Here is a 57,147-nt window from a genome sequence, read left to right on the forward strand (position 1 = left end):
GCGCCCCGCTCAACGAGGTCAAGAACACCACGGATTCCTACGGCGAGGTCATGCCGGAAGACCTGCTCAAGTTCGGGCTGATCCCGGAGTTCATCGGCCGGCTGCCCGTCATCACCACCGTCTCCAACCTGGACCGCGCCGCGCTCATCCAGATCCTCTCGACGCCGAAGAATGCCCTCGTCAAGCAGTACCAGAAGATGTTCCAGCTCGACGGCGTCGAGCTCATCTTCGAGGACGAGGCCCTCAACACCATTGCCGACCAGGCGCTGGAGCGCGGCACCGGGGCCCGGGGGCTGCGCGCCATCATGGAGGAAGTCCTGCTCCCGGTCATGTTCGACCTCCCCAGCCGCGACGACGTCGCCAGCGTCGTGATCACCGAAGAGGTCGTGACCAAGAAGGCGGCGCCCACGATGATCGCCCACGACGAGGTCAAACGGCGCAAGTCCGCCTGATCCGGAATATTATCGCGGCCAAGGTCGCTGTAATTTTTAGCGCGCCGTGTGCGTGATCCGCCCCGGCGCTTTCCCCGCAGACTTCCCTAAGGAGATCACCTGTGTCTGAAACCATGACCAACAAAGCCGACTTCTGGTTCGACCCGATGTGCCCCTTCGCCTGGGTCACCTCCCGCTGGATCGGTGAAGTCGAAGAAGTCCGCGACATCAAGACCGAGTGGCATGTCATGAGCCTCGCCGTGCTCAATGAGGGCCGCGAGGAACTGCCCGAGCAGTACCGCGAGTTCATGAAGAAGGCGTGGGCTCCGGTCCGCGTCATCACCGCCGCCGCTGAACAGCACGGTGCCGAATTCATCAAGGCGCTCTATGACTCCATGGGCACCAAGATCCACAACGAAGGCATCACGGACATTGACGAGGTCATCGCCAAGTCGCTGGCCGAGGCCGGACTGCCGGCCGAGCTTGCCGCCGCGGGCCAGAGCGACGAATTCGATGCAACGCTGCGCGCCAGCCACGAGGCAGGCATCTCGCTGGTCGGACAGGACGTGGGCACACCCGTCGTCGCCTTCAACGGCACGGCCTTCTTCGGCCCGGTCCTGACGCGCATCCCGCGGGGCGAGGAAGCAGGACAGATCTGGGACGCCACGGTGACCCTGGCATCCTTCCCGTACTTCTTCGAAATCAAGCGCAGCCGTACCGAAAGCCCGGTCTTTAACTAGGCCTGAACACACAGGGCCGGGCCGCTGCCCGGCCTCCCGGGAGCCCCGGCAGAACTACTCCGATGTAGTTCTGCCGGGGCTCTTGTGCACGGCAGGCCGGGGGACAACAATAGAACTTACCCACTTCGAAAGAAGAGGGACGCAGGAACCAAAGATTCAGTGACACTCATCCGACGCAGCCTTCGGCAAAGTCAGATGATGGCTACCAGTGACGAGGTAGGAAGACCTGGAACTCTAAGGATCCCGCCAGATTGTCTAAGACGTCACGTGACAATCGAAAAGTCGAAGCCCCACCAACGGCTAACGCTGATGGGGCTTCCCCTTTGCCCGAAAACACTTTGCTTTGCCCAAAAACACCTTGCCCAAAAACAGTGCGGCCCAAAGCAGTGTGACCAAATTCGTCAGATCGCCGTCCACGGGCGCTTCCGGGGTGCAGACTGGGCATTGTGCAGGTGCGCACGACCCGGGAGGAGTCATGCGCACCTGCGGGTGCCCGGGGCCGGCTCCGCGTTGTCAGTCGCGGGGGTCAGCCGCGGGTGTTAGTCGCGGCGGTCTTCCCGGCGGTCGCCGCGGTCGTCACGGCGGTCTTCCCGCCGGTCGCCGCGACGGTTGATCCCGTGGGCGACGACAACGGCCCCGCCGACGGCGGCTGCGGTCCTGCGTCTGCGTCGTGCTGCCAGTGGCATGTCAGGCTCCTTCTATCGCTTCTTCAGGGGACTGGTCTTCGGCATCGGCCTGGAAGGCGGCGATGACGGCCTGGGTCGGGATCCGGCCGCTGGCCACGAGTTGGCCGCCGGCCTTGCGGACTGCCGTGCCGAACGGGGCCGCCCACAGGTTCTCCCAGACGAGCACCGCGGCGGAGTGGCCGGGCGCGATCGTCTCGGCCAGGTCCATGACATCCTGCTCAGAGAGCACCATGGCCAGGTCGGCCTCGGCCGTGCGCACCTCACCGAGCTCGCTCGGGTCCAGATCGGAGATCTCGGCCGTCTCGAGTGTGCCGTCCTCCATCTTCCTCAGGAACACCATGTCGAGCACCCTGACGAGGTCACGCTGGACCAGGTCCTCCAGGAACGGGGCGATCTGGCCCTTGCCGAAATCGGGTCCGGGGAATTCAACGACGATCCAGTCGACCGGCCCCAGTTCATCGAGTGTCTCAGTCATGCGTATGACCTCCGCTTCTTCTTGGGGTTCGAGGCGATCCGACGGACCGCTGCACCTTCATTCTGTGCCCCCGGTGAGGTGCGGCGCCTCACCCGTGCCGGGTGACCTCACGCCTCAGCGGTAGGACTTGCTTGTGCTGCCCCGGGTTCCGGGCCGAAGGAACAAGCCCGGCGGCCCGGCTGTTGCTTCCAATGACGGGGCAGCGGTCCCCGTGCCGTGGTCTCCGGGCAACCCGCCCGGTTGTACCCGGTTTTGTCCTGTCCCCACCTGCGAACATTGGAGCGCCATGCCCGTTACAGCCCATCTCGACTTGAACGTCAAAGCCGAAGCCCTGCCCACGGCGCCCGCGGTGCTCCGCGATATTCTCTCCGATACGCGCGCCTTTGACGGCTGCCTCGGGGTCGACGTGCTGGTCGACAGCGCGGATCCGGCGCATTTTCTCGTGGTCGAACAGTGGGTATCGATGGAACACGACGCCGCCTATCGCGCCTGGCGCGCAGGCGACGGCGCGAGCGGGCTGGCAGAACTCCTGGCCGCCCCGCCGGTGCTGACGCACTTCGAGACCTCCTTCGCGGTCTGAGCCTCCCCGCGACGCCGAAGGGGCCCGCCGGATCAGAATTGCTTCTCTGAACCGGACCGAGGGCCCCTTCGTGTTGTTTCCGCCGGAGACTACGCCTGGACGGGCGGCCCGGCAGGTGCCAGCACAACGTCGCTGACGGCCAGTTCACCCTCGCCGGCGACAAGCGCCAGTTCACGGGCGTTGGCCGCGGCCTTGAGGTCGGCGAGGCCGGCCTTGAGCTGGGTCGTGAGGGACTCCGAGGCCGTGATCGTCGCGGACAGCACCTCGGTGCGCTGGTTGACCTTGGCCTCGGACTTGGCCTTGCGAATGCCGCTGAGCGCGGTGCCCACCGTGGCCAGGAGGGTCGTGTCGCCATCGACCACGATGGCGGAGGGCCACTGGGCGCGGTGCACGGAACCGGTGCGCCACCAGCTCCAGACTTCCTCCGTGGCGAACGGCAGGAACGGCGCGAAGAGCCGCAGGAGGGTGTCCAGGCTCGTCGCGAGGGCGGCCAGCACGGATGCCTGCTGCTCCTCGCCGGCCGCACCGTAGGCACGGTCCTTGATGAGCTCCACGTAGTCGTCGGTGAAGTTCCAGAAGAAGCTCTCGGTGATCTGCAGCGCCCGGGCGTAGTCGTAGCCCTCGAATGCCTTGGTCGCCTGCTCGACGACGTCGGCGAGCTGGGCCAGGACGGCCCGGTCTAAGGGGTTGCTCAGCACGGACAGGTCGCCGGAGACGACCGAGTCCTCGGTGGCGCCCAGGTTCAGGACGAACTTGGAGGCGTTGAGCAGCTTGATGGCCAGGCGGCGGCCGATCTTCATCTGCGCGATCTCGTAGGCGGTGTCCGCGCCGAGCTTGGCCGAGGCAGCCCAGTAGCGCACGGCGTCGGAGCCGTACTCCTCCAGCACATCCGTGGGCACAATGACGTTGCCCTTGGACTTGGACATCTTCTTCCGGTCCGGGTCCAGGATCCAGCCGGAGATGGCCGCGTGCTTCCACGGTGCGGTCTTCTGCAGCGCGTCGGCGCGGACGGCGGAGGAGAACAGCCAGGTCCGGATGATGTCATGGCCCTGCGGGCGCACGTCGAAGGGGTAGACCTTGGCGAAGAGCGCCTCGTCGGTGCTCCAGCCGCCCACAATCTGGGGGGTCAGCGAGGACGTGGCCCAGGTGTCGAGGACGTCCGCGTCGCCGGTGAAGCCGCCGGGCACGTCGCGCTGGGCTTCCTCGTAGCCGGGGGCCGCATCTGCCGCGGGGTCCACGGGCAGCTGCCCGTCCGACGGGACGATCGGCGCGTCGTATTCGGGGTTGCCGTCGGCATCCAGGGGATACCAGACCGGTACCGGCACGCCGAAGAAGCGCTGGCGGGACACGAGCCAGTCGCCGTTGAGCCCCGAGATCCAGTTCTCGTAGCGGGAGCGCATGAAGGCGGGGTGGAACTCGATCTCGTTGCCGCGGCCGATCAGCCGTTCGCGCCGGTCCTCGTCGCGTCCGCCGTTGCGGATGTACCACTGGCGTGAGGTGACGACCTCGAGGGGCTTGTCGCCCTTCTCGAAGAAGTTCACCGGGTGCATGATCTTCTTGGGCTCGCCGTCAAGCAGTTCCGCGGCGGCCAGGAGCTCCACCACGGACTCCTTGGCACTGAACACCGTCTTGCCGGCGATGGCCGCGAAGTTGGCGCGGCCTTCTTCGGTGGTGATCCACTCCGGGGTCTCGCCGATGATGCGGCCGTCGCGGCCCACGATCGCGCGGGTGGGCAGCTGCAGTTCGCGCCACCAGGTGACGTCGGTGAGGTCGCCGAAGGTGCAGACCATGGCGACGCCGGAGCCCTTGTCTGCCTTGGCCAGCGGGTGGGCCTTGACCTCTACCTCGACACCGAACAGGGGAGAGGTGACCTTCTTGCCGAACAGCGGCTTGTAGCGCTCGTCGTCGGGGTTGGCCACGAGCGCGGCGCAGGCGGCCAGCAGCTCGGGGCGGGTGGTTTCGATGAAGATCTTTTCGCCGTCTTCGGTGAAGAAGGGGTAGCGGTAGTAGGCGCCAGCGACTTCGCGGTCTTCGAGCTCGGCCTGGGCCACGGCGGTGCGGAACGTGACATCCCACAGGGTGGGGGCCTCGGCCATGTACGCGTCGCCTGCGGCCAGGTTGGCCAGGAAAGCGCGCTGCGAGATGGCGCGGGACTTGTCATCGATCGTCCGGTAGGTCAGATCCCAGTCCACGGACAGGCCCAGGGTCTGGAACAGGTGCTCGAAGACCTTCTCGTCCTCGACCGCGAGCTCCTCGCACAGCTCGATGAAGTTCTTGCGGGAGATGACGTCGAAGTCGCGCTGGTTCTTGGCGGGCTCGGCCGGGGGGCGGTAGCCGGCGTCGTAGGCGATCGCGGGATCGCAGCGCACCCCGTAGTAGTTCTGCACGCGGCGCTCGGTGGGCAGGCCGTTGTCGTCCCAGCCCATGGGGTAGAAGACGTTCTTGCCGGTCATGCGCTGGTAGCGCGCCAGGACGTCGGTCTGGGTGTAGGAGAACATGTGTCCCACGTGGAGGGATCCCGATGCCGTGGGCGGGGGAGTGTCGATCGAGTAGACCTGCTCCCGGGTGGTGTCCGGGTTGAACTTGTAGGTCCCTTCGCCAAGCCAGCGCTGCGTAAGCGCCTCTTCCAGCCCCTCCAGGGCGGGCTTGTCCGGAACGTTGATGGGGGCGGTGGTGGGCGTGTCTGTACCCTGATTGTCTTCAGCCATGGGCCAATTCTTCCACTAACTCCCATCCCCTGATGTACGGGATGCGGCCGGCGGCGGGATCTCCGGGTGTGGGCGCCGCCCAAGTAACGTGAAGTAGCATGCGCAGATGGGCAATTCTCAGGGTAATTCTGCCGGAACCTTCGTGATCAAGCGCATCTACGACGACCCTTCCGACGACGACGGCTGCCGGGTCCTGGTGGACCGGCTCTGGCCCCGCGGAGTCAGCAAGGAACGGGCCCACCTGGAGCTCTGGCTCAAGGACGTGGCACCGTCTGCACCGCTGCGCAAGGAATTCGGGCACATGCAGGAACGGTTCGTGGACTTCCGGGCGGCCTACGAAGCCGAGCTCGAGGGCAACCCGGCCGTGCAGACGCTGTACGGACTCGCGGCGGAGCACGGGAAAGTGACGCTGCTGTTCGGTGCACGGGACCCGGAGACCAACCATGCCCGGGTGCTGCAGGAGTTCCTGGAGCACGGCAGCAGCAGCAGGAAATGAGCCCGGCATTGCCGTTACTGTGGTGCCATGACTGAGGGAATCGACAACAACACACAAGAATTCACTGCAGCAGGAGCCAAAGCAGCAGTAGTCACCGGCGCCAGCACCGGAATCGGCGAGGCCACGGTGCGTGCGCTCCGCAAGGAAGGCTGGACCGTGTTCGCCGTCGCCCGCCGTGCCGACCGGCTCGAAGCGCTCGCCGCCGAAACCGGCGCCGTCGCCCTTCCCGCCGATGTGACCGACGACGCCGATGTGGCCCGGCTGCTCGATGAGGTGACCCGCGCCGGCGGCATCGACACGCTGATCAACATCGCCGGTGGTGCCCGCGGCGCCGACAAGGTCGCCGGGGCCAAAACCGAGGACTGGGAATGGATGTTCCAGGTCAACGTGCTGGGCAGCATGAAGCTGATCCGCGCGTTCCTGCCCATGCTGCGTGCCTGCGGCGAGGGAACCGTGCTGAACCTGACCTCCACGGCCGGGCTCGCGGCCTATGAGGGCGGCGGCGGCTACAACGCGGCCAAGTTCGCCCAGCACGCCCTGACCGGCGCCCTGCGGCTCGAAGAGGCCGAGCACAACCTCCGCGTGATCGAGGTGGCCCCCGGGCTGGTGCAGACCGAGGAATTCGCCCTGAACCGCCTCGGCGACCAGGACGCGGCGGCCAAGGTGTACCAGGGAGTCGAGAAGCCACTGACCGCCGAGGACGTGGCCGATGTGGTCCGCTACGCCGTCGTCGCGCCGCACCACATCAACCTGGACCAGATCGTGATCCGCCCGGTGGCGCAGGCGGCCAACTACAAGCTGATCCGCAAGAACCAGTAGGGCGGGGCCAGGAGCGGGGCCAAGGGCGGGGCAAGGGGCCGGGACATCCGGCTGCGACACCTGACGTTCACCGAGGCGTGGGGCGCAGGTCAGGCTGCGCTGGTCCGGAGTTGGCCGGGGTTGGGCAAGGTGGCGCATGCAACTGCACACCACCAGAGTGGAGAACTTTCCCATGCGAACCCCGACGAAGCTCGGCGCTGCCGTACTCAGCGCAGCCCTGCTCCTCGCCGCCGCTGCCCAGGCAAACGCCGCCCAGGCAAACGCCGCCGAGGCCCACGCGGCCGACACGAACCCCAACAGCCAGGGCAACCACTTTGACCTCGAGGCCCATCGAGGCGGCATCGGCTTGACTGTCGAGTCAACCCTGGCGTCCTTCGCCAAGGGGATCGAGACCGGCGTCTCCACCCTCGAACTGGACCTCCAGATCACCAAGGACGGCCACGAGGTCATCACCCACGACCGCAAGATCAGCGGCCAGAAGTGCCTGGATACGGCTCCTGTCACGCCGAACGACCCACAGTTCCCCTACGTGGGCAGATACATCAAGGACCTGACGTTCGCGCAGGTCCGCAGCCTGGACTGCGGCACCCTCACGCTGCCCCAGTTCCCGGGCCAGGCGGCCTCGCCGGGCGCCAAGATGCCCACGCTGGCCGAGGTCTTCGCCCTGGCGGACTCGCACCGCGCCAGCCAGGTGAAGTTCAACATCGAAACCAAGGTCGAGGCAGGGGCGCCGCAGGAAACGGCCCCGCGGGAGCAGTTCGTCGACGTCGCGCTCCGCGAAATCAAGGCCGCCCACATGCAGAGCCGCGTCTCAATCGAGAGTTTCGACTGGGGCTCACTGCGCCTGGTCCAGCAGCGCGATCCCCAGATCCGCACCGTGGCCCTGACCAACAAGGACTTCCTCCAGGCAGGCCAGCCCGGCAAGTCGCCGTGGCTGGGCGGCATCGACGCCGATGACTTCGGCGGTGACCTCGTCGCCGCAGCCTCGTCCCTGGGCTTCGACGCCATCTCTCCCGTGCACGGCACGCCGCAGGACGGCGCCGTGACGGATCCGGGCTATGTTCCCTACGTCACCGCCGACATGGTCCGCCGTGCCCATGCGGCAGGCATGCAGGTCATTCCATGGACCGTTGATGACAAGCCCACCATGCGGGCGCTCATCGGTGCCGGCGTGGACGGGCTGATCACGGATTACCCGGACCGGCTCCGGGACGTGATGGCCGAGTGCGGCATGAAACTGCCGCGCAGCTAGTCCGCCGCGGGGACGGACAACGTGGCCAGGACCGCCGCGTGGTCCGTCCCGGCCACCGGCAGCACGGCATAGCCGCTGCTGCCCACCTGCGGGCTGGTCACGATGTGGTCGATCACCACGCCCGGCAGCGGGGGCCCGGCCATCGGCCAGGTCGGAACCAGCCGTGCCAGGGCGGCGGCGCCCGCGTCGACGCGGGGGCCGCCGGGCCCGGTGCCGTCAGGGGCCTGAAGGATCTGGCGGAACTCGGCGTGGTCGAGGGTGGCGTTGAAGTCGCCCAGCAGCAGCATGCTGCCGGGACGGGCGGCAAGGCGGCCCAGGGCAGCCAATTCACTCCGCCACTGCCCGGCCCGGCCCCACACCGGAGCCTTGGTGTGCACGTTGGTCACGGTGAGGGGGGCCGGCCGGCCGCCGGCGTCGAGCTCCAGCTGCACCGTTGGCATGTGGAAGGCGGAACCGTCCACGGAGTCCACCGGAATGATCGGGCGTGAGGAGTACACGGCGCCGCCGCCCGCGCCGTCCCTCGAGCGGCTGATCCGGTGCGGAAGCAGCGCGTCCAGCCCCTCCGCGTCCAGCCGTTTTTCCAGGTCCGGGGAGAGTTCCTGGACGGCAAGGAGCCCGACACCGTTTTCACGCACCAGCCGGACAACTTCCGTGGCGTCCGCCTGGCCTTTCCAGGCGTTGAGGCTCATGACCGTAAGTTCCGCCGTCGGCGCCGGGGCTGTGGACTGTGCCTGCCCCGTGCTCCGTTGCTCGCCAGGCAGCGAATCCGCCTGCCGGGGCAGAAGCCTGTCCGCCACCCGGTCCGGCGGGAACAGCCACAGCAGCTGGAGGGCCAGGAGGGCGCCGGCCGGGAGGGCCGCCCAGGGACGCCGCCCCGGCAGCGCGAGCAGGAGGGCCGCGCCCGCAGGGAGCGCGAACCAGGGCGTGAAGGCCACGAGCTGGACCACCGGGGCTGGCCAGGGCCCCGGGACCGCCCGGAAGATGGATACCACCGCAACGGGCGCGGCGCAGAGGACAGAGGACACCTGCCACCGGCGGCTGGCGCTGCGGCGCTTCACGGGTAGGCCCGGGGCGGCCGGGGGACGGTCATGGCATGAGTCTATGCAGTCGGACCGCCGGCGTCGCCCCTCACAGCGGAGTTAGTAGCTGTGAAATGCAGTCGCACTGCCCGTCACTGCAGCGGGGCAGTGAAACGCACTATTTTCTCCGGTACCATCGACGTAGCAGCTTTGACCCGGCCATCACCGGTGAGCTTCCGGAAGAACACCCTCGCGTGAGGTGGAGATTTAGTCGCCACGGTGCGTGCACGGGCCAGTAGAACCGGACGGGTAAGCCCGTCACAGCAGTAATGAGCGGCCGACGCCGGTGCAGAACCTTTCGCGAAGGGGAGCGGACCGGTGGCGGTAAGTGAGGTGGTACCGCGGTCCGTGGTGTCGGAAGACAACAGGGCCGTCCTCGCATCCTGAATGCATGTGTTCACCAGCTCAACCCAGGATGTCGAGATGACTTATTACCCCAAGGCCTCCGCCACAGGCGCCGGCTCCACCACCTCTGCGTCAAACGCGGCTTCCAACGCAGTTTCCAACACCTCCGGTGTGTCTGCCTCCGTGAAGTTCCCGGAGATCGAAGAGCGCATCCTCAAATACTGGGACCAGGACGGCACCTTCCAGGCGAGCATCGACCAGCGGGATGCTGGTCAGGACGGGTCCAACGAGTTCGTCTTCTACGACGGCCCGCCCTTCGCCAACGGCCTGCCGCACTACGGCCACCTCCTGACCGGCTACGCCAAAGACCTCGTGGGCCGCTACCAGACCCAGCGCGGCCGCCGCGTGGAGCGCCGCTTCGGCTGGGACACCCACGGCCTGCCCGCCGAGCTGGAAGCCATGAAGCAGCTGGGCATGACGGACAAGACCCAGATCGAGGCCATGGGCATCGACAAGTTCAACGACGCCTGCCGCGCCTCCGTCATGAAGTACGCCGACGAATGGAAGAGCTACGTCACCCGCCAGGCGCGCTGGGTGGACTTCGAAAACGACTACAAGACGCTCAACGTCGAGTACATGGAGTCCGTGCTCTGGGCCTTCAAGCAGCTGCACGAAAAAGGCCTGACCTACAACGGCTACCGCGTCCTGCCGTACTGCTGGAAGGACGAGACGCCGCTGTCCAACCATGAGCTGCGCATGGACGACGACGTCTACAAGAACCGCCAGGACCAGACCGTCACGGTCACGTTCCCCATCACGGCAGGGGACTCGGAGCTGTCCAGGCAGCTCGCCGGGGTACAGGCACTTGCCTGGACCACCACGCCCTGGACGCTGCCCACCAACCTGGCGCTCGCCGTCGGGCCCGACATCAGCTACGTGGTCCTGCCGGCCGGCCCGCACGGGATCAAGGCCGCCGCGGCCGACGCGCCCGTCACGGGCAGCTTCCTGCTCGCCGCGGACCTCTTGGCCGCCTACGCCAAGGACCTCGGCTACGGCGACGGGGCCGAGGGTGCCGCCGCCGCGGAAGCCGCGATCACCTCCCGCCACACCGGCGCCGAGCTTGAAGGCTTGAGCTATGAGCCGCTCTGGGACTACTTCCACGACGCCGAAAAGTACGGCACCGAGAACGCCTGGCGCTTCCTCGTGGCCGACTATGTCACCACCACCGACGGCACCGGCATCGTCCACCAGGCCCCCGCTTACGGCGAAGACGACCAGAAGATCTGCGAAGAGGCCGGCATCCCCGTTGTCCTCTCGGTCGACGAAGGCGCAAAGTTCCTGCCGCTCTTCGGCCACGGCGACCTCGCCGAAATCGCCGGGCTGCAGGTATTCGAGGCCAACAAGCCCATCACCCAGGTGCTCCGCGCCCAGGGCCGCCTGGTCCGCCAGGCCAGCTACGAGCACAGCTACCCGCACTGCTGGCGCTGCCGCAACCCGCTGATCTACCGCGCCGTGTCCTCCTGGTACGTCGAGGTCACCAAGTTCAAGGACCGCATGTCCGAGCTCAACCAGGACATCAACTGGATCCCGGGCAACGTCAAGGACGGCCAGTTCGGCAAGTGGCTCGCCAACGCCCGCGACTGGTCCATCAGCCGCAACCGCTACTGGGGCAGCCCCATCCCCGTCTGGCAGTCCACCGACCCGGACTACCCGCGCACCGACGTCTACGGCTCCCTGGCCGAGATCGAGGCCGACTTCGGCCGCCTGCCGCTGAACAAGGCCGGCCAGGTGGACCTGCACCGGCCGTTCATCGACGAGCTCACCCGCCCGAACCCGGATGACCCCCGCACTCCGGAAGATGGCCAGTCCGTGATGCGCCGCGTCGAGGACGTCCTGGACGTCTGGTTCGACTCCGGTTCCATGCCCTACGGCCAGGTCCACTACCCGTTCCAGAACGAGGAATGGTTCGACACGCACAACCCGGCGGACTTCATCGTCGAGTACATCGGCCAGACCCGCGGCTGGTTCTACATGCTGCACATCCTTTCCACCGCGCTGTTCGACCGTCCGGCCTTCCGCAACGTCATCAGCCACGGCATCGTGCTGGGTTCGGACGGGCAGAAGATGTCCAAGAGCCTGCGCAACTACCCGGACGTCTCCGAGGTCCTGGACCGCGACGGCTCCGACGCCATGCGCTGGTTCCTGATGTCCAGCCCGATCCTGCGCGGCGGCAACCTCGTGGTCACCGAGCAGGGCATCCGCGACGGCGTCCGCCAGGTCATCCTGCCGCTGTGGAACGTTTACAGTTTCTTCACGCTGTACACGAACGCGGCAGATGGCGGGCGCGGGTACGACGCGGAGCTCCGCTACGACGGCTACGCCGACACCCTGGACCAGTACCTCATGGCCAACACCGGGGACCTGGTCCGGAACATGACCGCCCAGCTGGACAGCTACGACATCTCCGGCGCCTGCGACGAGCTGCGCAGCTACCTGGACATGCTCACCAACTGGTACGTCCGCCGCAGCCGCCAGCGCTTCTTCGACGAGAGTGTGGACGCCTTCGACGCGCTCTACACCGCGCTGGAGACCGTCACCCGCGTGGCCGCCTCTCTGCTGCCGCTGATCTCCGAGGAGATCTGGCGCGGCCTCACCGGCGGGCGTTCCGTGCACCTGGCCGACTGGCCGGATGCCGGACTGTTCCCGGCCAACCCGGGCCTGGTCGAGGCGATGGACCGGGTGCAGCAGATCTGCTCCACCGGCTCCTCGCTGCGCAAGGCCGCGAACCTGCGCGTGCGCCTGCCGCTGCAGGAACTCACGGTCGTGGCACCGGGCGTGGACGCGCTGGGCGGCTTCGCCGCCGTCGTCGCCGATGAACTGAACCTGCGCTCGGTCCGCCTGCTGGACGCCGAGAGCGCCTCCCCGGAGGAGTTCGGCATCGAGCAGAAGCTCGTGGTCAATGCCCGGGCCGCCGGCCCGCGCCTGGGCAAGAACGTCCAGCAGGCCATCAAGGGCTCCAAGTCCGGCGACTGGTCGGTCAGCGACGCCGGGGTGGTCACCGCCGGCGGCCTCGACCTCGAACCGCAGGAGTACACCCTGGAAACCGTCGTGGCCGAGGCCGCGGAAGGCGAAGGCTCACGCGCGGCCGCCGTGCTTCCCGGCGGCGGCTTCGTGGTCCTCAACACCGAGGTCACCCCGGAGCTGGAGGCCGAGGGCCTGGCCCGTGACATGGTCCGCGCCATCCAGCAGGCCCGCAAGGACGCCGGACTCAATGTCAGCGACCGGATCAGCACGTCCGTCACGGCGAAGCAGGACGTCGTCGAGGCGCTGCTGGCCAACGCGGAGCTGGTCAAGACCGAAACCCTGACCGTCGAGCTGGAAACCCTGGCGGCCGACATCAAGGACCCACAGGTCAGCGTTGCCAAGAAAGTTGGAGCCTAAACCATGACCGATGAATTCTCCGTTGAAAGCGTCTACGCCGAGCTGCTGGGCCGGGCGCCGGAAAACAAAATGGAGCCACGGCTCGCCCCGCTGCACCGGGCCATGGAAATCCTGGGGGAGCCGAACAAGGCGTTCCCGATCATCCACGTCACCGGCACCAACGGCAAGACCTCCACGGCCCGGATGATCGAGGCCGGGCTGCGCGCCCACGGCCTGAGCACCGGCCGCTACACGAGCCCGCACCTGTCCAAGGTCACCGAGCGGATCAGCATCGACGGCGCCCCGGTGCCGGATGAGACGTTCGTCCGGATCTGGGACGAGATCCGTCCCTACCTGCAGATTGTGGACGGCGAACTCGAGGCGGCGGGCCAGCCCCGGCTGACCTACTTCGAGTGCCTGACGCTCCTGGGCTTCGCGGTCTTCGCTGACCAGCCGGTCAACGTCGCCGTGATCGAAGTGGGCCTGGGCGGCATCACCGACGCCACGAACGTCGGCGATGGCCAGGTGGCCGTCGTCACCCCGATCTCGCTGGACCACACCGATCTGCTGGGCGACACCACCGGGGACATCGCCTACGAGAAGGCCGGCATCATCAAGCCCGGCAGCTTCCTCATCAGCGCGGCGCAGCCGGTCGACGCGGCCCAGGTCCTGCTGGAAAAGGCCAAAGAGGTCAACGTGCCGTTCCGCTTCGAGGGCGTGGAGTTCGGCGTCGAATCCCGCACCGTCGCGGTCGGCGGCCAGATGGTCACCATCCAGGGCATCGCCGGACGCTACGAGGACCTGCTGGTGCCGCTGCACGGCGCGCACCAGGCCGAGAACGCCGCCGTCGCCATTGCTGCGCTGGAAGCGTTCTTTGGCGGGGAAAAGGCGATCGACGCCGAGATCCTGCAGGAGGCCTTCGCCTCCGTCACCTCCCCTGGACGGCTTGAGGTGGTCCGCACCGCGCCGACCATCATCGTGGACGCGGCCCACAACCCGGAGGGCATCCGGGTCTCCGCCGAGGCCATCCACGAGGCCTTCAACTTCACCAAGCTGGTGGTGGTGGTCGGCGTGCTGCGGGAGAAGGATGCCGAGGAGATCCTGCGCCAGCTCAAGGAATCCCTGGGCGGCCTCGCCACCGAATACTGCTTCACCCAGTCCAACTCGCCCCGGGCCGTCCCGGCCGAGGACCTGGCCGAAATCGCGGTTGACCTGGGCTTCGGCGAGGAGAACATCCACGTCGCCGGGAAGCTCGATGATGCCCTCGAATGGGCCGTGGAACGGGCCGAAGCCGACGACGAGCCCGCCGGCGGGGTCCTCGTGACCGGCTCCATCACGCTCGTCGCGGATGCCCGGATCCTGCTCGGAAAGGCGGACGCGTAAGCGATGGCGAAACTCACCAAAGCCCAGCGCGAATGGCGCCCGGGCATGCCCAAAAAACGACGGTCGACGAAGGTCATGTTCGCCTCCACGGTCCTGCTGCTGGAAGCGTTCGTGGTGCTCTTCGGCACACTGGCCGTCTTTGGACTGCACCGGAACGAATACCCTGCGGCCCTGGTCTTCTCGGTCGGGATCGGCCTGTGCCTGGTCTTCGTCTTCACCTGCGCTGTCCTCTCGAAGCCGTGGGGAGTGGCCCTGGGCTGGGTCCTGCAGCTCGTGCTGATCCTGGGCGGCATCGTGGAACCGGCGATGTACCTCGTCGGCGCGCTCTTCGCCGTGGCGTGGTGGTACGGGATCCGGACCGGCATCCGGATTGACCGGGAAGCTGCCCAGCGGGAGCGCGAGCAAGCTGACTGGGATGCGGCCCACCCCCAGGGCCCCGCGCCGGGAAAGAGCGCCTGAACCTCCATCCCGGGCACCTGGCCCGAACCCCGTAGACTTGACCCAAATCCCACCCCAACACATTGGAGCAGCTGTGAGCATTGAGCGCACCCTCGTCCTGATCAAGCCCGACGGCGTCGCCCGCAACCTGTCCGGCGCCATCCTGAGCCGGATCGAAGCCAAGGGCTACACCCTGGCCGAGCTCAAGAAAGTCGACGCAAGCCGCGAACTGCTGGAGCAGCACTACGAGGAGCACGTCGGCAAGCCGTTCTACGAGCCGCTGGTTGAGTTCATGCTCAGCGGCCCCGTGGTCGCCGCGATCTTCGAGGGCCACCGCGTGATCGAGGGCTTCCGCACCCTCGCCGGCACCACGGACCCGACGACGGCGGCGCCCGGTACCATCCGCGGCGACTTCGGCCGCGACTGGGGCCTGAAGGTCCAGCAGAACCTGGTCCACGGCTCGGATTCGGCGGAATCCGCCGAGCGCGAGATCAAGATCTGGTTCTAGCCCGAATTTCGGGACGCCCTCCGCCAGCGAGGGGACGGTTAAGGCCAATGTTCGTACCGGACATTGGCCTTAACCGTCCCCTCGCCGTTTGGGACCTCGCGGCGGGTGGGGCTTCGCTGCGTGCTCCGGGTCCGGAGACCTCTCATCGGCTGGCGCGGCGCACTAGATTCGAGAACTGACGGGTCTGCATGACCCAATGCGCGGGCTCCAGCATGGTGATGCTCAGGATGGGTTGCAGCCATTGTGGCTGTAGCGACCAGTAGCCGCTGACTACCAGCCGGGTGCGCTCACCCGCGGCCTCCCGCAGGTGGAATCCCCAGAGCGAGTCGGTGCAATAGCGCGGCCGGGTTCGTGCCGGGTCGAAGGGACGCCCCCGGAGATCGACCGACATACGCAGGCCCAGGAACCTCTCGGGTTCAAGCGCCGCGACCGCCCACCACTCGCTGCCGTCGGGCTTCGCCGCCAGACGGTCACCGATGGCGATGTCCTGCCACTCCGGATGGATGCGCCCTGCGCTGCGGCGCCCGAAATTATCGAGACGGTCCCAGCTGTACCAGCCGGCGCGATCCGTTCCCATCTGCACCAGCCAGGGCCACACGCGGGAAGGGGGCGCATCGATGGTCACCGCCATGGTCGCGCTTCGGGTGCTGCCCGGAATCAACCCGGCGCCCGGGTAAGGTCCCCGCGCTTCGTCAACGGTCGCACCCCAGTGAAGCAGGCGTGGCCGCGCAACGGCCAGGTAGCCGGTGGTGAAAACGGCCACGGCACCCGCTGCCAGCAGGGATCCCCTCGGTGCAGGGTGCATCATCGCGCTTCCCCCTCAATCATCGCGCTTCCCCTTCATTGGTCAGGTGTTCCCGGAAGAAGCCGAGGATGCGCAGGCGCGCGTCCTCGGCGGAGGGTTCGTGGTAACCGGCAGCGACCAGCTTCGCGAGCACCTTGTCCCCGAACGTGAGCTCCGACGGGCCATGCCTGTTGAGGAAGCCGTGACCGGCGTCGGGATAGACCTTGATGTCATGGTCTATCCCGGCGTCGGCGAGCAGCGGCTCCAGACGCGCCGGGACTTTGCGCACTCCGGGCCAGCGGTCCCTGGCGCCGTAGCTGCCAACGATGGGGCAGGCCCGGGGCATTGCGCGGGCAGTCCCGTCATCGAGTCCGCCGTAGTTGACGCTTGCCGCGGCGAAGTCATGGTCCGGGGCCAGCATGAGGGCGAACCCGCCGCCCATACAGAAGCCGATCACGCCGATCCGGCCGGTGCAGCCGTCCCGTCCGGCCAGCCACGCGCGGGTGAGGTCCAGGTCGCCGAGGGGCCGCCAGCCGCGGATGAGGGACCATAAGCAGGCCGCCCTGCTGCCCCAATAAAACAGGTCAGGTGCCACGGCGAGGAACCCCTCGCCGGCCAGCCAGTCGGCCTGGCCCCTGGTGTCACGGCTCAGGCCGAGTGCGTCATGGATGACGACGACGCCGGGCCACGGACCGGCACCGGCCGGCGTCGCCGCGTAGGCAGGCATGTCCCCTCGTTCGGCGTGAATGCTCACAACGGTCATGGGTCCTCCCGTGCACGCACCACCGCGCCGGGCGCCGCGGCCGGGATGCGCAGTCTCGATGGCATTAGCCTGTGATGCTGCCTGAAGACGTGGACGAAGCAGGTTTAGCGAGTTGGGCCGTAATCTGATCCGTCCATTCGTCGACTGCCGCCCAGTCCCGCAAATCCCCAAAACGGCCGCCGGTGAGCCGGAACAACACCCGGAGCGGTGCCCGCATCTGGCCGGCCTGGTAGACGCCGGAGAAGAGTTTGTGGCCTCGAAGCGGAACTTCTTTGATCAGGACTTCGGCCAGACGTTCCTGTTGCATTGCCGCGCCGCGCCGGCGAATCGGCTTTGGCAGCGCATCCGCCATCCCTACACTGAAGGCCCAGACGGGCCGACTGGCCAGCTCGCGGGCATGGTGTTTGAAGAACAGCAAAGCCGGGGGCAGCCAGGCCTGGTTGTGGACGGCGCTGCCGACCACGACGGCCTCATAGCGGGAGAGGGCCCCGACGTCCTCCACGGACCGGCACTCCACCTCGCCCAGTGCACCCGCCATGCGGGATGCCATATGTTGTGCCATCTCCCGGGTGGACCCCAAGGCGCTTGCATACGCAATAAGAACAGTCATCATGAAGCCTCCGGTCTTCCTTCCTCCAGCCTTATGTAACCTGCGTGCGCGGGGTCGTGCCATAAGTCCCGAGATGGGCCCGGAGCCTCTCATCGAAGAGACGGCTAAGGCCAATGCCCGGCGCGAGCATTGGCCTTAACAGTCTCTTCGACGCGGTTGGGGCGTTTAGTAGCCGGAGGTACCGATGAAAACCTGGATGAAGGCGAAGAAGATCGTCGCGACGACGGCGACGTACAGCAGCGCCGTAATGATCCAGCCGGAGTCGCCGATCACCTTGGTGGGACCGGCGGGCAGGGCAATCACGCCGTGGGAGATGTTCCGGACGCTCACCCAGACGAACAGCGGGATCATCACGGCCCAGACGATCATGCAGAACGGGCAGAGGATGTGGATGGCGTACAGGGCCTGGGACCAGAGCCAGACCACGAACGCGAAGCCCAGCGTCACGCCCGCCTGGAGCCCCAGCCAGTACCACCGGGAAAACCGGGCGCCGGCGAGGATACCCATGGCCGTGGTGATGATCACGGCGAAGGCGACAATCCCGATGAACATATTGGGGAAGCCGAACACGGAACTCTGCGGTGTCTGCATGACCTGGCCGCAGGAGATCCACGGGTTCACGTCGCAGACCGTGACGTGGTTCGGGTCCTTCAGGACCTCCAGCTTCTCCAGCACCAGGGCCCCGGATGCGAGCCAGCCGATGACGCCGGTGATCAGCAGGAGCCAGGCGAACGGGCGGTCGCGGGTCATCGTGGGAAGGGGCCGCGCCGCGGGGGCCGGGCCGGAACCCGGTTGGTGCACGGTCGCGTCGCCGGCAGTGCTGGAGATGCTGGGCATGGAAATTGAGTCCTTTTTTAGTCGTCTTGACCGGGTGCTTCTTGCCCCGATTGTAACGCCGGAGGCTGAGCAGCGCCGGAGAACGGCCCCGCCCGCCTCGCCCGGCCGCGCCTGTTGCACTTCCGGCCCCGCCTGCCCCTGCTTTCACGGCTCCTGTGAGACAATGATCGTGGCTGGAACCCGATCCACATCCGGATTCCGGTCCGGCGATTTTGTTTCAAGACCGCCAATGATGAGCAGGGAGCTGCGGATCCTCTGATTCCAGCTGTCCCGCAATGCCATTGGACGGCACCTGGTTGTGGCGTGTAGGTCAACGGGTTCCAAAACAATCTCGCCGGCCCTCCAGGGCTGCCGCACCCCACTGCCGGTGCGAACCTGAGGGTATTCAATTGACTTCTGTCAATGCCTGCGGGTGTTGACGCATATTTGCCCCCAAGGGGCGCCGAATGTGGCGGCGCATCAGGGGCAGGAGTGTCGCCACATATGGATAATGACCAGGTAGTAGCCGGAAACGAAGAACTAGTAGTCACCGGGGAAGCGCAGGGAACTGCGGAAGCAGAGGCTCCGGTAGCGCCGAAGAGGGCCGTACGGACCCGCCGGAAGGCGCCCGTCGCCAAGGTCAACGCCGCGGAGGCGGCCGAGGCTGTTGCCGAAGCCGCGGCCCTGGCCGACGCGGCCGGTTCAGATGAGCCCGTCCGGGGCCGCCGTAAGCCGGCCAACGTCGAAGCAGCCGGATCTGAAACTGTTGAACCCGAAGCTGCTGTATCTGAAACTGCTGCAGCCGAGACTGCGGCCAAGGCGCCCGCGCGGCGCACCCGGACCCGGAAAGCTGTAGCAGCCCCGGAACCGTTGCCTGCCTTCGCCGGCGACGCCGAAACCGGCGCACCTGCCGCGGCTGAGGCCCCCGCAGCAGCTGGCACTGACGCAACTGCCGCCGCAGAAGCCGCACAAACGGCCGCAGAGACGGTTGCAGAGAAGCCGGTCCGCCGCCGTGCCAGCCGTGCCAAGGCCGCCCCGAAGGCCGAAGAAGCACCCGCGGCAGTACTCCCGGCCGAAGAAGCCGCCGCTGCGGAAGCACCCACCGCGGAACCCGCCGCAGCCCAGCCCGAAGAGCCGGAAGCCCGGCCCGAGGAAAGCCCGGCCGCGTCGCTGTTCATGGAACCGGGTGCCCTCACTTCCGTCATCTTCCAGGCCCCGGACCTGAGCACTGTGGTGCGTCCGGTCCCCGTTGCCGCCGCAGCAGCTGAGCCCGAGGACGAGGAAGGCGACGAGGACGAGGACGCCGGCAACCGCCGTCGGCGCCGCAGCCGCGGCCGGCGCGGCCGCACCCGCACCTCTGCCGAGTCCGACACCGAGTCGGAAGGCACCGAAGAAGAGGGCGACGAAGGTTCCGAGGTAATCCTTGAAGACGGTGTGACCTCCCGCCGCCGCCGCCGCCGTCGCCGTGGAGACCAGGACCTCGAGCTGACCGGCGGGGAAGGCGACGATCCGCCCAACACGGTGACCCGCGTCCGTGCGCCGCGTGCGATGGCCGAGGCGCCGGTGAACAACCGCGTCACATCCGTCAAGGGCTCCACCCGCCTGGAAGCCAAGAAGCAGCGCCGCCGCGAATCCCGCGACACCGGCCGCCGCCGTACCGTCATCACCGAGGCCGAGTTCCTGGCCCGCCGCGAGTCCGTGGACCGCCAGATGATCGTCCGCCAGCGCGACGACAGAATCCAGATCGGTGTCCTTGAAGACGGCGTCCTGGCCGAGCACTTCGTGTCCAAGACCCAGCAGGACTCCCTGATCGGCAACGTCTACCTGGGCAAGGTCCAGAACGTGCTGCCCTCCATGGAGGCCGCTTTCGTGGACATCGGCCGCGGCCGCAACGCCGTGCTCTACGCCGGTGAAGTGAACTGGGAATCCGTCAACCTCGAGGGCAAGCAGCGCCGCATCGAGAACGCGCTGAAGTCCGGCGACTCCGTGCTGGTCCAGGTCACCAAGGACCCGGTCGGCCACAAGGGCGCCCGTCTCACCAGCCAGATCTCGCTGCCCGGCCGGTACCTCGTGTACGTGCCCGGCGGTTCCATGACCGGCATCTCCCGCAAGCTGCCCGACGTCGAACGCAACCGCCTCAAGCGGATCCTCAAGGACCGCCTGCCCGAGGACGCGGGCGTCATTGTCCGCACCGCGGCCGAGGGTGCGTCCGAGGAAGAGCTGACCCACGACATCAACCGCCTCCGCGCGCAGTGGGAAGGCATCGAGAGCCAGTCGACGTCCACCAAGATCCTCGCCCCCGAACTGCTCTACGGCGAACCTGACCTGACCATCAAGGTGGTCCGGGACGTCTTCAACGAGGACTTCTCCAAGCTGATCGTCTCCGGCGAGGAAGCCTGGGACACCATCGAGGCCTACGTCACCTACGTCGCACCGGACCTTGTGGGCCGGCTCGAGAAGTGGACCAAGGACACGGACATCTTCGCGGCCTGGCGCATCGACGAGCAGATCCACAAGGCCCTGGACCGGAAGGTCTTCCTGCCCTCGGGCGGTTCGCTCGTGATCGACCGCACCGAAGCCATGACCGTGGTGGACGTCAACACCGGCAAATTCACCGGCTCCGGCGGCAACCTCGAGGAAACCGTCACCAAGAACAACCTGGAAGCGGCCGAGGAAGTCGTCCGGCAGCTGCGCCTGCGCGACATTGGCGGCATCATCGTGATCGACTTCATCGACATGGTGCTCGAATCCAACCGCGACCTCGTGCTGCGCCGCATGGTGGAGTGCCTGGGCCGGGACCGGACAAAGCACCAGGTGGCCGAGGTGACCTCGCTGGGCCTCGTGCAGATGACCCGCAAGCGGATGGGCACCGGGCTGCTGGAAGTCTTCGGCGAACAGTGCGAAACATGTGCGGGCCGCGGCATCGTCACCCACGACGAGCCGGTGGAGCACCGCCGCGCCAACACGGTCGCCGCGGAGCACTATGTGCCGCGCACCGAGGCGCAGCCTGCTGCCCGCCCGGAACGCAAGAGCCGTCGCCGCGGCCGGGGGGGCCAGGGCGGAGAGACCGCGCCGGCCGCACCCGCGCCCGTCCACGCCGAACCCACTGAGGCCGAACGCCACGCCAAGGCCGAGGCCACCCGTGCCGCGCTGGCCAACATCGCTGCCGCAGCGCACGCCGCGCACCTGCACGACGGGGAGGCAGCCGCAGCCAGCGACGCCGGGGCCCGCCAGGCCGCCGTCGACGCCGTCACGCAGCTGGCAGCCGCCGACGAGGCAGCCGGCCGCCCCGCAACGGTGCTGACGTTTGGCGGCGAGCAGGTGGCCCTGCCCTTCGTCGAGCACGCGGAGGACGCGCCGTCACCGGCCCTGACCCTGGACCTGCTGACCGAGGCCTTCGCAAACCTGGGCGAAGCCGAGGCCGGCAAGCCGAACCAGGCCGCAGCTGTTGCCGCCCCGGAAGCCACGGCGCCCGAGGCGCCGTCGGCCGTCCGCGCTGCGGAGGCGCCGGCGTCACGCACAGCTGACACCACGACGCTGCGCGGCCGCCGCGGGCGCCGCAACCGGAGTGCCAGCCGCGCCCAGGGCGCAGCCAACGAAACCTCCGTGGAGCACCGCGAGGCAACCCGGCCGGCCGCGGCCGGATCGGTCCACGAGGCCAAGGCTCCCGTTGCGGCCGGGCCTGCGTCCATCCCGGCCGGCAACGAGCCGATCATCCTCGGCGTCGGCGTGCCGGCGTCGGAGCTGTAGTCCTCCGCGACTGACCACGTCCCCGTCCGGTCATTATTTCGACTGGTCGGGCCGCGGGTCCGGGTCAGGGCAGACGTAACATACGTCCGCCCGGGCCCGGGCCCGCTCGTGCGTTAACGGGTCCTCCGGGTGGCAAGGGCTAGGCTGGAACACTGACACGGGGTGCCGGGCATCGGGCCGGCTGAGATCCAGACCCGTTGAACCTGTCCGGTTAGCACCGGCGAAGGGATGTCTTCCTTGTCCGCGAAATCGAATCCGTCCGAGTTCCTCCCGCCCAATTTTCTGCACAACGAGTCTCTGCCGGCCCCGCCGCGCATTCCCCGCGTGCTGGCCATCGCCGGCTCCGATCCCTCCGGCGGGGCCGGAATCCAGGCCGACCTGAAGAGTATCGCGGCGAACGGCGGCTACGGCATGGCCGCCATCACCGCCCTGACAGCGCAGAACACGCAGGGCGTGCGCGCCGTCCACGTCCCCCCGGCGGCGTTCCTCACGGCGCAGCTGGACGCCATCAGCGACGACATCGGCATCGACGCCGTCAAGATCGGCATGCTCGGTGACGCCGCCGTGATCGACGCCGTCCGCGGCTGGCTGGAAAAGGTGCGCCCCGCCGTCGTGGTCCTGGACCCGGTGATGGTCGCCACCAGCGGTGACCGGCTCCTGCAGGAATCCGCCGAGGCCGCCCTGCAGGCCCTCCTGCCGCTGGCGGACCTCATCACGCCCAACCTCGCCGAACTCGCCATCCTGCTCAAGGAACCCGTCGCTGCCGACTGGACCGAGGCCCTGGCGCAGGGCAAGCGGCTGGCCGCCCTGACCGGCACCCCCGTCCTGGTTAAGGGCGGACACCTCCAGGGCGCCGGGCCGGGGGACGGGCATGCCCACGACGCCGACGGCCACGACGCCGACGCCGGCACCGGCTGCCCGGATGCGCTGGTCAACACCGGCGGCCTGCTCGGCCAGGAAACGGTGGTGGTGCCGGGGGAGCGGATCGCGACGCGCAACAGCCACGGCACCGGATGCTCCCTGTCCTCGGCCATGGCCACCGTGCAGGCCCGGGTGGGGGACTGGGAAGCGGCGCTGCGGGAAGTCAAGCCGTGGCTGCTGGGCGCGCTCCGCGGAGCCTCGGCCCTGGACGTCGGCTCGGGCAACGGCCCGGTCCACCACTTCCACCACCTGCAGCACCTCCAGGCCGGGCACGGTCCGGCGGCGGGGGAGTTCGCCGCAGCCCTGCGCGCAGGAGCCGCGGATGATCTTGAGGCGATCTACGCCCTGGACTTCGTCCGCGGACTGGCCGACGGCACCTTGCCCGAGCACGAGTTCGCGTACTACCTCGCCCAGGACGCCATCTACCTCAACGGCTACTCCCGGGTCCTGGCCCGGGCCGCGGCGATTGCCCCCACCGAGGCCGAGCAGCTGTTCTGGGCCCGTTCGGCGCAGACCTGCCTGGAGGTCGAATCCGAGCTGCACCGTTCCTGGCTCAGCACGCGCCTCACGGCCTCCACCCTGGGCCCGGTCACGAAAGCGTATGTGGACCACCTGCTGGCCGCCTCGGTCTCCGGCAGCTATGGCGTCCTCGTGGCGGCGGCGCTGCCCTGCTTCTGGCTCTACGCCGAGGTCGGTTCCACGCTGCACCGGGAGTTCCTGGCCGGTGGCGCCCCCGGGGAGCACCCCTACGCCGGCTGGCTGCGGACCTACGCCGACGAGGACTTCGCCGCCGCGACCCGGCAGGCCATCGCGTACACGGACACGGCGGCCGGGCGGGCATCGGAGAGCGAGCGGCAGGCCATGGCCCTGGCTTTCCGGCAGTCTTCGCGCTACGAAGTGGACTTCTTCGACGCGCCGCGGCTGTACGCCTGACGCGAGCTGGTCCGGACTACCGGTACGATGGTGGGGCGCGGTTCCGGAAGTCGTTGCGGCAACACAGCTCAAGATGGTCAAGATCCCGGCCAAGAACATTGGCAGGGACTTTGCATCAAGATGTTGTGGCGCCTATCACGGACTACCCGCCGGAACCAGCCTCATTTGCGGCCGAAGGCAAAATTAGCGTATTCTAGATCTTCGGTGCTTACGCCAACACTTGGGTTATGACCCTGAGAACGGTCCGCTTGGAATTCCAAATGGATTTGTTCCGGGGATAGCTCATGGGTTCCCCCGGGGAATCCACCGGCGTTGAGGCACAGCGTGAGCCGGTCCAAACAATTTGGCCCCTGGTTCCGCACGCAAATCTAGTAATAAACGTCGAGAGAAGTGAGTTCCCCAGTGGTGTACGCGATTGTCCGCGCAGGCGGCCGCCAAGAGAAGGTTTCCGTTGGAGACTTCGTTACCCTGAACCGCGTCCCCGGTGGAGCCGGCAGCACCTTTGAGTTGCCCGCACTGCTCCTGGTGGACGGTGACAAAGTCACGTCTGCTGCTGCGGACCTGGCCAAGGTAACGGTTACGGCTGAGATCCTCGAAGACCTCCGTGGTCCGAAGATCGTCATCCAGAAGTTCAAGAACAAGACCGGTTACAAGAAGCGTCAGGGCCACCGTCAGGAACTGACCAAGGTCAAGATCACCGGTATCAAGTAACTCTTCGTTACTGTTCAGGTTCCAGCAGATTCCCCAGAATTTTTGAAGGCAGGCATTTCAAATGGCACATAAAAAAGGCGCGAGTTCCACTCGCAACGGTCGTGACTCCAACGCCCAGTACCTCGGCGTTAAGCGCTTCGGTGGCCAGGTAGTTTCCGCAGGCGAGATCATCGTCCGCCAGCGCGGCACCCACTTCCACCCGGGCGCCGGCGTAGGCCGCGGCGGGGACGACACCCTGTTCGCCCTGACCCCCGGTGCTGTCGAGTTCGGCACCCGCCGTGGTCGCCGCGTTGTGAACATCGTGGCTGCTGCAGCTGCAGAGTAACAATAAGTTCTAAATCGGTGGGGCGGGCCATTAGGTCCGCTCCACCGGTGTTTTAACCGCATTACAATCATCTTGGGCCTCTTTGGGGGTCCGGGGAACAGCACTGAGGAGATCCACGTGGCGAGCTTTGTAGACCGGGTAGTACTGCACGTATCCGGCGGTACCGGCGGTCACGGCTGTGTCTCCGTCCACCGTGAGAAGTTCAAGCCCCTCGGCGGTCCCGACGGCGGCAACGGCGGCAACGGCGGCGACGTCATCCTGCGCGTGGACCCCCAGACCACCACCCTGCTCGACTACCACCACGCGCCCCACCGGCACGCCACCAACGGCGGCCCTGGCATGGGCGACTGGCGCGGCGGCAAAAACGGCGAAACCCTGATCCTTCCGGTGCCGGTGGGCACCGTGGTGAAGTCCAAGTCCGGCGAAGTCATCGCCGACCTCGTGGCCGAAGGCGACGAATACATCGCCGCCGCCGGCGGCATTGGCGGCCTCGGCAACGCCTCCCTGTCCTCCCAGAAGCGCCGCGCGCCCGGCTTCGCGCTGCTCGGCATCGAAGGAGAATCCAGCGACGTCGTCCTGGAACTGAAGTCCATCGCCGACATCGCCCTCGTCGGCTTCCCCTCCGCCGGCAAGTCCAGCCTGATCGCCGCAATGTCCGCCGCCCGGCCCAAGATCGCGGACTATCCCTTTACAACCCTCATCCCCAACCTGGGTGTCGTCCAGGCCGGTGAAGTCCGCTTCACCATTGCCGACGTCCCCGGCCTGATCGAGGGTGCCAGCGAGGGGAAGGGCCTGGGCCACCACTTCCTGCGCCACGTCGAGCGGTGCGCCGCCCTGGTGCACGTGCTGGACTGCGGCACGCTCGAATCGGACCGCGATCCGCTCTCCGATCTCGCCATCATCGAGGCCGAGCTGGAGAAGTACGCCGTCGACATGAGCTACAGCGGGTCCGACGGCGAAGTCGTTCCGCTGAACCACCGCCCCCGCCTCGTGGCCCTGAACAAGGTTGACCTGCCGGATGGCAAGGACATGGCCGAGTTCGTCCGCCCGGAGCTCGAATCCCGGGGCTACAAGGTCTTCGAAATCTCGGCGACGAGCCACGAAGGCCTCCGCCAGCTTGGCTTCGCCATGGCCGAAATCGTAAAGGCCGCCCGCGACGCCGTCGCCGCGACCCCGCCGAAGGTACACGCCCCCGTGCTGCGCCCCCGCGCCGTCAACGAGACCGGCTTCACGATCCGCCGCGAGGAAAAGAACCTTGAGCCGCTCTTCCGCGTCCTCGGCGACAAGCCCGTGCGCTGGGTCAAGCAGACAGACTTCACCAACGAGGAAGCGATCGGCTACCTCGCCGACCGCCTGGCCAAGCTCGGCGTCGAAAATGAACTGTTCAAGCAGGGCGCCAAGCCGGGCGACATGGTGGTCATCGGCGAGGACGACGGCGTCGTCTTCGACTGGGAGCCGACCATGATGGCCGGTGCTGAGCTGCTCGCCTCGCCCCGCGGCACCGACGTGCGCTTCGCCGACATCGGCGACCGCCCGACGCGTGGCCAGAAGCGCGACGAACAGCAGGAACGCCGCGACGCCAAGGCCGCCGCCCGCGCCGAGCTCGAAGCCGAACGCAAGGCCGGCATCTGGACCGAATCCGTCAGCAGCCGCCGCGCGCGGCAGCCGCTCAAGGAGAGTGGACTGGGCGAAGCCGATGACGAGTAAGGCCGTCGTCGAGCACCGGTCCCAGCCGCTCAGCGCTCAAGACCTCAAGGCCCAGGCCATCAACGCCCCGGACCGCACCGCGCTGTCAGGTGCGCGCCGGATCGTCGTCAAGGTCGGCTCGTCCTCGCTGACGTCCATCAAGGGCGGGATCTCCGAAGAGGCCCTGACCGGACTCGCCGACGCCCTGGCGCACAAGCGCAACGCGGGCGCGGAGATCATCCTGGTGTCCTCCGGTGCGATCGCCGCCGGCCTCGCCCCGCTCGGCCTTGAGAAGCGCCCCCGCGACCTCGCCACCCAGCAGGCCGCCGCCAGTGTGGGTCAGGGCCTGCTGATGGCCCGCTACACCCACGCCTTCGGCGCGCACGGGGTTACCGTCAGCCAGGTGCTGCTGACCGCCGATGACTTCATGCGCCGCAGCCAGCACACCAACGCGTTCCGCGCGCTGGACCGGCTGCTGAACCTCGGCGTTGTCCCGGTGGTCAACGAAAATGACACCGTAGCCACCCACGAGATCCGCTTTGGCGACAACGACCGCCTCGCTGCCCTGGTGGCTCACCTGGTCCGCGCCGACGCGCTCGTGCTGCTCTCCGACGTCGACTCCCTGTACGACGGTCCGCCGTCGCACGGCGCCAAGCGGATTCCGCACGTCTCCGGCCCCCACGACCTCGACGGCGTCTCGATCGGCAGCACCGGCAAGGCCGGCGTGGGCACGGGCGGCATGGTCACCAAGGTCGAAGCCGCCAGCATCGCCGCGGGGTCGGGTATCCACGCCCTCGTAACATCCACGGCCAATGCGGCCGCCGCGCTGGCCGGCGAGGACGTGGGCACGTGGTTCTCCGTCAACGGCGCGCGCAAGCCGATCCGGCTCCTGTGGCTGGCCCACCTGGCATCCGTGCGCGGCACCCTGGTGCTCGACGACGGCGCGGTCAAGGCCGTCCGCGACCGCCGCACCTCGCTTCTGCCGGCCGGAATCGCCGCGGTGAAGGGCGACTTCGAGGCCGGCGACGCCGTGGAGATGGTGTCTCTGGACAACACGGTGATTGCCCGCGGGCTGGTCAACTATTCGGCCGCCGAGCTGCCCCAGATGCTGGGCCGCTCCACCCATGAGCTCGGCAAGGCACTGGGCCGCGGATATGACCGCGAAGTTGTTCATGTTGACGACCTGGTGCTGGTCTAGGTTCCCCCGACGCCTAAACTGGAAGCATGACTGAGGCCCTGACTTCCGCTGCCGTGACTGATGTGCCTGCCGGCACCGTTCCCGCCGGTAACGCCGCGCCCGCCCAAGGGTTCGCCGCGGCGCCGGATCCGGCAGCGGCTCCTGGCACGGCAACGGAGACCGAAGCAGCCGTCCACGCGGTCGCAGACCGCTCACGCCACGCCGCCCACAGGATGGCACGCGCCAACCGGGCCTGGAAGGACCGGGGCCTGCGCGCCGTCGGCAAGGCGCTGGTGGATCACAAGCACCAGATCCTGGCCGCCAACGCCAAGGACGTCGCGGCCGGCCGGGCCGCCGGCACCAGCGCCGCCCTGCTGGACCGCCTGACGCTGACCGAGTCACGCATCACGGCCCTCGCCGCCGCACTGGAAAACCTCGCCACCCTGCCCGACCCCGTCGGGAACGTGGTGCGGGGCCAGACTCTCCCCAACGGGCTGCGCCTGCGCCAGATCAACGTACCCATGGGCGTGGTGGCCGCGATTTATGAGGCCCGCCCGAACGTCACGGTCGACATCGCCGGACTGGCCCTCAAGAGCGGCAACGCCGTCATCCTGCGCGGCGGATCCGCCGCCGCTGCCACCAACGCCGCCCTGATCACCATCCTCCGGGATGCGCTGGAATCGGTGGGCCTGCCCGCCGACGCCGTCCAATCCGTGGACCAATACGGCCGCGACGGCGCCAACGCGCTCATGCGGGCGCGCGGCCGGGTGGACGTGCTCATTCCCCGCGGCGGGCGCGAGCTGATCCAGGCCGTCGTGACGAACTCCTCCGTGCCGGTCATCGAGACCGGTGAAGGCAACGTCCATATCTTCCTGGACGCTTCCGCCAGCGAGGAAATGGCCGTGGACATCCTCCTCAACGCCAAGACCCAGCGGCCCAGCGTCTGCAACACCGTCGAAACGCTCCTGGTGCACTCCAAGTCCACTGTCCTTCCCGCGGTAGCCGCCGCATTGCGGGCTGCCGGGGTCACCCTGCACGTGGACCAGCGCATCCGCGCCGCCCTGCCGGCCTCGGTCCAGTCCGTGCCGGCCGCGGAAGACGACTGGGCCACCGAATACATGAACCTGGACCTGGCCGTGGCCATGGTGGACAGCCTGGACGAGGCCGTCAGGCACATCCGCAAGTGGTCCACCGGCCACACCGAAGCGATCCTGACCAACGACCTCGCCAACGCCGAGCGCTTCATCGCCGAGGTCGATTCGGCGGCCGTGATCGTGAACGCCTCCACCCGCTTCACCGACGGAGGCGAGCTCGGCCTCGGCGCCGAAGTGGGCATTTCCACCCAAAAACTCCATGCCCGCGGCCCCATGGGACTGACCGAGCTGACCACGACCAAGTGGATTGTGCAGGGCGAGGGCCAGATCCGGGGCTAGCAACGCTGTAACATGGAACGGAAGACCGGAACGGCGGACACCTCCGCCGTCGTCAAATTTTGAACTCACTAGGGGAGAACATGCTGTCGCAGCAGATCGCCACTTTCGTCGCCGCCGCCGGCGAATCGGGCCACGAGGAACTCGCACCGCTCATTGCACCGCCGTTTGTCATTGGCGGCACCATGTTCGCGATCCTGGTGGTCCTGCTGCTGATCACCCTGTCCTACTCCAACCTGGGACGGCGCCACGTGGCTGTCGAGGAGCACTCGGACCCGCACCGCCAGCACCCGAACAAGCACGATCACGGCCAAGGTCACTAATATTTCCGCCCCCACGAAGCAGCGCGGCGCCCAGCGCCGCCTGCGTCTGGGTGTGATGGGCGGCACGTTCGACCCCATCCACCACGGACACCTTGTCGCGGCCAGTGAGGTCGCGGCCAAGTTCGACCTCGACGAAGTCGTTTTTGTGCCCACCGGCCAGCCCTGGCAGAAGATGGCCAAGAAGGTCAGCGAAGCCGAGCACCGGTATCTCATGACAGTCATCGCCACGGCCTCGAACCCGCGCTTCACCGTGAGCCGGGTGGACGTGGATCGTCCGGGACCGACCTACACGATCGACACCCTGCGTGACCTGCGGACCCTGCGTCCGGACGCCGATCTGTTCTTCATCACCGGCGCGGACGCCCTGGCCCAGATTTTGTCCTGGAAAGACATCGATGAACTCTGGTCCCTCGCGCACTTCGTGGGTGTAACCCGGCCGGGCCACGTCCTGGACGGCATGGGCCGCAAAGACGTCAGTCTCCTGGAGGTCCCGGCCATGGCCATTTCCTCCACGGATTGCCGCACGAGGGTGGCCGAAGGCAACCCGGTCTGGTACCTCGTGCCGGACGGGGTGGTCCAGTACATCGCCAAGTACGGCCTGTACCACGCCAGCCCCGACGCCGATCGCCTCGAAGCCGGACACGCCGGGACCGCCAACGCCGGAAACGGCGCGGCAGGGACTGCCCCCGCACAGCACGATCCAGCCTTTGAGATAACCCAACCAGCCAGCACTGAATGAGTTTGCCATGAGTCAGGAACAGCCTCCCATCCGCAGCCGCCGCGAATTGCGGCAGGCCAGAGATGAACGTCTGGACACTCCGGGCCCGGGCGAGCCGACGGAGGCCGAAATCACCGGCCGGAGCCGTCGCGTTGCCGACGCCCCGGTTGACTCTGTGCGTGCTGATTCTGTGCCCGCTAGCACTGAGCGGTCTTCCCAGGTCCGGGCACGGGACCGCGCCGCGCTGCGGACCATCAAGGAACTCGCAGAGAAGGAAGGCCAGCTGGCCGGCGGAGGGCCGCCCACGCGACGCCAGTTGAGGCTTTTGGAGCTGGCGACCGAAACGGCCCCGGCCACCCAGGCCAACACCATTGTCCCGGTGTCGCCGCGGACCCGGGCCACCCCGGTGGTTTCCCCGGCCCCGAAGGACGCCGCTCCGAAGGAGGCTGCCCCGGCTGGGGCGGCCGCCCCGGCGCCCAGGGCCCCCGCTGCGCCCAAGGCTCCCGCGGCCGACGGCGCCGGACCGGGCGGGGCGACGCCCGAGGGCATGACCCTGGAGCAGGCGCTGGCCGCCCGCGAACTCCTCGCGGAGCAGGCCAAGAACCAAGTGGCCAAGATGGAACACATTGCGGCCACGGATCCGGATGCCGTTGATCCGGCCGTCCTGGCCGAGCAGATCGCCCTCGCCGAGCGTGCCGCGATCCTGAACCGCCGCGCCGCCGCCAAGCAGAAGCTTGCCGAACAAAACAGCCAGCCGGCGGCGCCCCGCAACGATCCGACCACGGCCAACAACCTGGCCATGGTCACACCCTTGGAATTCGAGAAGGTTCCCGGCGTGGAGCGGCCCGTCATGAAGCGCCCTGCCACGTCGTACGTTCCGGTTGTCACCAACCCGGGTCCGCGCGTGGACGCGCCACGGAAACCCGGCCTGCGGCGGCCGGGCATCTCCCGCCAGAAGGCCGCAGGTCCCGCGACGGGCTCTGCCGCTGGCAGGGCCGGTGTCCTGGCCCGTGCGGAGGCAGCCGCAAAAGCTGGAAGGGCTAGGCCTGCAAACGCGGCAAACGCTGCAAACGCGGGAAATTCGGCGGGGGAGGCCGAGGAAAGACTCGTGGGCGGGGAACCCGTGGCCGCGAATGCCGCCTACGGGCTCGAACCCCTGGATGCCGCCACCGCCGGACTCGGCCGGGCGCGCCGCCTGCGCATGCTCCAGCTCGGCGTCCTGGCGGTGGGGATCGTTGCCCTCATCGCCGGCATCACGCTGATCGTCACCGGGCTGGCCCACTAGGTCTCAGGCCGCCACTGGCGCCACATTTTCATCACCATAATTTTTCATCACTACAAGGAGTCCCGTGACTGCAACCGATTCATCCATCACTACCGCCCGCCACGCAGCCCGCGCTGCCTCGGAGAAGCTTGCCGAGGACATCGTGGCCCTGGACGTCAGCGAACGGCTGGCCCTGGCCGACGTCTTCCTGATTGCCTCGGCCCCGAGCGAACGCCAGGTCAACGCGATCGTGGACGGCATCGAGGACGAGCTCTCCAAGTTTGACCAGAAGCCCGTCCGCCGCGAGGGCCGCTCCGGCGGCCGCTGGGTGCTGCTGGACTACTCCAACGTCGTCATCCACGTCCAGCACGAGGAAGACCGCGTGTTCTACGCCCTCGAGCGCCTGTGGAAGGACTGCCCCGTCGTCGATCTGCAGCTCGGCGACGACGCCTCCGCCAAGGCCACCGCCGGCACCGACACGGAGTAGCGCCCGCGTTCAGGCCACCTCCGGACGCCAAACCGGGCCGAATATGCCCGATTTGGAATTTTCCGGAGGGCTGGTCTAAGATATTTGAGTTGCTTCGGAGAAATCCGGACAAAAAACCGGAACATCGCACGTCGGCAGACATGCTCGGAGCAGCGAAAATTCGGGGCTGTGGCGCAGCTGGTAGCGCACCTGCATGGCATGCAGGGGGTCAGGGGTTCGAGTCCCCTCAGCTCCACCGGACAATCCGCCGGAATCGAAAGATTCCGGCGGATTTTTTTGTGCCCGGTTCCATGTTGGATTTTGTGCCAGGTTCCGCACCCCTGTTCCATGAGTCAGCGCGCCGATTAGCGCGAACGCGATTTGTGGTTTAGGCTATTCAGGTTGCTTCAGGGAGGATGAAACTTCCAGGCAAATGAGGGGCTGTGGCGCAGCTGGTAGCGCACCTGCATGGCATGCAGGGGGTCAGGGGTTCGAGTCCCCTCAGCTCCACCAGAAAGGGAATCACCGCCAGGCGGTGGTTCCCTTTTTCGTACCCTCCGCAGCTGTGCAGGACTTCGAAAGTCGCATCCGTCAAGACCGTCTCATGACCGGACGTCATAAACTGTCATTTAGGCTCTCCACCCTGAGCTGGACCTTGCTATCGTCGCTAGGAGACAGCCGCCCTGCGGCTTAGCTGGAAGGCCATTTCCGGCTTTACGACTAAGGAACATCATGAAGCGCACACGACTTTCCGTTATTGGCCTCATCGCCGCTGCAGGACTCGCCCTGGCAGGCTGCGGGTCGGCGTCCACCACCCCGGCCAGCTCAGCGCCGGCAGCCGGTGCGGACACCTCCCTCAGCGACGTCAAGAGCGCAGGCGTGCTCAAGGTCGGCACGGAAGGCACTTACAAGCCGTTCACGTTCCACGCCAACGGCAGCGGTGAGCTGACGGGCTACGACGTGGAGATCATGAACGCCGTCGCCGCGAAGCTGGGCGTCAAGCCCTCCTACCAGGAGACGCAGTTCGACGCCATCTTCGCCGGCCTCGACGCCAAACGGTTCGACGTCGTCGCCAACCAGGTTTCCATCACCGACGAGCGCAAGGCGAAGTACGACTTCTCTACCCCGTACACGGTGAGCACCGGCGTGCTCGTCACGAAGTCGGACAACGACAGCATCCACTCCTTTGACGACCTCAAGGGCAAGACCACGGCGCAGTCCCTGACGAGCAACTGGTACAAGCTGGCGCAGCAGAGCGGCGCGAACGTCGAGGCCGTCGAGGGCTGGGCGCAGGCAATCACGCTGCTTAAGCAGGGCCGCGTCGATGCCACCATCAACGACAAGCTGACCTACCTGGACTCCCAGAAGACCGACCACGACGCCGACATCAAGATTGCCGCCGAGACCACCGACAAGTCGCTGAGCGCGTTCACCCTGCGCAAGGGATCCACCAGCCTGACCGATGCCATCAACAAGGCCCTCGGCGAGCTGGCGGCCGACGGCACCCTGACGAAGATCTCCCAGAAGTACTTCGACGCCGACGTCTCGAAGTAGCCCTGTGCAAGCCGCAGAGAAACGCCGCGTCCGGGCATGAGCATCAACTGGGAACTCGTGTGGTCATCGCTGGGCCCGCTCCTGACGGGTGCGATCTTCGGCACCATTCCCTTGGCGCTGGCCTCGTTCAGCCTGGGCCTGCTGCTGGCACTGGTGGTGGCCCTCATGCGGCTGAGCCGCAACCGCCTGGTTTCGGCGGTGGCGCGGACCTACATCTCCGTCATCCGCGGAACCCCGCTTTTGGTCCAGCTGTTCGTCATTTTCTACGGGCTCCCTTCCGTCGGAATCACCATCAGCCCCTGGCCCAGCGCCATCATCGCGTTTTCCCTGAACGTCGGCGGCTATGCCGCGGAGGTCATCCGGGCGGCCATCCTGTCGGTTCCGAAGGGCCAGTGGGAGGCCGGCCACACCATCGGAATGTCGCGCCGGCAGACGCTCGTGCGGATCATCCTGCCGCAGGCCGCCCGGGTCTCGGTTCCGCCGCTCTCGAACACCTTCATCAGCCTGGTCAAGGACACGTCGCTGGCGTCGCTGATCCTCGTCACCGAACTGTTTCGCGTGGCGCAGCAGGTGGCGGCCTTCAGCCAGGAGTTCATGCTGCTATATCTGGAGGCGGCCGTGATCTACTGGGTCATCTGCCTCGTTCTCGCCAGCGGACAGTCCGTCCTGGAGAAGAGATTGGACCGCTATGTCGCCCACTGAACCTCAACCCTCTGACGTTCCTGTCCCGGACGAGCCGCTCCTGACCGTCACGGGCCTGCGCAAGTCGTTCGGCCACCATGTTGTGCTCAAATCCATCGACCTTGAAGTCCGCCGCGGCGAAGTGGTCACGTTGATCGGGCCGTCCGGATCAGGAAAAACGACAGTCCTGCGCTGCCTGAACGGCCTCGAAGTGCCCGACGCCGGCGTCGCCGAATTCGCGGGGCAACTGACCGTGGACTTTGCCACACCGGTGGCGAAGAAGCAGGTGCTGGCCTTGCGGGACCGCAGCGCCATGGTGTTCCAGCACTACAACCTCTTCCCCCACAAGACCGTCCTGGAGAACGTGATCGAGGGCCCCGTCCAGGTGCAGAAGCGGCCCAAGGCGGACGCGATCCAGGAGGCCCGGGACCTGTTGGCCCGCGTCGGCCTGACCGGCAAGGAGAACAGCTACCCGTTCGAGCTCTCCGGCGGCCAGCAGCAGCGCGTCGGCATTGTGCGTGCCCTCGCCCTGCGCCCGCAACTGCTGCTCTTCGACGAGCCCACCTCTGCGCTGGACCCCGAGCTCGTGGGCGAGGTCCTGGCCGTCATCAAGGAACTCGCGGACGAAGGCTGGACCATGGTGGTGGTCACCCACGAGCTCGCGTTCGCCCGTCAGGTGGCCGACGAGGTCATCTTCATGGACGGCGGCGTGGTGGTCGAACGCGGCCACCCCGATACCGTACTGCGGGACCCGCAGGAGGAACGCACTCGGCAGTTCGTGGACCGCCTGCTGAACCCGTTCTAAGGCGCCCCGCCAGCGGCGAGAAAAAGCGGCGGGAATTCGGGCGGGCACAGGGATGGGCACAGGCGGCGACTAAACTTGGTCGGGTGAACGACTCCCTGCCCCCATGCCCCGAATGCTCCAGCGAATACACCTACGAAATGGGGGCGCTCCTGGTCTGCCCGGAGTGCGCGCACGAATGGTCGGCATCCGCGGAGACTGACACAGACGCCGACGCCCCTGCGGCCGCGGTCATCAAGGACGCGGTGGGCAACGTCCTCGCCGACGGCGACACCGTCACCGTGGTCAAGGACCTGAAAATCAAGGGCAGCTCCACCGTCATCAAGGTCGGCACCAAGGTCCGCGGCATCCGCCTGGTCAACGGTGTTGGAGACCACGACATCGACTGCAAGGTGGACGGCGTGGGCCCCATGCAGCTCAAGTCCAGCGTCGTCAAGAAGATCTGACCGGGGACACGACCGTGACCGCAGAGACGGTGCGGGCGGCCGACGTCGTCGTGGTCGGCGCCGGCCAGGCGGGCCTGTCGGCGGCCTACCACCTTCAGCGCCGCGGCTTCGTCCCGGCCGGCGCTGACCCGGCCGGCCCGGCCGCGGCCGGGACGTACATCGTGCTCGACGCCGAGGACGGGCCCGGCGGAGCCTGGCGGCACCGCTGGAAGAGCCTGCTCATGGCCACGGTGAACGGCATCAGCGACCTCCCGGGAATCCCGCAGCCCGATGTGGACCCCGCCGAGGCCAGCTCCAGTTTCCTCACCCGCTATTTCGGCGGGTACGAGCACGACCTCGGCCTCGCGATTGAGCGGCCGGTCAAAGTGCAGTCGGTGAGCCGCGAGGACGATGACCCCGCCGGGCGGCTGAGCATCGCAACCTCCCGCGGCCGGTTCTCTGCCCGCGCCCTCATCAACGCAACCGGCACCTGGACCCGGCCATTCTGGCCCATCTATCCGGGCCAGGCCAGCTTCCGCGGCCGGCAGCTGCACGTCGCCGACTACGTTTCCGCCGACGAATTCCGCGGGCAGCACGTCATCGTCGTCGGCGGCGGGATCTCGGCCGTCGGGCTGCTCGACGAGATCTCCAAGGTCACCACCACCACATGGTTCACGCGCCGGGTACCGGTCTGGCGCGAGGCCGCGTTCGACCGGCAGGCCGGCCACGACGCCGTCGCCCTGGTCGAGGAGCGGGTGCGCCAGGGCCTGCCGCCGCAGAGCGTCGTCTCCGTGACGGGCCTGCTCTGGACCCCGGCCCTGCGCGCAGCCGCAGCGCGCGGCGTCCTGGACCGGCACCCCATGTTCACCGCGATCGAACCCGACGGGGTCCGGATGGCTGACGGCAGCTTCCTGGCCGCCGGGGTCATCCTGTGGGCCACGGGATTCCGTGCCGAACTCGAACACCTCGCCCCGCTGCACCTGCGCGGACCCGGCGGCGGCATCGCGATGAACGGCACCCAGGTCGCGGGCGAGCCGCGGGTGCACCTCGTCGGCTACGGGCCTTCCTCGTCCACCATCGGCGCCAACCGGGCCGGCCGGGCCGCCGTCGCCGGAATCGTCCCCTTGCTGGCCCGGTCCGGTATAACGTAAAACGTAAGACCTGCAGAGCAGCGCCGGGGGAGGCCTCACACCCGGCTCCCACTGCCAGCACCCATACCCAAGCCCGAGAAGAAACGGCGGCACAACGCGCGTGGCGGACAACAGCTTCGAATCCCTCTTTGCCCGGCTGAGAAGATTCCCGGACGTCGAGGCCGACAACCTGCAGGCCTGGGACGCGACGGACAGACTCCTGCTGGACTCTGCCCTTGAGATGCCCGCGGCCGGCCTGCTGCAGCCCGGCGGCCGGCTCGCGGTGGTGGGGGACCGGTACGGTGCCCTCACCCTCGGCGCACTGAACCTCGGGGCGGACGCTGTGCGCGTCCAGCAGGACCTCATCACCGGTGAACGGGCACTGCGGGCGAACGCCGAGGCCCTGGGCATCGACGGTGGCTTCAAGCACCTCCCGTTGGGCGCCGAACTGCTGGAGGGAGCCTCCCTGGTCTTGCTGCAGTTGCCCCGGTCCCTGGCGGAACTTGAGGAAATCGCCGACGCCGTGGCCCGCTACGCGGCGCCCGAGGTGGTGCTGGTCGCGGGCGGACGCGTCAAACACATGGGCCTGGGCATGAACGCCGTCCTGGCGCGCTACTTCGAGGATGTCCAGCCCCAGCTGGCGCGGCAGAAATCACGGCTCCTGCTGGCCCGGAGCCCCAGGCCGGTCCCGGCCGCGCTGCCCTTCCCGGTCACTGAGGTCAACGACGAACTGGGCCTCACGGTCTGCGCCCGGGGCGCCGTCTTTGCCGGCACCGGGCTGGATATCGGGACCCGGTTCCTGCTGGACTTCCTGCCCCGGATGCCACACGCCACCCATGCCGTCGACCTTGGCTGCGGCACCGGAATCCTCGCCGCGATGTACGCCCGCGCCAACCCCGGCGCCCGCGTCACCGCTACCGACCGGTCCGCCGCTGCCGTCGACTCAGCCCTGGCCACCTCCCGGGCCAACGGCCTGGACGGTCGGATCGACGTGCTTCAGGACGATGCCATGAGCTCCCTCCCGGACGCCAGCGCGGACCTGGTGCTGCTCAACCCGCCCTTCCACCTGGAAGCGGCGGTCCACTCCGGCGCGGGGATCAAGCTGATCGAAGCGGCCGGCAGGGTGCTTGCCCCGGGCGGGGAGCTCTGGACCGTGTTCAACAGCCACCTGCACTACCGGCCGGCCCTGGAACGGCTGATCGGTCCCACCCGCGAGGCCGGCAGGAATCCAAAATTCACGGTCACGGCCAGCACCCGGCGGCCTTGACGCAAGAAACTTTGTGTCGGTAAAGCGCAAGTGTGGGCGCACGCCTGCACGTAACGTACGATTCTGACAACTGCTGTGCGTGGCCAAAACGTTTAGAGGTATCAGTGACCGAGTTCCGGCAACCCTCGCCGAGGCGAGGGACCAACCTACCGAAGATGGGCGACTTCAACCTCACAGTCATCCTCGACGCCATCCGCCGCACGCCGGGCGGGCTGAGCCGGGTGGAACTCGCCCAGATTGTCGGACTCTCGCCGCAGACCATCTCCAACATTTCCCGCCGCCTGCTGGACCAGCACCTGATCGTCGAGGCAGGCAAGGAAGGCACCGGGCCGGGCAAGCCCAGGACCATGCTCCGGCTGAATCCCTCGGGGATGTATGCCGTGGGCGTCCACCTGGACCCGGCCGTCCTCACGTTCGTCGTGCTGGACCTGCTCGGTGCCGTCGTCCGGCACTCACGGATCACCACCCCGCCCGGCACCGACCCCAGGGCTGTGATTGACACCATCGCGGGCGAAATCAAGAGAATCATCCTGGACTCCGGGGTGGACCCGGACCGGATCGCCGGGCTCGGGGTTGCGTCGCCGGGGCCCATCGACCTCAACGAGGGCGCCGTCGTGGACCCGCCGCTGCTGCCGGGCTGGGACCACGTGGGGCTGCGGGATGGCCTCGCGGAAGCCACGGGCCTGTCGACACTCATGGACAAGGACGTCACCAGCGCAGCCGTGGCCGAAACCTGGGCCGGGGGCCCCAGCGGCGAGGGCAGCTTCGTCTTCATGTACATGGGGACCGGGATCGGCTGCGGGATCGTGCTCAACGACGAAGTCGTCCGCGGGACCTCGGGCAACGCCGGGGAAATCGGGCACATCATCGTCGACCCGGGCGGTGCCCTCTGCGACTGCGGGCAGCACGGCTGCGTGAAGTCCTCTGCCATTCCGCAGGTCCTCGTGGCGCAGGCTGAGGCGGCCGGGATATTGAATGGTTCACTCCAGGACAGGAGCGCGCCGGCAGTTCAGGAACGTTTCGCCGAGTTGTGCGCGATCGCCGAAGCCGGCAACGACGCAGCCAAGGAAATCATTCGTGGGTCCGCAGTGCTCGTGGCCCGTGCGGTGTCGGTCGTCACCAACGCCCTGGACGTGGACCGGGTAGTGTTCGGCGGCCCGTTCTGGACCTGCCTCTCAGCGGCTTACCTCGAGCTGGTCCCCGGACTGGTTGAGGCGAACAGTGCCACCCGGAGGATCCATGGGATCGAAGTCGTGGGCACGGGGGTAGGCGAGGACGTCGGCGCCGTCGGTGCGGCCTGCCTGGTGCTCGAACACACGCTGGCCCCGCGTTCCCAGCGGCTGCTCCTGGGGGACTAGACAAAGGCTAACCGGGCTCAGTCGATGTCCTCAACCACCGTCCCATACGGGATGGTGTCATCCAGATGCGCCTGGTGGCCATGCGGAAGCACGAGAATCCGGACCCCGTGCAACCTCTCTGCGGCCGACTGCATGAGGACTGGCCGGACGGTGTTGATGAAGCTCTCGCTCTTGCCGGCGAGATACTGCTGATAGCTGGCTGGAAGCTGGATCATGGCAACAGGATAGTCCTGCCCGGATGCGTTGGGGAGAGCGGGCCGCGTGGGGCGAAAATGGCGCCTTGGGCGAACATTGTTCTGCCCAGCGCCTCAAACGGCCGTAAAGGTGCGTCTTAATTCGGGGCCCGACTTGAAGGCCCCACGGCCCGGCCTTAGAGTTCTATACAAGTTACCTCAGTAACGTGTCAGCGATCCTCCGCTGAAAGCTGCCCCTGGGCGGCCCAGGAGGGTGTGGGTGCCCCCATGTGGGCCTGACATTTGCTCACGGACAACTTCGTATCAGGCGTAACAGTCGCGGCTGCGCCCTGCTGAAGTTCCCTCCGTGTTCCCCAAACTCAATTCACTGACGACGGAGTTTCCGTTTCTGGTTCCGGTCCTTCGGGGCTTCCGGATCTCCCGGCGGCAGTGTTCAAAGCCAAGGACGCAAATGTCACCACCAAGCCTTATCGATACCCATCCCAATCTTGCCGGCGCGGCCCCTGTTGCGCTGTCCTACGAGCTGTTCCCGCCGCGGTCGCCCGCAGCCGCGGAATCCCTTTGGACCACCATCGGCGAACTGGAAGCCACGGACCCGGACTACGTGTCCGTGACCTACGGCTCCAACGGCTCCAACCGCAGCACCGCCGTCGATCTCGTCAACCGGCTCGTGCAGGAAACGACGCTCCGGCCCCTGGCCCACCTGACCTGTGTGGGGAATTCCCCGCAGGAACTGGCGGAGATCATCGGCGAACTGCTCGACGTCGGCGTCCGCGGCATCCTCGCCCTCCGCGGCGACCGGCCCAAGGATGGAGAAACCCCGCCGCCGGGATCGCTCCGGTACGCCCAGGACCTGATCGAACTCATCCGCCGCGTGGAGCAGCGCCGTTCGGCGCTGTTGTGCGCCGGCAGGGTCGCGGTCGGCGTCGCCGCCTACCCGACCCGGCACCCGGAATCCCCGAGCGAGGCGCACGACGTCGAGGTCCTGCTGGCCAAGCAGCGCTCCGGCGCCGACTTCGCCATCACCCAGGTCTTCTTCCACACCGAGCAGTACGCCGACCTCCTGGCCCGGGCACGCCGGGCCGGGGTGACCATCCCGATAATTCCCGGGGTCATGCCGCTCACCAGCCTCCGGCGGCTCGCCCGGCTCGGGGAACTGACCGGCGTCGAACCGGCCCCGGAACTCATCGAACGCCTCGCGGCTGCCGACACCGACGCCGAACGGACGCGGATCGGGGTCAGCGCCACCGTTGATCTCGCCAACGCAGCCCTGGACGCCGGAGCCCCCGGCATCCACCTCTACACGTTCAATGAGCACGCCGCGGCACTGGACGTGCTGGACAAACTCGCGCTGCCCCGCCCGCACCGCGGCAACAAGAACAGCGGAAACCGGCACACGGCCAGCCGCCGCCAGCTCGCCAGCTGACCGCGCCAGGACAACACAACTTCCCTCCGCACCACACCACCAACACTTAGGACTTCCCATGACTGCACTGAACACCCCCAACCCCACTCCGTTCCCGGCTGCCTCGATCCTGGGCTACCCGCGCATCGGCCGCCGCCGCGAACTCAAGAAGGCCGTCGAGGCCTACTGGGCCGGCAAGATCGACGCCGCAGCCCTGGACGCGGCCGCCAAGGAAATCCAGCTCGGCACAGCCAAGCGGCTCCAGGGCCTGGGCCTGACCGAAGCCGCCGCGGTGCCCGGCACCTTCTCCTACTACGACCAGGTGCTCGACGCCGCCGCCCACCTCGGCGCCGTGCCGGCCCGCTTCGGGAACCTCCTCAACGCGCAGGGCCAGCTCGACATCGACGGCTACTTCACCCTGGCCCGCGGCAACAAGGACCAGCAGCCACTGGAAATGACCAAGTGGTTCGACACCAACTACCACTACCTCGTGCCGGAAATCGGGCCGGAAACCAACTTCGCGCTGACCTCGAACCGGATCGTCGAGGAATTCGAATACGCCCTCGCCAACGGCGTCGAGACCCGCCCGTACATCGTCGGCCCCGTGACGTTCCTGCTGCTGAGCAAGGCCTCCGACGACGCCCCGGCCGGCTTCAGCCCGCTGTCCCGCCTGGAGGACGTCCTCCCGGTCTACACGGCGCTGCTTCAGAAGCTCGCCGCCGCCGGCGCCAGCTGGGTCCAGCTCGACGAGCCCGCCCTCGTGGTGGACCAGGACACCCCGGCCGTGGAAATCCAGGCCGCCGTCGCCCGTTCCTACGAGGCCCTGGCCGCCGCGGCCCGGCGCCCGCAGCTTTTCGTCTCCACCCCGTACGGCGCGCTCAACGGCCAGCTCGGCACCCTCGCCGCCACCGGCATCGACGCCCTGCACCTGGACGTCTTCAAGGGCGAGGTCCCGTCCGCCGCTGCCCTGGCCGCGCTGGGCAACAAGACCCTCGTCGCCGGCGTCGTGGACGGCCACAACATCTGGCGCAACGACCTCGCCGCCTCCGCGAAGAAGATCGCCGAACTGAAGAAGTCGGTGGCCAAGCTGGCCATCAGCACCTCCACCTCCACGCAGCACGTCCCGCACGACGTCGACGAGGAAGTCCAACTCTCCGAGCAGCTGCGCAGCTGGCTGGCCTTCGCCGACCAGAAGGCCGTTGAAGTCGTCACCCTCGCCGGTCTGCTGACCGACGAGGCAGCCGTCCAGCCCGCCATCGACGAGGCCACCCGCGTCATCGCCTCCCGCGCCGAGGCCGAAGGCGTCCGCCGCGGCGACGTCCGGGCCCGCACCGCCGCCCTGACCGGCGCCGACTTCAACCGCTCCGCCTACGCCGTCCGCGAGGCAGCCCAGGAGAAGGCGCTGCACCTGCCGCCGCTGCCCACCACCACCATCGGCTCCTTCCCGCAGACCGGCGAAATCCGCACCGCCAGGGCCCGCGCCAACCGCGGCGACCTCACCACGGAGCAGTACGAGCAGCTTATGAAGGACGAGATCAAGCGCGTCGTGGAGCTGCAGGAAGAGCTCGGCTTCGATGTCCTGGTCCACGGCGAGCCCGAACGCAACGACATGGTCCAGTACTTCGCCGAGAACCTCGAAGGCTTTGACGTCACCGTCCACGGCTGGGTCCAGTCCTACGGCTCGCGCTGCACCCGACCGTCCATCCTGTGGGGCGATGTCACCCGCAGCGCCCCGATCACGGTGAAGTGGGCCGAGTACGCGCAGTCCCTGACCAGCAAGCCGATGAAGGGCATGCTCACCGGCCCGGTCACCATCCTGGCCTGGTCCTTCGTCCGCGATGACCAGCCGCTCGGCGAGACCGCCAACCAGGTGGCGCTGGCCCTCCGCGACGAGATCGCCGACCTCGAGGCGGCCGGCATCAAGGTCATCCAGGTGGACGAGCCCGCCCTGCGCGAGCTCCTGCCGCTGCGCAAGGCCGACCAGGCCGCGTACCTGGACTGGTCCGTGAAGTCCTTCCGGCTCTCCACCGCAGGTGCCGCGGACGCCACCCAGGTCCACACACACCTGTGCTACTCCGAGTTCGGCGCCATCATCGACGCGATCGACGGCCTCGACGCCGACGTCACCTCGATCGAGGCCGCCCGCTCCCGCATGGAGGTCGTCCACGACCTCGAGTCCCACGGCTTCGGCCGCGGCGTTGGCCCGGGCGTCTACGACATCCACTCGCCCCGCGTCCCGGGCGAACAGGAAGTCACCGAACTGCTCAGCACCGCCGTCAAGCACGTCCCGTCCCGCCAGCTCTGGGTCAACCCGGACTGCGGCCTGAAGACCCGCGGCTACGCCGAGACTGAGGAGTCCCTGCGCAACCTCGTCACGGCCACCAGGACGGTCCGCGCCGAACTGCTCTCAGCCGCCAAGTAACACAGGCCACCAAATAGGCAGCGGCCAAATAGAGGAACCCCTTAAGTGGGGCCGCCAAATAGGCAGCCGCCAAGGAGTCCGCTCCACGCACAAACGACGCCGGCCGGTCACCTTCCCAAGGTGGCCGGCCGGCGTCGTACGTTCTTGATCATCGATTGCTGGGCAGCCGCCGTTTTGAGCGCCCGGAAGGGCATCTACGGAGCAGTCGATGCAGGACTACCAGCGACTCAGGATGCCCGGGTCAGGACTCCCAGAGGATTTCGTCGTCGACGACGCCGTCCTCATCCGCGGAAGCGACGAGGACCTCGTCGGTGAAGTGCTGGCCCAGCGTGAAATCGAGGACGAAGTAGCGTTCCGGCTGGCCGGGGTAGATGCCCACGTGGCCGAGCTTGAGCGCCTTGAGGAAGACCTCGTCGGTCAGCTGGCTCTTGTCCTCGACGCCGAAGACCTTCTTGAGGTGTTCGTCCTTGATCGCGTTGCAATGGAAGTGGCGGTACTCCTGCGGACTGGTGCCTTCCTGGTCCAGTTCCTCGGCGATCATTTCGCGGACCTGGTCCACGAGTTCGGGCAGGAAGCGCAGGCGGTAGTCAACTTTATGCATGGCCGCTTCATCGAAATGGTCATGCGCGTTGACATTCAGGTCAAGCTCCACGGTCTGGCCCGCCAGCTCATGCGTGGCGGTGAGATTATGCTCCCGTCCGTGGTTGAGCTCGACCTCGCCGAAGTGCTTGCTCGCTACCTTGTTCATATCTTCAACATAGTCCTGAAAACCGGACCATTCCAGCGTTGGCGGGGTTTTCCGTACCGGAGTCACCGGTACCGGACCGGCGGACGGCCGCATGACTGTACATTGATCGGATGCAGCATGTAATCTCACCCGTCGGCCGTGCCCGGGCCGCGTTCGACGCCGGGACCACCCGCCCGCTCACCTGGCGGCTGGATCAGCTGCGCCGGCTGCGGCGCATGCTCGCGGAGCGGCACGCGGACTTCGCCGAAGCCCTCGCCCGCGACCTGGGCAAGCACCACACCGAGGCTCAGCTCGCGGAGATCGGGTTCGTGGACGCCGAGGCGGCGCACCTGGAGCGGCACCTCGAAGGCTGGCTGCGGCCCCGCCGCGTGCCGGTTCCTTTGACAGTGCGGCCGGCCCGCGCCTGGACCGAACTCACCCCGCTGGGCGTGGTGCTGGTGATCGGGCCGTGGAACTACCCGCTGCAACTGCTGCTCGCCCCGCTCGCCGGCGCCCTGGCCGCGGGAAACACCGTGGTCCTCAAGCCGAGCGAACATGCCCCGGCCACCTCGGCCGTACTGGCCCGCTGGATTCCCGAATACCTGGCCGGCGCCGCCGAAGTGGTTGAGGGCGGCATCCCGGAGACCACCGCCCTCCTGTCCGAACGCTTCGACCACATCTTCTTCACCGGGGGAGAAGCCGCGGCCAAGGTGGTCATGCGCGCGGCGGCCGAGCACCTGACCCCGGTGACGCTGGAGCTCGGCGGCAAGTCCCCGGCCTACGTCGATGCATCCACGGACCTGGCCACGGCGGCCAAACGCATCGCCTGGGGCCGGTTCATGAACGCCGGGCAGACGTGCGTCGCACCCGACTACGTCCTGGCCCGGGAGGAGGTCCTGGAGCCGCTGCAGGCCGAGCTGATCAAGGCCGTTACGGCGCTCTTCGGACCTGACCCGGCGGCGAGCCCGTCGTACGGCCGGATCGTCGATGACGGCCACTTCGCACGGCTCGCGGCCCTCGCCGACGCCAGCACGGTGGTGCACGGCGGACAGCGCGACGCCGCCAGCCGCTACTTTGCGCCGACCCTGCTGCGCCCGGCGCCCGGCGACGCCGTCATGGCGGAAGAAATCTTCGGACCCCTGCTGCCACTGGTGCCCGTGGACGGGCTCTACGCGGCCATCGAGGAGGTCAACGGGCGCGCCAAGCCCCTGGCACTCTACGTCTTCAGCAACGATCCGCAGACGCGCCGCGCCTTCGCCGGGCGGACCTCGTCGGGGGCCCTGTGCTTCGATGTACCGGCGGCCCACCTGTCAGTCCCCGGGCTTCCCTTCGGAGGGGTCGGCGGCAGCGGCATGGGGGCCTATCACGGGGAACATTCGGTGCGGACGTTCTCGCATGAGCGCCCCACCCTGGACAAGCCGCTGTGGCCGGACACGCTGGAACTGATCTACCCGCCGTACACCCGGACCAAGCACCGGATCATCGACGCACTCGTGGCGCCGGTCGGGAAGCGGGCCAGGCGGCGCTGAACGGCGCCGGCCTAACGGGGGCTTCAGCTCAGTCCCTTCCCGTGGTCCCGGGCCGGTGCATCGTCTCGGCCAGCAGCTCCACGAACAGCTGGACCTGGGCCGTCCGTTTCTCATTGATCAGCAGGGCGAAAACATTCCGTGCCAGCCGGATCTCCGGCACATCGAGGACCACCACGCCGGCAGGCCGGTGCCGCAGGGCGAGGTCGGGGACCAGGGCGGCGCCGAGCCCGGCGGCCGCCATCTCCAGGCTCGCGTGGAAGTCATCGCTGTAGGCCACCACGCGGGGGTGCAGGTTGCAGCTCGCGAAGAGCCGTTCAATCACCGTGGCGTCCGACGTGCCGGGGTGGTGCATGATCCAGGGCATGTCCGATAGATGCGGCGCGGCGACCTTGGAATCCGTGCCGATGCCCCAGGCCGCCGGCAGCACCACGCGGAAGTCGTCGTCGCCGATCCATTGCCGGTCCACGGTGTGCGGCCAGGCGAGGCCGGACTGACCCACCTGGTACACCAGGGCGACGTCGAGTTCGCCGCCGGTCCGCAGCCCCTGGATGGTCTGGGCCGGTTCCGCGACCGAGACCCGCAGGTCGATGCCGAGCTTCTTCCAAGCAGGGTTCCGCAGGATCGGCGGCAGCACATAGGTGGCGAGGCTCGGGAAGATGCCCAGCCGCAGCTCCTGGCTGGGACTTTCCTGCGCCCGGGAGGCGGCGGCCATCAGCGTCTCGATGTCCGTCAGGACCTTGGCGGCGTGCCGGGTCATGACGACGGCGGCTTCGGTCGGCTGGATGCTGCGGGCCGCGCGCTGGAACAAGGTGACGCCGGTGTCGCGTTCCAGTGCCGACATTTGCTGGGAGACGGCCGAAGCCGTGTAGCCCAACCGGGTGGCGGCGGCCGCAAACGATCCAAGCCGGATCACTTCCACAAGGGTCCGGAGATGGACGGGGTTGATCAAGGGCTGCCCTTCGCCTGGTTGCGGGTCCACGGAGACGGGACCGGAATTCCCGCTTCATTGTGGCATATCCGGCCCTCCGGCGGCCGTGCTGGTCTGCGTGCTGATGTGTCTGCCGGAATGTCCGCACGGAAAGTCTGCGCTGCGCGGCCGGGCACATGCAGGAGAATCCGAGGAACCCAACTCGGGTGGCAGCTGACGGCGTCACTGGCGAGGGTCTGACAGCAGAACTGAAAAATTCCACATTCATACTCATCCGGCCGCCCGACGGCACCGAATTGCCCATAAGAGACTTCGGGCCAGACAACAGGAGCAGATCAGTGTCGCAAGCAGCAGGGATTCCGGCAGGCCGGCGCGTCGCCGTCATCGGCAGCGGAGTGGCGGGGCTGACCGCCGCGTACGTGCTGAACGGGCAGGACCGGGTAACGCTCTTCGAGGCCGACTCCCGGCTCGGCGGCCACGCCCACACCCACGATGTGCCGCAGCAGAACGGACCCACGCTGGGCGTGGACACCGGCTTCATCGTCCACAACCAACGGACGTATCCCACGCTCCTGCGCCTGTTCGCCGAGCTCGGCGTCGAAACCCAGGACTCCGAAATGAGCATGTCCGTCCGCTGCGACGGCTGCGGGCTGGAATACGCCGGCGCACGGGCCAAGGGGCGCGGGATCATTCCCCGGCCGTCCACCCTGCTGCGTGGCCGCTACCTGCGGATGCTGCTGGAAATCACCCGGTTCCACCGCCGGGCCCGCGCCCTGCTGGCCGAACCCGCCGCAGGCACAGGCACGGCATTCGCCGGACACGAGCTCACCCTGGGGGAGTTCCTGGCCCAGGAGAAGTTCAGCGGCTATTTCATCTCGCACTTTATGACCCCCGTGGTCAGCGCCGTTTGGTCCTGCGACCCCACCACCGCGCTGGCCTACCCGGCCCGCTACCTGTTCACCTTCCTGGGCCACCACGGCCTGCTCGGCGTCAAGGGCTCCCCGCAATGGCGGACCGTCACCGGCGGCTCGCGCAGCTACGTCGACAAGGTCGCCGCGACCCTGCCGGACATCCGGCTCGCCAGCCCGGTCACCACGGTGCACCGGCACGCCGACGGCGTCGACGTCACGTCCGCGCTCGGTGCCGGGACCGTGCGCGAGACCTTTGACGCCGTCGTCATCGCCACCCACCCGGCGCAGGCCCTGCGCATGCTCACCGACGCCTCGGCGGCCGAGAGGGCCGCCCTTGGCGGCATGCCGTATTCGGTGAACCAGACGCTCTTCCACCGTGACGAGGCCGTGCTGCCGGCCAGCCCCAACGCCCAGGCCTCCTGGAACTACCGGCTGCCGTCCTGCGACGCCCGGCCGGACAAGGTCCTGGTCAGCTACGACATGACCCGGCTGCAACGGCTGGAACTCGTCGACGCCGGCCGGTACATCGTCAGCCTCGGCGAATCCGAACTGATCGACGACGCCACGGTCCTGGACCGGATGGTCTACGAGCACCCGCAGTACACCCCGGAGTCGCTGGCGGCGCAGCAGCGGATCCTCGGACTCGGCGACGGGCGGCTGGCCTTCGCCGGCGCGTACCACGGCTGGGGATTCCACGAGGACGGCGCCCTGTCCGGCCTCAAGGCGGCCGCCCGGCTCGGCCGCGACTGGGACCCGGTCAACAGCGACACTGTTAACATCGGCACGGTGGCCGTGGACCCGGACCTCGCCCCGCCCGCAGTCCAGCCGGCCGCAGTTCCGCCGACTGCGGTGGAGGTGCCATGAGCGCCCCGGCCGCCATCCATCCGGCCGGCCTCCACGGCGCGGCCATCTACCGCACTGCCATCGCCCATGTGCGGCGGACTCCGCTGCGCAACGCGTTTACCTACCGCAGCTACAGCTGGTATGTCGACGTCGACCATCTCCCGCAGTTGCCGCGCCTGCTGCGGCCGCTGGCGGGATTCCGGGTGGAGGACCACCTCGGCGATCCGGACGGCACCCTGCGCGGCAACGTGGAAAGCTACCTTGCCACCCAAGGGATAAGGCTCGACGGCGGGCGCATCACCATGCTTGCCAGCGCCCGGGTGTTCGGGCACGTGTTCAATCCGCTGAGCGTGTTCTGGTGCCATAGTGCTTCCGGTGAGCTGCGCTGCGTCGTCGCCGAGGTTCACAACACGTACGGGGAGCGGCACTGCTACCTCCTCGAAACCGACGCCACGGGCAGGGCGAGCGTCCCGAAGGCGTTCTACGTCTCGCCGTTCAACGACGTCGACGGCGAGTACCGCATGAAGCTCCCCGAACCCGGCGAACGGCTCGCCGTATCGATCGTCCTGGAACGGGAGGGACAGCAGCCCTTCATCGCCACCATGGACGGCGTCCGGCACCAGGCAAGCGTGCGGAACATCGTGTCCGCGGCGCTCGCCGTACCCGCGGCCCCGCTGCGTGTCGCGGCGCAGATCCGCTGGCAGGGCATCAAACTGTGGGCGCGCCGCCTGCCCATCATCAAAAAACCACACCACCCTTCACAGGAGGCAGTTCAGTGACAATGACCGAAGCGACCGGATCCGGTACGGGACGGGCACAGGGCACCACTCACAGCAGCGCAGTAAACGGCAGCGCAGTTGCCGGCAGCGCCGTCGACAGCGGGCTCGTCACCAGCAGGGTGCCGTACACCGTTCCCCAGCCTCCCGCCACCATCGATGCCGCCATCTGGCCCAGCATCGCCACGGTGCCCTCGAGCCTCAAGGCCCGTGTGGCCGGACGCGCTGCGGACGCCATCTTCAAGGCGGCCGTGCGCAGGCTGCCGCTGGAAGTCCGGTACCCGGACGGCACAGTATTGGGCAAAGCAGCACTGGGCACGGCTCCCTCCGACCGGGTACCGGCCGGCACCGCCTCTGGCGAGGCTGCCGCCGGCTATCCCGTCATGACCATCAACCGACCCGTTGCCTTCGCCACCCGCCTCGGCGACGGCGGCCTGATCGGCCTGGGCGAGTCCTTCATGGCCGGCGACTGGGACGCCGATGACCTCACCGCCGTCATGGAGGTGTTTGCCTCCCGCGTCGGCACGCTCGTTCCCGAGCCGCTGCAGAAGCTGCGCGGCCTGTACCTGCCGCGCCAGCCGCGCAGGGAACGGAACACGGAGAAGAACACCCGCTCCAACATCTCCCGGCACTACGACCTCTCCAACGAGCTCTTCGCCTCGTTCCTGGACAGCACCATGACGTACTCCAGCGCTCTCTTCCCGGAAAGCGGCGACTCCCTGCGGAACGTGGCCTGGGACGGGCTGGCCGCAGCGCAGCAGGCCAAGATTGACCGGCTGCTGGACAAGGCCGGTGTGAAGGAAGGCACCCGGGTCCTGGAAATCGGCACCGGCTGGGGAGAGCTTGCCCTGCGCGCCGCCGCCCGCGGCGCCACCGTCTACTCCGTGACGCTCTCCAGCGAGCAGCAGGAACTGGCCCGCCAGCGCGTGGCCGAGGCCGGCTACGCCGACGCCGTCACGATCGAGCTCAAGGACTACCGCGCCGTGGAGGGCGAGTACGACGCCGTCGTCTCGGTCGAAATGATCGAGGCCGTCGGCTTCGAATACTGGGCCACCTACTTCCAGACCATCGAGCGGGTCCTGGCCCCGGGCGGCAGGGTGGCCATCCAGGCCATCACGATCGCCCACGACCGGCTCATGGCCACCCGCACCAGCTACACCTGGGTGCACAAGTACATCTTCCCGGGCGGGGTCATTCCGTCCGTCCGGGCCATCGAGGACATCACGGCGAAGCAGACCGGACTGCGCGTCCGCGAACGCCTCGCCATGGGTGAGCATTACGCCCAGACGCTGCGGCTTTGGGAAGAGCGGTTCATGGCCCGCGAGGACGAGGTGGGGGCCATGGGCTTTGACGCGGTCTTCCAGCGGATGTGGCTGTTCTACCTCTGCTACTCCCGGGCCGGGTTTGAAACGGGCTACCTCGACGTGCAGCAGATCGTGCTCGACTCCGCCTCCTAGCCCCGGTGTTAGAACAATCACGAATCGCTTGAGGCGGGCACTACGGTGCCCGCCTCTTTCGTGTGCCCGGACACCAGATGTAGTGGCCGGCGCCACCAACCCGGGTCCCCGCGGCGGCGCGCGACACGCCGTCTGCGGTGCGACACGCGGGCGTGATTAATGTGGCTAACTACTCCACAGGGTGTGGATTTTGTCCGCCAAAATGGCGGAAATCCGGACATTTGGAGGGCCCCCTCCTGTGGATTAAAGGTGGGTTAAATGACATACTTGTAATACATCATCTTGGGGTCCACATGAGGCTCTTGCACTACATGTAGTATCGACATACAGTTCCAGCAGAGCATCAGCGCGGGACATCCGGAGCCGGGATTGCGCTCCACAGAAGACTTCAACAAAGGGGACAGGACCATGACCGTTACGGTTTACACGAAGCCGGCCTGCGTTCAGTGCAACGCGACCTACCGCGCGCTGGACAAGAAGGGCATCGCCTACCAGAGCGTCGACATTTCCCAGGACGCGGAAGCCCTCGAGCGCCTGAAGTCCCTGGGCTACATGCAGGCCCCCGTTGTCGTCACCGACCAGGACCACTGGTCAGGTTTCCGCCCGGACAAGATCGAAGAACTGGCGCAGGCTGCCGCCGTCGCTGTAGCCTGAAACGCCCTGTCGCCTGAAAAGCCCAGGACGCCGCTACCAGGGAAGAATTCACGGTAGATGAGGTGACCACCGTGGCTGTAACAACTGAAGATCGGGTGGCTGCCACGGCTGACGGCGGGGAAGCGGTCAGCACGGCAGCACCGGCCACCACCACCCACTGCCGGCTCATCTACTTTTCCTCCACCTCCGAAAACACCGCACGCTTCGTTGCGAAGCTGGGCGTCGACGCCGCCAGGATCCCCCTTTACCCGAGGGACGCTCCGCTGGTGGCCCGGGAGCCCTACGTTTTGTTGCTCCCGACCTATGGGGGCACCGGGGGAGAGGGATCTGTTCCAAAGCAGGTCATCAGGTTTTTGAACGATCCGGGCAACCGGAAGCTGATCCGCGGAGTGATCGGCGCAGGAAACACCAATTTCGGGGACAACTACTGCATGGCAGGGGACATCATCGCCGCCAAGTGCAAGGTCCCGCACCTATATCGCTTCGAACTCATGGGGACGCCGGAAGACGTCAACCGCGTACAACAAGGATTGGAAGAGTTTTGGACACGACTGTCGCAGACAAAGCAGTAACTGAAGGCGCAGGCCTGCACACGGGCACCGGCACAGCCGCCGCCGCTGTTGAGAAGAAGCACGAGATGCCGGCCGCCTACAAGGGCCTGGGCTACCACGAGCTGAACGCCATGCTGAACCTCTACGGCCCCAACGGGGAAATCCAGTTCGAGGCCGACCGCGAGGCCGCGCACCAGTACTTCCTGCAGCACGTGAACAACAACACCGTGTTCTTCCACGACCTCGAGGAAAAGCTCGACTACCTCGTCAAGAACGAGTACTACGAGCGCGAAACCCTCGACCAGTACACGATGAACTTCATCCGCGAGCTCTACAACCGCGCGTACAAGAAGAAGTTCCGCTTCGAGACCTTCCTCGGCGCGTTCAAGTTCTACACCTCATACACGCTGAAGACGTTCGATGGAAAGCGCTTCCTGGAGCGCTACGAGGACCGCGTCTGCATGGTGGCCCTGCACCTGGCCCGCGGCGACGAGAAGCTCGCAACCCAGATGGTGGACGAGATCATCGAAGGCCGCTTCCAGCCGGCCACCCCGACGTTCCTGAATGCCGGCAAGCGCCAGCGCGGCGAGCTGGTCTCCTGCTTCCTGCTCCGCATCGAAGACAACATGGAGTCGATCGGCCGGTCCATCAACTCCGCCCTGCAGCTCTCCAAGCGCGGCGGCGGCGTCGCCTTCGCGCTGACCAACATCCGCGAGGTCGGCGCGCCGATCAAGCAGATCGAGAACCAGTCCTCCGGTGTCATCCCCGTGATGAAGCTCCTCGAGGACAGCTTCTCCTACGCCAACCAGCTCGGTGCCCGCCAGGGTGCCGGTGCGGTGTACCTGCACGCGCACCACCCGGACATCTACCGCTTCCTGGACACCAAGCGCGAGAACGCGGACGAGAAGATCCGCATCAAGACCCTCTCGCTCGGCGTCGTCATCCCGGACATCACCTTCGAGCTCGCCAAGCGGGACGAGGACATGTACCTGTTCTCCCCGTACGACGTCGAAAAGGTCTACGGCATGCCGTTCTCCGACGTCTCGGTCACCGAGAAGTACTACGAGATGGTGGACGATTCCCGGATCAAGAAGACCAAGATCAAGGCGCGCGAGTTCTTCCAGACCCTCGCCGAGATCCAGTTCGAATCCGGCTACCCGTACATCATGTTCGAGGACACCGTGAACCGGGAAAACCCGATCGACGGCAAGATCATCATGTCCAACCTGTGCTCCGAGATCCTCCAGGTCTCGCAGCCCACCACGTACCACGATGACCTGTCCTACGACCAGACCGGCAAGGACATCTCCTGCAACCTGGGTTCGCTGAACATCGCCAAGACCATGGACTCGCCGGACTTCGGCCTGACCATCGAGACGGCCATCCGGTCGCTCTCGGCCGTCTCGGACATGTCCAACATCACATCGGTGCCCTCGATCGCCCGCGGCAACGACCAGAGCCACGCGATCGGCCTCGGCCAGATGAACCTGCACGGCTACCTGGCCCGCGAGCGGGTCCACTACGGTTCCGAAGAGGGCCTGGACTTCACCAACATCTACTTCTACTCGGTGGTGTTCCACGCGGTCCGCGCCTCCAACCTGCTGGCCATCCAGACCGGCCAGACCTTCGGCGGCTTCGAGAAGTCCAAGTACGCCTCCGGCGAGTTCTTCGACAAGTACACCGAGCAGGAATGGGTCCCGCAGACCGAGAAGGTCGCCGAGCTGTTCAAGAACATCCACATCCCCACCCAGGATGACTGGCGCGAGCTGAAGGCCTCCGTCATGGAGCACGGCATATACAACCAGAACCTGCAGGCTGTGCCGCCCACCGGCTCGATCTCCTACATCAACAACTCCACCTCCTCGATCCACCCGGTGGCGTCCAAGATCGAGATCCGCAAGGAAGGCAAGCTGGGCCGCGTGTACTACCCGGCGCCGTACCTGACGAACGACAACCTGGAGTACTACCAGGACGCGTACGAGATCGGCTACGAGAAGGTCATCGACACCTACGCCGCTGCCACGCAGCACGTGGATCAGGGCCTGTCCCTGACGCTGTTCTTCAAGGACACCGCCACCACGCGCGATATCAACAAGGCCCAGATCTACGCCTGGAAGAAGGGCATCAAGACCATCTACTACATCCGTCTCCGCCAGCTCGCGCTGGAAGGGACCGAGGTAGAGGGCTGTGTCAGCTGCATGTTGTAGCTTCAACTAAATCGTGACAGTACGACGGCGGGCGCCCGCCCGCCGTCGTACGCTTTAACTAAGAACTAAACCCAACCTTTAGGGGATGACATGACCGAAAAGGTCAAGCTGCTTAGCCACGTCGAGGCGATCAACTGGAACCGCATCCAGGACGACAAGGACGTGGATGTCTGGAACCGCCTGGTCAACAACTTCTGGCTGCCGGAGAAGGTGCCGCTGTCCAACGACGTGCAGTCGTGGGCGACGCTGACCCCGGACGAGCAGCAGCTCACCATGCGCGTGTTCACGGGCCTGACCCTGCTGGACACCATCCAGGGCACCGTCGGCGCCGTCTCGCTGATTCCGGACGCCCTCACCCCGCATGAAGAGGCTGTCTACACGAACATCGCGTTCATGGAGTCCGTGCACGCCAAGAGCTACTCCTCCATCTTCTCCACGCTGGCCTCCACCAAGGAGATCGACGAGGCGTTCCGCTGGTCCACCGAGAACGAGAACCTTCAGAAGAAGGCCCAGATCGTCATGGACTACTATCAGGGCGACGACCCCCTCAAGCGCAAGGTGGCCTCCACGCTGCTGGAGAGCTTCCTGTTCTACTCGGGCTTCTACCTGCCGATGTACTGGTCCTCGCGGGCCAAGCTGACGAACACGGCCGACCTGATCCGCCTGATCATCCGCGACGAGGCCGTGCACGGTTACTACATCGGCTACAAGTTCCAGAAGGGCCTGGAGAAGGTCTCCGAGGAGCGCCGGCAGGAAATCAAGGACTACACCTTCGAGCTGCTCTTCGAGCTGTACGAGAACGAGGTCCAGTACACGCACGACCTCTACGACTCCGTCGGCCTGGCCGAGGACGTCAAGAAGTTCCTGCACTACAACGCCAACAAGGCCCTGATGAACCTGGGCTACGAGGCCATGTTCCCGGCCTCCGTCACCGACGTGAACCCGGCGATCCTGTCGGCCCTGTCGCCGAACGCGGACGAGAACCACGACTTCTTTAGTGGGTCCGGTTCTTCGTACGTGATTGGCAAGGCTGTCAACACTGAGGATGACGACTGGGACTTCTAGTCTTTTGTGAGATGTCGACCTAGTAGTTGGAAGAATGGCACCCTATTTGGAAGAAACGCATCGTCTAGTTGGAAGTCTTCCAAATAGCTACCACTAAAGCGGGCCTTGCACGGCAAATCGTGCAGGGCCCGCTTTGTGCGCTCTCAGCGGCTCTTGGCTTGTTGACGACTGCGCAGGGAGTCGGTTCCAGCGGACTTTTTGGAGTGCAGGCAGCGCATCGCTCGCTCCTGTTGTGCTCATTGAAACCTGGACGGCCCCGCACGCCATACGCGTGCGGGGCCATTTTTGCGGGACGCGACCCCAACATTTCCGCTTCATGGGCAAAGCTCACCCTTCAGGCGCTCACCACTCAGGCCGGTGGCGCGCCGGTCCTACTCCGCCGTCCGTTACGGGCGGTCCTTCCCGTCCGGCTCGAGGAGGGCCTAATTGGCGGCGTCGCAAAGCCTCGATAGCCGGGCGGCGCTGGTGGAGTGTGACGGGTTTACCCTAGTTGCATGGAGAACCAGAGGGGCCCATTGTATCTGGACGTCGCGGCGAAGGGCCTGTCCCTGGCGGGCGTTGTGATGATGGTTTTTGGGCATGGCGGTTGGTTCACCGTCGGTCTTTCCCTCGTGTTCATCGGCGTGCTGATTGGGGCATGTGCCGTGGTGGCCGTCCGTCGGGTGCGGTCGCCTGCCGGTCCCGCCCGCCCCACACTTTTCGGCTCGTGGGGCCGAAGGGGCGGCTCCTCAGACGAGGATACGGGCTCCTGAACCGCGGGGCGGATCGGCTGCTTGCGGCTTCGCGGAGCAGTATTGTGGCAAGCTAAGGGGCGCTGAATGGCGAAGGTACCGATTGTTTACAAGAGCACGCACCGGGTCAAGTTCTCCGAGCTCGACCCCTACAACCACGTGAGCACGGGGGAATACGCGACCTATTACGCAGATCACCGGATGGAGGGCCTGCGGGACTATGTCGGTTGGGATCTGGAAACGCTGGGCACATTGCCGTTCATGGTCTGGGTCCGGAGAATGGAGATCGACTTTCTGCGGCCTGCTCGGGGCGATCAGGAGATCACCATCACGTCGTTCGTGCGCGAGTTCCGCGGGCCCGATGCGCTTATCGAGTGCGCCATGGTCGATTCCGGCGGAACGAACGTGTCGCGCTGCGTCATGACCGTTGCCCACGTCGACAAGGAAACGAGTCGCGCGACGGACTGGCCGGCCGACGTCATGGCGCTGTTCTTCGAAAAAGAAGCCCCATGAGCGCTTCGGGTCGGTCTATGGACCACTTATCGGTGACGAATGGTAACCACTCTCGGAACCAGGGACGAACAGGACCTTGGTTGACTACCTAGAGGCCGGAGTCGCCGTCTCCAAGTGTCTTCGCCAACTAGGTCAGTTATCCGACAGTGTTAGAGGCTGGAGAAAACCACGGAATGACGGTGATTAGTTTCTGGCAATTTCCGCCAACTAGCCTCGGGTCTCACACTTCCCCGGGTCTATTCTCCTTTCTTCCTCTCTTCTGACCGGTTCCGGTCTCGACGTCCATCCAGCTCGAAGGCCGTCGGCCGATCTAGTTAGTTTCGGCCGTGATCGCCCCAGCAGGCCCCGTACGTCTTTTAGTGCGGGGCTTGTTGCATCGGCGCCCAATGCGAAACCTTGCACAAGTCCGTCCATGCAAAGTCGGAGCACGACGTGGCACGTTCGAAAAAGCGTCTACGTTTCGCAGGCCTGCCTTAGCTGGTTCAGGAACCTGGTCGCTTCGACATCGAAAGTGCGTTGTCCTGAACCGCGGGCAAGGATGGTTTCCACATTTGCACGTTCTTTGGCCACCAGGTCCGCGGCCATGGCCGGAGGCGCGATGAGTGGAAATGAGGCTATGACTCCAGCGAGTGCCGCAGCGGTAAGATCTGCAGGGTTTTTAGGCGCACAACTGTTATCCCCAATAGTGCTGAACGGAATGCCGCCTTGTTCTGCGGCCAAAAGCGGTGGATGCGGCCTGGATGCTCTCACAGCAGCCATTGGCTAGATATATTCACCGGGTATTTTCTGCCGGTTATTGGTGGGCCGCACTGTGAGAATAGCGAGGTCGGATTCGTTTTTGTCGGGGCTGATGACATTGATCAGGTAGTCATACTCTCCGTCATTGCCGGATGAACTGCAGACCGTTGCGACCCCAATGTCGTTGGAGCGCCTCGAGCATTTCCCGTCGGTTTTCATCTCGACTCCCGCTTTCGAAACCA

The 57,147-nt window shown here is 66.9% G+C and carries 50 protein-coding genes, 2 tRNA genes and 1 riboswitch (1 of these 53 running past the window's edge); of the genes, 41 read left to right on the forward strand and 11 right to left on the reverse strand.

Annotated features, from left to right (window positions below):
* Positions 1 to 452, forward strand: the 3' portion of a protein-coding gene (clpX, locus tag AC1DFR_RS14555) for an ATP-dependent Clp protease ATP-binding subunit ClpX (RefSeq protein WP_243177221.1). It extends 832 nt beyond the left edge of the window; 452 of the gene's 1,284 nt are visible here — the last part of the coding sequence; its start codon lies off the left edge, out of view; its stop codon occupies positions 450 to 452.
* A gap of 113 nt (positions 453 to 565) precedes the next feature.
* Positions 566 to 1,171, forward strand: coding sequence for a mycothiol-dependent nitroreductase Rv2466c family protein (locus tag AC1DFR_RS14560; RefSeq protein ID WP_476873755.1), 606 nt, complete (start codon positions 566 to 568; stop codon positions 1,169 to 1,171).
* A gap of 539 nt (positions 1,172 to 1,710) precedes the next feature.
* On the opposite strand, the gene AC1DFR_RS14565 is transcribed toward AC1DFR_RS14560, so the two are convergent.
* Both AC1DFR_RS14565 and AC1DFR_RS14570 read right to left on the reverse strand, forming a co-directional pair.
* Entirely contained in the window at positions 1,711 to 1,857 is a 147-nt protein-coding gene (locus tag AC1DFR_RS14565; protein ID WP_155855732.1) for a hypothetical protein, read from the reverse strand.
* Between the two features lies 1 nt (position 1,858).
* Positions 1,859 to 2,332 (reverse strand): DUF6325 family protein, encoded by a 474-nt coding sequence (locus tag AC1DFR_RS14570; RefSeq protein ID WP_243177222.1) that lies wholly within the window; start codon positions 2,330 to 2,332, stop codon positions 1,859 to 1,861.
* Between the two features lie 286 nt (positions 2,333 to 2,618).
* Between AC1DFR_RS14570 and AC1DFR_RS14575 the strand changes: the two genes are divergently transcribed.
* The gene (locus AC1DFR_RS14575; RefSeq protein WP_290370347.1) at positions 2,619 to 2,912 is read left to right on the forward strand and encodes a putative quinol monooxygenase; all 294 of its coding nucleotides are present in this window, start codon (positions 2,619 to 2,621) and stop codon (positions 2,910 to 2,912) included.
* A gap of 89 nt (positions 2,913 to 3,001) precedes the next feature.
* Here the strand turns inward: AC1DFR_RS14575 and valS are convergent, their stop codons facing one another.
* Positions 3,002 to 5,620: a valine--tRNA ligase gene (gene valS, locus AC1DFR_RS14580; RefSeq protein ID WP_476873724.1), complete on the reverse strand. Its 2,619-nt coding sequence runs from the start codon at positions 5,618 to 5,620 to the stop codon at positions 3,002 to 3,004.
* A gap of 106 nt (positions 5,621 to 5,726) precedes the next feature.
* Here valS and AC1DFR_RS14585 point away from each other — a divergent pair, with 106 nt between their 5' ends.
* The 3 genes from AC1DFR_RS14585 (at position 5,727) to AC1DFR_RS14595 (ending at position 8,187) form a co-directional block, all read left to right on the forward strand.
* Complete coding sequence (locus tag AC1DFR_RS14585; RefSeq protein ID WP_476873725.1) at positions 5,727 to 6,116, forward strand: DUF488 domain-containing protein; 390 nt, start codon at positions 5,727 to 5,729, stop codon at positions 6,114 to 6,116.
* Between the two features lie 27 nt (positions 6,117 to 6,143).
* Positions 6,144 to 6,935, forward strand: coding sequence for an SDR family oxidoreductase (locus AC1DFR_RS14590; protein WP_223917446.1), 792 nt, complete (start codon positions 6,144 to 6,146; stop codon positions 6,933 to 6,935).
* A 172-nt stretch (positions 6,936 to 7,107) separates the two neighbouring features.
* A complete protein-coding gene (locus AC1DFR_RS14595; protein WP_476873726.1) occupies positions 7,108 to 8,187 on the forward strand; it encodes a glycerophosphodiester phosphodiesterase in 1,080 nt (359 codons plus the stop codon).
* On the opposite strand, the gene AC1DFR_RS14600 is transcribed toward AC1DFR_RS14595, so the two are convergent.
* On the reverse strand, positions 8,184 to 9,245 hold the full coding sequence (locus AC1DFR_RS14600) for an endonuclease/exonuclease/phosphatase family protein (RefSeq protein ID WP_476873727.1): 1,062 nt from the start codon (positions 9,243 to 9,245) through the stop codon (positions 8,184 to 8,186). The two genes, AC1DFR_RS14595 and AC1DFR_RS14600, sit on opposite strands and share 4 nt — an antisense overlap.
* A 444-nt stretch (positions 9,246 to 9,689) precedes the next feature.
* Here AC1DFR_RS14600 and ileS point away from each other — a divergent pair, with 444 nt between their 5' ends.
* The 4 genes from ileS to ndk all read left to right on the forward strand — a co-directional run bounded on the left by ileS (position 9,690) and on the right by ndk (position 15,360).
* Positions 9,690 to 13,052, forward strand: a complete 3,363-nt coding sequence (gene ileS, locus AC1DFR_RS14605; RefSeq protein WP_476873728.1) for an isoleucine--tRNA ligase — start codon at positions 9,690 to 9,692, stop codon at positions 13,050 to 13,052.
* A gap of 3 nt (positions 13,053 to 13,055) precedes the next feature.
* Positions 13,056 to 14,414, forward strand: coding sequence for a bifunctional folylpolyglutamate synthase/dihydrofolate synthase (locus AC1DFR_RS14610; protein WP_476873729.1), 1,359 nt, complete (start codon positions 13,056 to 13,058; stop codon positions 14,412 to 14,414).
* Between the two features lie 3 nt (positions 14,415 to 14,417).
* The gene (locus tag AC1DFR_RS14615) at positions 14,418 to 14,873 is read left to right on the forward strand and encodes a DUF4233 domain-containing protein (RefSeq protein WP_476856911.1); all 456 of its coding nucleotides are present in this window, start codon (positions 14,418 to 14,420) and stop codon (positions 14,871 to 14,873) included.
* Between the two features lie 73 nt (positions 14,874 to 14,946).
* The gene (gene ndk, locus AC1DFR_RS14620; RefSeq protein ID WP_018773361.1) at positions 14,947 to 15,360 is read left to right on the forward strand and encodes a nucleoside-diphosphate kinase; all 414 of its coding nucleotides are present in this window, start codon (positions 14,947 to 14,949) and stop codon (positions 15,358 to 15,360) included.
* Between the two features lie 142 nt (positions 15,361 to 15,502).
* Here ndk and AC1DFR_RS14625 read toward each other — a convergent pair whose 3' ends face one another.
* The 4 genes from AC1DFR_RS14625 to AC1DFR_RS14640 all read right to left on the reverse strand — a co-directional run bounded on the left by AC1DFR_RS14625 (position 15,503) and on the right by AC1DFR_RS14640 (position 18,354).
* Positions 15,503 to 16,168: a hypothetical protein gene (locus tag AC1DFR_RS14625; RefSeq protein ID WP_476873730.1), complete on the reverse strand. Its 666-nt coding sequence runs from the start codon at positions 16,166 to 16,168 to the stop codon at positions 15,503 to 15,505.
* 16 nt (positions 16,169 to 16,184) lie between these two features.
* A complete protein-coding gene (locus tag AC1DFR_RS14630; protein WP_476873731.1) occupies positions 16,185 to 16,907 on the reverse strand; it encodes a dienelactone hydrolase family protein in 723 nt (240 codons plus the stop codon).
* Positions 16,908 to 16,971: 64 nt separating this feature from the next.
* Positions 16,972 to 17,520 (reverse strand): flavodoxin domain-containing protein, encoded by a 549-nt coding sequence (locus tag AC1DFR_RS14635; protein ID WP_476873732.1) that lies wholly within the window; start codon positions 17,518 to 17,520, stop codon positions 16,972 to 16,974.
* A 162-nt stretch (positions 17,521 to 17,682) separates the two neighbouring features.
* Positions 17,683 to 18,354 carry a vitamin K epoxide reductase family protein gene (locus tag AC1DFR_RS14640; protein WP_028277864.1) on the reverse strand — a complete coding sequence of 224 codons (672 nt, stop codon included), beginning with the start codon at positions 18,352 to 18,354 and terminating at the stop codon, positions 17,683 to 17,685.
* A gap of 483 nt (positions 18,355 to 18,837) precedes the next feature.
* On the opposite strand from AC1DFR_RS14640, the gene AC1DFR_RS14645 reads away from it, so the two are divergent.
* From AC1DFR_RS14645 to AC1DFR_RS14740, 20 genes are all read left to right on the forward strand, one after another.
* Entirely contained in the window at positions 18,838 to 22,083 is a 3,246-nt protein-coding gene (locus tag AC1DFR_RS14645) for an Rne/Rng family ribonuclease (RefSeq protein ID WP_476873733.1), read from the forward strand.
* Between the two features lie 148 nt (positions 22,084 to 22,231).
* Positions 22,232 to 22,329: riboswitch (TPP riboswitch) on the forward strand.
* 36 nt (positions 22,330 to 22,365) lie between these two features.
* Entirely contained in the window at positions 22,366 to 23,937 is a 1,572-nt protein-coding gene (locus AC1DFR_RS14650; protein WP_476873756.1) for a bifunctional hydroxymethylpyrimidine kinase/phosphomethylpyrimidine kinase, read from the forward strand.
* A 402-nt stretch (positions 23,938 to 24,339) separates the two neighbouring features.
* The gene (gene rplU, locus AC1DFR_RS14655) at positions 24,340 to 24,648 is read left to right on the forward strand and encodes a 50S ribosomal protein L21 (RefSeq protein ID WP_018773353.1); all 309 of its coding nucleotides are present in this window, start codon (positions 24,340 to 24,342) and stop codon (positions 24,646 to 24,648) included.
* 61 nt (positions 24,649 to 24,709) lie between these two features.
* Complete coding sequence (gene rpmA, locus AC1DFR_RS14660) at positions 24,710 to 24,973, forward strand: 50S ribosomal protein L27 (RefSeq protein ID WP_009372867.1); 264 nt, start codon at positions 24,710 to 24,712, stop codon at positions 24,971 to 24,973.
* A 117-nt stretch (positions 24,974 to 25,090) separates the two neighbouring features.
* The gene (gene obgE / locus AC1DFR_RS14665) at positions 25,091 to 26,680 is read left to right on the forward strand and encodes a GTPase ObgE (protein WP_079555434.1); all 1,590 of its coding nucleotides are present in this window, start codon (positions 25,091 to 25,093) and stop codon (positions 26,678 to 26,680) included.
* Entirely contained in the window at positions 26,670 to 27,857 is a 1,188-nt protein-coding gene (gene proB / locus AC1DFR_RS14670; RefSeq protein ID WP_476850135.1) for a glutamate 5-kinase, read from the forward strand. Before obgE ends, proB begins: the two co-directional genes overlap by 11 nt.
* A gap of 26 nt (positions 27,858 to 27,883) precedes the next feature.
* Entirely contained in the window at positions 27,884 to 29,269 is a 1,386-nt protein-coding gene (locus AC1DFR_RS14675) for a glutamate-5-semialdehyde dehydrogenase (RefSeq protein ID WP_476873734.1), read from the forward strand.
* Between the two features lie 80 nt (positions 29,270 to 29,349).
* Positions 29,350 to 29,589 (forward strand): hypothetical protein, encoded by a 240-nt coding sequence (locus AC1DFR_RS14680; RefSeq protein WP_230011093.1) that lies wholly within the window; start codon positions 29,350 to 29,352, stop codon positions 29,587 to 29,589.
* Positions 29,590 to 29,644: 55 nt separating this feature from the next.
* On the forward strand, positions 29,645 to 30,328 hold the full coding sequence (gene nadD, locus AC1DFR_RS14685; RefSeq protein ID WP_476850133.1) for a nicotinate-nucleotide adenylyltransferase: 684 nt from the start codon (positions 29,645 to 29,647) through the stop codon (positions 30,326 to 30,328).
* Positions 30,329 to 30,335: 7 nt separating this feature from the next.
* On the forward strand, positions 30,336 to 31,592 hold the full coding sequence (locus AC1DFR_RS14690) for a hypothetical protein (protein WP_476873735.1): 1,257 nt from the start codon (positions 30,336 to 30,338) through the stop codon (positions 31,590 to 31,592).
* 64 nt (positions 31,593 to 31,656) lie between these two features.
* Positions 31,657 to 32,058 carry a ribosome silencing factor gene (rsfS, locus tag AC1DFR_RS14695; protein WP_018773346.1) on the forward strand — a complete coding sequence of 134 codons (402 nt, stop codon included), beginning with the start codon at positions 31,657 to 31,659 and terminating at the stop codon, positions 32,056 to 32,058.
* Positions 32,059 to 32,220: 162 nt separating this feature from the next.
* Positions 32,221 to 32,293, forward strand: a tRNA-Ala gene (locus AC1DFR_RS14700).
* A gap of 181 nt (positions 32,294 to 32,474) precedes the next feature.
* A tRNA-Ala gene (locus tag AC1DFR_RS14705) sits at positions 32,475 to 32,550 on the forward strand.
* Between the two features lie 219 nt (positions 32,551 to 32,769).
* On the forward strand, positions 32,770 to 33,591 hold the full coding sequence (locus AC1DFR_RS14710; protein ID WP_476873736.1) for an amino acid ABC transporter substrate-binding protein: 822 nt from the start codon (positions 32,770 to 32,772) through the stop codon (positions 33,589 to 33,591).
* A 36-nt stretch (positions 33,592 to 33,627) separates the two neighbouring features.
* The gene (locus AC1DFR_RS14715) at positions 33,628 to 34,293 is read left to right on the forward strand and encodes an amino acid ABC transporter permease (RefSeq protein ID WP_476856903.1); all 666 of its coding nucleotides are present in this window, start codon (positions 33,628 to 33,630) and stop codon (positions 34,291 to 34,293) included.
* A complete protein-coding gene (locus AC1DFR_RS14720; protein WP_476873737.1) occupies positions 34,280 to 35,077 on the forward strand; it encodes an amino acid ABC transporter ATP-binding protein in 798 nt (265 codons plus the stop codon). The genes AC1DFR_RS14715 and AC1DFR_RS14720 overlap by 14 nt, the downstream gene beginning before the upstream one ends.
* A gap of 83 nt (positions 35,078 to 35,160) precedes the next feature.
* Complete coding sequence (locus AC1DFR_RS14725; protein ID WP_476873738.1) at positions 35,161 to 35,520, forward strand: zinc ribbon domain-containing protein YjdM; 360 nt, start codon at positions 35,161 to 35,163, stop codon at positions 35,518 to 35,520.
* A gap of 14 nt (positions 35,521 to 35,534) precedes the next feature.
* Positions 35,535 to 36,650, forward strand: a complete 1,116-nt coding sequence (locus AC1DFR_RS14730) for an NAD(P)-binding domain-containing protein (protein ID WP_476873739.1) — start codon at positions 35,535 to 35,537, stop codon at positions 36,648 to 36,650.
* Between the two features lie 100 nt (positions 36,651 to 36,750).
* The gene (locus AC1DFR_RS14735; protein ID WP_476873740.1) at positions 36,751 to 37,896 is read left to right on the forward strand and encodes a class I SAM-dependent methyltransferase; all 1,146 of its coding nucleotides are present in this window, start codon (positions 36,751 to 36,753) and stop codon (positions 37,894 to 37,896) included.
* A 155-nt stretch (positions 37,897 to 38,051) separates the two neighbouring features.
* A complete protein-coding gene (locus AC1DFR_RS14740; protein ID WP_043436509.1) occupies positions 38,052 to 39,254 on the forward strand; it encodes an ROK family transcriptional regulator in 1,203 nt (400 codons plus the stop codon).
* Positions 39,255 to 39,271: 17 nt separating this feature from the next.
* Here AC1DFR_RS14740 and AC1DFR_RS14745 read toward each other — a convergent pair whose 3' ends face one another.
* On the reverse strand, positions 39,272 to 39,469 hold the full coding sequence (locus tag AC1DFR_RS14745; RefSeq protein ID WP_018773338.1) for a hypothetical protein: 198 nt from the start codon (positions 39,467 to 39,469) through the stop codon (positions 39,272 to 39,274).
* A 430-nt stretch (positions 39,470 to 39,899) separates the two neighbouring features.
* On the opposite strand from AC1DFR_RS14745, the gene AC1DFR_RS14750 reads away from it, so the two are divergent.
* Both AC1DFR_RS14750 and metE read left to right on the forward strand, forming a co-directional pair.
* Positions 39,900 to 40,874 (forward strand): methylenetetrahydrofolate reductase, encoded by a 975-nt coding sequence (locus AC1DFR_RS14750; protein ID WP_476850125.1) that lies wholly within the window; start codon positions 39,900 to 39,902, stop codon positions 40,872 to 40,874.
* A 58-nt stretch (positions 40,875 to 40,932) separates the two neighbouring features.
* Positions 40,933 to 43,275 carry a 5-methyltetrahydropteroyltriglutamate--homocysteine S-methyltransferase gene (gene metE, locus AC1DFR_RS14755; protein WP_476873741.1) on the forward strand — a complete coding sequence of 781 codons (2,343 nt, stop codon included), beginning with the start codon at positions 40,933 to 40,935 and terminating at the stop codon, positions 43,273 to 43,275.
* A gap of 241 nt (positions 43,276 to 43,516) precedes the next feature.
* On the opposite strand, the gene AC1DFR_RS14760 is transcribed toward metE, so the two are convergent.
* Positions 43,517 to 44,023, reverse strand: coding sequence for a DUF2004 domain-containing protein (locus AC1DFR_RS14760; protein ID WP_026537142.1), 507 nt, complete (start codon positions 44,021 to 44,023; stop codon positions 43,517 to 43,519).
* Between the two features lie 110 nt (positions 44,024 to 44,133).
* Here AC1DFR_RS14760 and AC1DFR_RS14765 point away from each other — a divergent pair, with 110 nt between their 5' ends.
* A complete protein-coding gene (locus tag AC1DFR_RS14765; protein WP_476873742.1) occupies positions 44,134 to 45,531 on the forward strand; it encodes an aldehyde dehydrogenase family protein in 1,398 nt (465 codons plus the stop codon).
* Between the two features lie 28 nt (positions 45,532 to 45,559).
* Here the strand turns inward: AC1DFR_RS14765 and AC1DFR_RS14770 are convergent, their stop codons facing one another.
* Positions 45,560 to 46,480: a LysR family transcriptional regulator gene (locus tag AC1DFR_RS14770; protein WP_476858332.1), complete on the reverse strand. Its 921-nt coding sequence runs from the start codon at positions 46,478 to 46,480 to the stop codon at positions 45,560 to 45,562.
* 317 nt (positions 46,481 to 46,797) lie between these two features.
* On the opposite strand from AC1DFR_RS14770, the gene AC1DFR_RS14775 reads away from it, so the two are divergent.
* The 8 genes from AC1DFR_RS14775 (at position 46,798) to AC1DFR_RS14810 (ending at position 56,167) form a co-directional block, all read left to right on the forward strand.
* A complete protein-coding gene (locus AC1DFR_RS14775) occupies positions 46,798 to 48,234 on the forward strand; it encodes an NAD(P)/FAD-dependent oxidoreductase (protein ID WP_476873743.1) in 1,437 nt (478 codons plus the stop codon).
* Entirely contained in the window at positions 48,231 to 48,992 is a 762-nt protein-coding gene (locus AC1DFR_RS14780) for a DUF1365 domain-containing protein (protein ID WP_476873744.1), read from the forward strand. Before AC1DFR_RS14775 ends, AC1DFR_RS14780 begins: the two co-directional genes overlap by 4 nt.
* Positions 48,989 to 50,446 carry a class I SAM-dependent methyltransferase gene (locus tag AC1DFR_RS14785; RefSeq protein WP_476873745.1) on the forward strand — a complete coding sequence of 486 codons (1,458 nt, stop codon included), beginning with the start codon at positions 48,989 to 48,991 and terminating at the stop codon, positions 50,444 to 50,446. The genes AC1DFR_RS14780 and AC1DFR_RS14785 overlap by 4 nt, the downstream gene beginning before the upstream one ends.
* Positions 50,447 to 50,854: 408 nt before the next feature.
* Positions 50,855 to 51,100 (forward strand): glutaredoxin-like protein NrdH, encoded by a 246-nt coding sequence (gene nrdH, locus AC1DFR_RS14790; RefSeq protein ID WP_018773329.1) that lies wholly within the window; start codon positions 50,855 to 50,857, stop codon positions 51,098 to 51,100.
* A gap of 167 nt (positions 51,101 to 51,267) precedes the next feature.
* Positions 51,268 to 51,672 (forward strand): class Ib ribonucleoside-diphosphate reductase assembly flavoprotein NrdI, encoded by a 405-nt coding sequence (gene nrdI / locus AC1DFR_RS14795; RefSeq protein WP_223916943.1) that lies wholly within the window; start codon positions 51,268 to 51,270, stop codon positions 51,670 to 51,672.
* A 65-nt stretch (positions 51,673 to 51,737) separates the two neighbouring features.
* Positions 51,738 to 53,858 (forward strand): class 1b ribonucleoside-diphosphate reductase subunit alpha, encoded by a 2,121-nt coding sequence (gene nrdE, locus AC1DFR_RS14800; RefSeq protein ID WP_026537148.1) that lies wholly within the window; start codon positions 51,738 to 51,740, stop codon positions 53,856 to 53,858.
* Positions 53,859 to 53,948: 90 nt separating this feature from the next.
* Positions 53,949 to 54,923, forward strand: a complete 975-nt coding sequence (nrdF, locus tag AC1DFR_RS14805) for a class 1b ribonucleoside-diphosphate reductase subunit beta (protein WP_223916933.1) — start codon at positions 53,949 to 53,951, stop codon at positions 54,921 to 54,923.
* Between the two features lie 818 nt (positions 54,924 to 55,741).
* The gene (locus tag AC1DFR_RS14810) at positions 55,742 to 56,167 is read left to right on the forward strand and encodes an acyl-CoA thioesterase (RefSeq protein ID WP_277523299.1); all 426 of its coding nucleotides are present in this window, start codon (positions 55,742 to 55,744) and stop codon (positions 56,165 to 56,167) included.
* Positions 56,168 to 57,147 lie beyond the last annotated feature (980 nt).

The organism is Arthrobacter sp. 05T410 (assembly GCF_056396505.1).

Bases quoted from the DNA above. Each gene is read 5' to 3' on its own strand.
- AC1DFR_RS14645 (WP_476873733.1), top strand. From the start codon at position 18,838: ATGGATAATGACCAGGTAGTAGCCGGAAACGAAGAACTAGTAGTCACC.
- AC1DFR_RS14780 (WP_476873744.1), top strand. From the start codon at position 48,231: ATGAGCGCCCCGGCCGCCATCCATCCGGCCGGCCTCCACGGCGCGGCC.
- AC1DFR_RS14595 (WP_476873726.1), top strand. From the start codon at position 7,108: ATGCGAACCCCGACGAAGCTCGGCGCTGCCGTACTCAGCGCAGCCCTG.
- AC1DFR_RS14720 (WP_476873737.1), top strand. From the start codon at position 34,280: ATGTCGCCCACTGAACCTCAACCCTCTGACGTTCCTGTCCCGGACGAG.
- AC1DFR_RS14750 (WP_476850125.1), top strand. From the start codon at position 39,900: ATGTCACCACCAAGCCTTATCGATACCCATCCCAATCTTGCCGGCGCG.
- AC1DFR_RS14565 (WP_155855732.1), bottom strand. From the start codon at position 1,857: ATGCCACTGGCAGCACGACGCAGACGCAGGACCGCAGCCGCCGTCGGC.
- AC1DFR_RS14635 (WP_476873732.1), bottom strand. From the start codon at position 17,520: ATGATGACTGTTCTTATTGCGTATGCAAGCGCCTTGGGGTCCACCCGG.
- AC1DFR_RS14675 (WP_476873734.1), top strand. From the start codon at position 27,884: ATGACTGAGGCCCTGACTTCCGCTGCCGTGACTGATGTGCCTGCCGGC.
- AC1DFR_RS14710 (WP_476873736.1), top strand. From the start codon at position 32,770: ATGAAGCGCACACGACTTTCCGTTATTGGCCTCATCGCCGCTGCAGGA.
- metE (WP_476873741.1), top strand. From the start codon at position 40,933: ATGACTGCACTGAACACCCCCAACCCCACTCCGTTCCCGGCTGCCTCG.
- AC1DFR_RS14585 (WP_476873725.1), top strand. From the start codon at position 5,727: ATGGGCAATTCTCAGGGTAATTCTGCCGGAACCTTCGTGATCAAGCGC.
- AC1DFR_RS14615 (WP_476856911.1), top strand. From the start codon at position 14,418: ATGGCGAAACTCACCAAAGCCCAGCGCGAATGGCGCCCGGGCATGCCC.
- AC1DFR_RS14625 (WP_476873730.1), bottom strand. From the start codon at position 16,168: ATGATGCACCCTGCACCGAGGGGATCCCTGCTGGCAGCGGGTGCCGTG.
- rpmA (WP_009372867.1), top strand. From the start codon at position 24,710: ATGGCACATAAAAAAGGCGCGAGTTCCACTCGCAACGGTCGTGACTCC.
- AC1DFR_RS14810 (WP_277523299.1), top strand. From the start codon at position 55,742: ATGGCGAAGGTACCGATTGTTTACAAGAGCACGCACCGGGTCAAGTTC.
- AC1DFR_RS14630 (WP_476873731.1), bottom strand. From the start codon at position 16,907: ATGACCGTTGTGAGCATTCACGCCGAACGAGGGGACATGCCTGCCTAC.
- AC1DFR_RS14560 (WP_476873755.1), top strand. From the start codon at position 566: ATGACCAACAAAGCCGACTTCTGGTTCGACCCGATGTGCCCCTTCGCC.
- AC1DFR_RS14715 (WP_476856903.1), top strand. From the start codon at position 33,628: ATGAGCATCAACTGGGAACTCGTGTGGTCATCGCTGGGCCCGCTCCTG.
- AC1DFR_RS14610 (WP_476873729.1), top strand. From the start codon at position 13,056: ATGACCGATGAATTCTCCGTTGAAAGCGTCTACGCCGAGCTGCTGGGC.
- AC1DFR_RS14740 (WP_043436509.1), top strand. From the start codon at position 38,052: ATGGGCGACTTCAACCTCACAGTCATCCTCGACGCCATCCGCCGCACG.
- AC1DFR_RS14745 (WP_018773338.1), bottom strand. From the start codon at position 39,469: ATGATCCAGCTTCCAGCCAGCTATCAGCAGTATCTCGCCGGCAAGAGC.
- AC1DFR_RS14575 (WP_290370347.1), top strand. From the start codon at position 2,619: ATGCCCGTTACAGCCCATCTCGACTTGAACGTCAAAGCCGAAGCCCTG.
- proB (WP_476850135.1), top strand. From the start codon at position 26,670: ATGACGAGTAAGGCCGTCGTCGAGCACCGGTCCCAGCCGCTCAGCGCT.
- nrdF (WP_223916933.1), top strand. From the start codon at position 53,949: ATGACCGAAAAGGTCAAGCTGCTTAGCCACGTCGAGGCGATCAACTGG.
- valS (WP_476873724.1), bottom strand. From the start codon at position 5,620: ATGGCTGAAGACAATCAGGGTACAGACACGCCCACCACCGCCCCCATC.
- nadD (WP_476850133.1), top strand. From the start codon at position 29,645: ATGGGCGGCACGTTCGACCCCATCCACCACGGACACCTTGTCGCGGCC.
- AC1DFR_RS14680 (WP_230011093.1), top strand. From the start codon at position 29,350: ATGCTGTCGCAGCAGATCGCCACTTTCGTCGCCGCCGCCGGCGAATCG.
- AC1DFR_RS14590 (WP_223917446.1), top strand. From the start codon at position 6,144: ATGACTGAGGGAATCGACAACAACACACAAGAATTCACTGCAGCAGGA.
- AC1DFR_RS14760 (WP_026537142.1), bottom strand. From the start codon at position 44,023: ATGAACAAGGTAGCGAGCAAGCACTTCGGCGAGGTCGAGCTCAACCAC.
- AC1DFR_RS14570 (WP_243177222.1), bottom strand. From the start codon at position 2,332: ATGACTGAGACACTCGATGAACTGGGGCCGGTCGACTGGATCGTCGTT.
- nrdH (WP_018773329.1), top strand. From the start codon at position 50,855: ATGACCGTTACGGTTTACACGAAGCCGGCCTGCGTTCAGTGCAACGCG.
- AC1DFR_RS14765 (WP_476873742.1), top strand. From the start codon at position 44,134: ATGCAGCATGTAATCTCACCCGTCGGCCGTGCCCGGGCCGCGTTCGAC.
- ileS (WP_476873728.1), top strand. From the start codon at position 9,690: ATGACTTATTACCCCAAGGCCTCCGCCACAGGCGCCGGCTCCACCACC.
- AC1DFR_RS14640 (WP_028277864.1), bottom strand. From the start codon at position 18,354: ATGCCCAGCATCTCCAGCACTGCCGGCGACGCGACCGTGCACCAACCG.
- nrdE (WP_026537148.1), top strand. From the start codon at position 51,738: ATGCCGGCCGCCTACAAGGGCCTGGGCTACCACGAGCTGAACGCCATG.
- AC1DFR_RS14690 (WP_476873735.1), top strand. From the start codon at position 30,336: ATGAGTCAGGAACAGCCTCCCATCCGCAGCCGCCGCGAATTGCGGCAG.